This window comes from Stenotrophomonas sp. GD03877, assembly GCF_029840555.1.
GTDB lineage: Bacteria > Pseudomonadota > Gammaproteobacteria > Xanthomonadales > Xanthomonadaceae > Stenotrophomonas > Stenotrophomonas geniculata.
The window spans coordinates 1-53,730 of the sequence record NZ_JAOCCT010000006.1 but is presented as its reverse complement, the minus strand read 5'-3'; the positions used below and the strand labels follow the sequence as shown (position 1 = coordinate 53,730).

Sequence of the window (53,730 nt, the reverse complement as noted above, 5' to 3'; positions counted from 1 at the left end):
GCCCTTGCGCGGCTTGAACGCGGCCAGGTCGTCCTGCAGGTACTGGTCGTACATCGCCGGTCCGGTGATGTCGATGTGCTCGCGGCGGACGGTCACCGGGGTGCCCTTGTCGACATGGATCAGCACGCGCACGTGCTCGTCCTCGCGCGGCGCCTCGACCTTGATCACCGGGTTGTAGTACCCGAACGGTTCCAGTGCCTGGCGGGTCTGCCGCTCGGCCTGCGACAGCAGGTACTCCAGGCGCGATTCGCCCTGTTCCTTGCCGATCGTGTCGTACAGCGACAGCGATTCCTGGATGTTCTCGATGATTGCGGCGTCGTCGCCCTTGTCCAATCCCTTGATGTCCACCTTGTCGATGGTGCCGCGCGCGTGGACCACAGAGGTGGCGGCCAGCGACAGGACCATCAGCGGCAGGGCGTATTTCTTTGGCTGCATGCGGCACAGCATACCGACCGAAGGTGACGATGCGAAATGCATCACGTCATTGGGGATCGGTTGTTAAGTGGCGGTCAAAATACGCGCCTTTGTGGCGATCATCGTGATCGCAGGCGAGGATGCCGGCATCGTGCGCGATGCCGGCAATGACCCCGATGGACATCCACCGGCACTACCGGTGGGTGCCAAGCATGCTTGGCACTACATCTCAGCTCGACAGATGCTCGATTGCCGCGACCTTGCCCAGGCGCTCGCCCAGCATCGTCAGCAGCGCCAGGCGGTTGCCACGCAGCGCCGGATCTTCCGCGTTGACCATCACGCCATCGAAGAACGCGTCGACCTGCGGGCGCAGGCGCGCCAGGCGCGCCAGCACGGCCACGTAATCCTTCTGGTGGAGGCTGGCGCCGGTGTCGTCGATGGCGGCGGTGACCGCTTCAGCCAGTGCGCGCTCGGCGTCTTCCTGCAGCAGCGCCGGGTCGATCTGGGCCGGGATGTCGCCCTCGGCCTTGCGCAGGATGTTGCGGATGCGCTTGTTGGCCGCAGCCAGTGCTTCGGCTTCCGGCAGCGCGGCGAAGGTGCCGATGGCATCCAGGCGGCGGTCGAAGTCATACAGCGAGGCCGGCTTCAGCTCGGCCACGGCGTTGAAGTGCGTGGCCGGCACGCCCTTGTCGGCGTAGTAGCCCTTCAGGCGGTCGAGGATGAAGTCGTACAGCTCAATCACTTCGGTGAGCGACTGCCCTCCCCATTGAGCGACTTGACGCCCAATGTGTACGGCAGGACCTGGCATTGCCTTGAGATTGAGCTTCACAGCATCTTCCAGCAGCGCGCGCAGGTCCAGCTCGAAGCCGCTTTCGATGATCGTGCGGGCCAGGCCCAGCGCGTTGCGGCGCAGGGCGAACGGGTCCTTGTTGCCGGTCGGCTTCAGGCCTGCGGCGAAACCACCGGCCAGGGTGTCCACGCGTTCAGCAATCGCCAGCACCTTGCCCAGCGGCGATAGTGCGATGTCATCACCACCGAAGCGCGGCTGGTAGGCCTCGTCGATGGCCAGTGCCACCTCGGCCGATTCACCACCGGCCACGGCGTAGTGGCGGCCGGCGATGCCCTGCAGTTCCGGGAACTCGTTGACCATGCGCGACTGCAGGTCGTTCTTGGCCAGCTGCGCGGCGCGCTTGGCCTGCGCGGCGTCGGCACCGACCTGCGGCGCGATCACTTCGGCCAGGGCGGCCACGCGCGCCACCTTGTCGGCCACGCTGCCCAGCTTGGCCTGGTAGGTCACCGTCTTCAGGCCGTCGCCCATCGACACCAGGCCCTGCTTCAAGTCCTCGTCGAAGAAGAACTTGGCATCGGCGAAACGCGGGCGGATCACGCGCTCGTAGCCCTTGGCCACTTCGGCCACGTCCTTCGATTCGATGTTGGCGATGCCGATGAACTTCTCGGTCAGCGTGCCGCTGTCATCCAGCACCGGGAAGAACTTCTGGTTGATCTCCATCGTCTCGATCAGCGCTTCCTGCGGCACCGCCAGGAACGCACGCTCGAAGCTGCACAGCACCGCCGACGGCCACTCGACCAGGTTCACCACCTGCTCCAGGTTGTCGTCGGTGATGCGGGCGCTGCCACCGGCCTTGGCCGCCGCAGCCTCGACCTCGGCGACGATGCGCGCGCGGCGCTCGCTCGGGTCGACCAGCACGAACGCAGCGCGCAGCGCTTCAACGTAGTCCTGCGGCTGCGCCAGCGACACGGTCTGGTCGTGGTGGAAGCGGTGGCCACGGCTCACGCGGCCGGCCTGCAGGCCGAACAGTTCGGCCTCGACCACGTTGGCGCCGTGCAGCAGCACCAGCCAGTGCGCCGGGCGGGCGAAGCCCCAGGCGTGGTCGCCCCAGCGCATCGGCTTGGGAATCGGCATTGCCGCGATTGCCTCGCGCAGGATCTCCGGCAGCAGGCTGGCAGTGCTCGCGCCCGGGGTCACTGCGCGGTGCACGAAGCGCTCACCCTTGTTGTCGGTGGCCTTCTCCAGCGCGGTCCAGTCGATCCCGGCCTTGGCGGCGAAACCCTGCAGGGCCTTGGTCGGCTGGCCTTCGGCGTCCAGCGCGATGTTCAGGTACGGGCCCAGCACTTCGCTGTGCTGCTCCGGCTGTTCCAGGCCGACGCCCGGCAGCAGCACGGCCAGTCGGCGCGGCGTCGACAGCGGGCGGGCATCGCCCAGTTCCAGCGCGACACCGCGCTTGCGCAGGCCCTCGACGACACCGTCGAAGAACGCCTGGGCCAGGCCCGGCAGCGCCTTGACCGGCAGCTCCTCGGTGCCCAGTTCGATCAGCAGGGGGGACAGTTGGCTCATCGGTTCGATCCTGTGGTGGGGGCGCAGCGCGCAACGCGTCCGGCGCCCCGGAAGTTGAGAGAGGGAGGGAGCGGCCGTCAGGCCTTCTTCGCGCCCGGGAAGCCCAGCTTCTCGCGCTGCTCGTAGTACGCCTTGGCCACCGCCTGGGCCAGCGCGCGCACGCGCAGGATGTAGCGCTGGCGCTCGGTCACGCTGATCGCGCGGCGCGCATCGAGCAGGTTGAAGGTGTGGCTGGCCTTCATCACCTGCTCGTAGGCCGGCAGCGGCAGGTTCACTTCCACCAGCTTCTGCGCTTCACGCTCGCAGGCGTCGAAACGGTGGAACATCTCTTCCACGTCGGCGTATTCGAAGTTGTAGGTGCTCTGCTCCACCTCGTTCTGGTGGTAGACGTCACCGTAGGTCACCGGCTGGCCGTCCGGGCCATAGGTCCAGACCAGGTCGTAGACGTTGTCGCAGTTCTGCAGGTACATGCACAGGCGCTCGAGACCATAGGTGATCTCGCCCAGCACCGGGCGGCATTCCAGGCCACCGGCCTGCTGGAAGTAGGTGAACTGGGTCACTTCCATGCCATTGAGCCAGACTTCCCAGCCCAGGCCCCAGGCGCCCAGGGTCGGCGATTCCCAGTTGTCTTCCACGAAGCGCAGGTCGTGCACCAGCGGATCGATGCCCAGTGCCTTCAGCGAATCCAGGTACAGCTGCTGGATGTTGTCCGGCGCCGGCTTCATCGCCACCTGGTACTGGTAGTAGCGCTGCAGGCGGTTCGGGTTCTCGCCGTAACGGCCGTCGGTCGGGCGTCGCGACGGCTGCACGTAGGCCGCGTTCCAGCTTTCCGGCCCGATCGCACGCAGGAAGGTGGCCGGGTGGAAGGTACCGGCACCCACCTCCAGGTCGAGCGGCTGGATGAGCACGCAGCCCTGCTGGGCCCAGAACTGGTTCAGGGTCTGGATCAGGCCCTGGAAGGTGATCGGAACGGTCGGGGTCGCGGACATGCGTACGAGTCTTGGCCGGCAAGGGGGTGCGCTAGTATAACGGCCGACCTGCGGGGCATTCCGTACCCGGGAGGAGCAGGCAGATGGAACATCGGCTGCCGGCAGGCACGCCCGGCGAGGCGGGCGGCGTCCCGCTGCCCTGGGGACGGCTGCATTTCGAGCAGATTGCCGCGGCCCTGGTCGCCGATGACCTGGTGGCCGAGCAGGACCGCGAGCGCATGCGGTTTTCCGCGCAGGGCGCACGCAACGCCAGTGAAGTGCATCCGCTGGTACTGCTGTCCAACCTCAAGCTGGCCGCCACCGGCGGCGGCGAACTGACCCTGGAGCGCCTCACCGAGTGGCTGGCCCGGCGTACCGGCAGCCGCTACCTGCGCATCGACCCGACCCGGGTCGACGTCGCCGCGGTGACCGCGCTGGTCTCCCACGCCTACGCGCGCCGCCACCGTTTCCTGCCGCTGGCGGTGGATGCCGAGCGCGTGCTGGTGGCCACCAGTGAGCCACTGGTGCAGGAATGGCGCCGCGACCTGCAGCACCTGACCCGCCGCCGCATCGAACTGGCGGTGGTCAACCCGCTGGACCTGCACCGCTACACCATGGAGTTCTACGGGGTGACCCGCTCGGTGCGCGGCGCCCGTGGCGACGTGCGTGGCGAGGCCAACACCACCCTGCCCAGCTTCGAGCAGCTGGTGGAGCTGGGCCGCACCGGCGACGTCAATGCCGACGACCAGCACATCGTGCACATCGTCGACTGGCTGCTGCAGTACGCCTACGAACAGCGCGCCTCGGACATCCACCTGGAGCCACGCCGCGAGATGGGGCGCATGCGCTTCCGCATCGACGGCGTGCTGCACAAGGTGTTCGAGGTACCGCCGGCGGTGATGACCGCCGTGGTCAGCCGCATCAAGGTGCTCGGCCGCATGGACCTGGCCGAGCGCCGGCGCCCACAGGACGGCCGCATCAAGACCCGCTCGCCGGGCGGCCGCGAAGTCGAGATGCGCCTGTCGACCATGCCCACCGCCTTCGGCGAGAAGTGCGTGATGCGCATCTTCGACCCCGATGCTGCCTTCAAGAGCATCGACCAGCTCGGTTTCAGCCCGCAGGAAGCGGCCGGCTGGAATGCGCTGGTCGAGCGCCCGCATGGCATCGTGCTGGTGACCGGCCCGACCGGCTCGGGCAAGACCACCACCCTGTATTCCACGCTGAAGCGGCTGGCGACGCCGGACGTGAACGTCTGCACAGTAGAGGACCCGATCGAGATGATCGCGCCCGAATTCAACCAGATGCAGGTGCAGACCAACATCGACCTGGACTTCGCCAGCGGCGTGCGCACCCTGCTGCGGCAGGACCCGGACATCATCATGATCGGCGAGATCCGCGACCTGGAAACGGCGCAGATGGCGGTGCAGGCCTCGCTGACCGGCCACCTGGTGCTGTCCACCCTGCATACCAACGATGCGCCGTCGGCGGTCACCCGCCTGCTCGACCTGGGCGTGCCGCATTACCTGCTGGCCAGCACCCTCAACGGCATCCTCGCCCAGCGCCTGGTGCGCACGCTGTGCCCGCACTGCAAGCAGCCACACAGCCTCGGCGCCGCCGATTGGGCGGTGCTGGCTGATAGCCATGCTGCATATCCAGATGCCGCCACGCCCTGTCGGCCGGTCGGTTGCCTGGAGTGCCGGCGCACCGGATTCCTTGGCCGCATCGGGCTGTATGAGTTGCTGCCATTGGGCTCGCGGCTGCGCGGGCAGATCCGTGCCGACATGGATCTGGCCGGTTTCAGCCGGGCCGCACGGGCTGAAGGGCTGCGAACCCTGCGCCAGGCCGGGCTTGAAAAGGTGGCGCAGGGGCTGACTACAATCGAGGAAGTCCTGTCAGTCCTGCCGCCCCCGGATGAACCCAGCCCCGTTCCTGATCCTTGAAACCGGCCGCCCGGTACCGTCGCTGCGCCGCTACGGGCGCTTTCCGCACTGGATCCGGGTCGCCGCCGGGCTGGAAGAACACGAGACGGTGGTGGTCGATGTCGAACACGGTGGCGCTCTGCCCGACCCACATGCGTTCGCTGGCGTGCTGGTGACCGGCTCGGCCGCCTTCGTCACCGACCACGCCGAATGGAGCGAGCGCAGCGCCGCATGGCTGCGCCAGACCGCCCACGACGATCTGCCGGTGTTCGGCATCTGCTACGGTCACCAGCTGCTGGCACACGCGCTGGGTGGCGAGGTGGCCTACAACCCGGCCGGGCGGGAATCGGGCACGATCGAGCTGGAACTGCAGCCGCAGGCGGCGCAGGACCCGCTGTTCCAGGGCCTGCCGCAGCATTTCGCTGCCCATGCCACCCATCTGCAGACCGTGCTGCGCGCACCTGATGGCGCCGAAGTGCTGGCACGCTCACCACTGGACGGCTGCCACGCCTTCCGCTGGGGCCGCCAGGCCTGGGGCGTGCAGTTCCATCCGGAATTCGCCACCCACCACATGCGCGGTTACGTGCGCGCCCGTGCCGACTGCATCGGTCGCCACGGCGGTTGTGCCCGCAGCATCGAGCGTGCGGTCAGCGCCGCGCCGCTGGCGCGCCAGCTGTTGCGCCGCTTCGTCCGCCAGGCGCGGCTGTCTTCAGCCCAGCCGGCGGCAAAACAGGGATAATCGGCGGCACGGGCAGCCGCCCGGCCCCCTCCTGTCCTTCCCGGATGTCCATGAAAGAGATTCGCAAGCTGCCGGCTTCGGCGGGCGCCCAGTGGTTGCTGGATACGTTCTCGCTGTACCGGCGCGCGCCGCTGCAGCTGGCCCGGATCGGCCTGACCTGGCTGCTGGTGAGCTGGGTGGTGACCTTGCTGTCGACGCTGATTCCCGGCGCCGCCGGCATGGCCGTACAGCTGATGACCCTGGCCATCTCGCCGATCATGTTCGGCGGCATGCTGTATGCCGTGGGCGAGATCGACGAAGGCCGCCCGGGCCTGGCCTCGCACCTGCTGCAGCCGATCCGCGACCACCGCGTCAGCCACCTGCTGGTGCCGCTGGCGATCCAGGTGCTGGCGGTGCTGCTGCTGGGCGCGCTGCTGTTCCTGATGATCGGCCGCGAGGGCTTCACCGCCTTCAGCGAGGTCATGACCAAGATGGAAGAGATCAGCCGCAGTGGCCAGCAGATCAAGCCGGACGATGCAGCGGCGCTGGTCGCCAACCTGCCGGCCAAGCGCATCGCGCTGTGGATGCTGCTGGTGTTCCTGAGCGCGGTCGCGCTGTCGCTGGCGATGTTCACCCAGCCGGCGCTGGTGGTGTTCGACAAGCAGAGCGGCATGCATGCGCTGCGCCTGAGTCTGCAGGGCTGCATCGAGAACATCGGCGCGATGTTCGTGTTCGCCGCACTCGGCCTGATCGCCGCGTTCTGCATGTACATCCTGTTCGTGATCGTGATCCAGATCGCGATGCTGATCGGTGGCCCGCTGGCCGCGGCCTTCATCGCCCAGCTGGTGCTGACCACGGTGCTGATGCCGCTGTATGTCGGCGCGGTCTACGCCGCGTGGAAGCAGATGTTCGTGCACCGCGGCAGCCGCGCCGCCCCGCCGATTCCGACCACCCCGACCTCGAGCGACGTGTTCCACGCCTGACGAAAAAGGGGACGGAGGGGATTAAGTCGTTAGCCGCACAGTGGCACAAACGACTTAATCCCCTCCGTCCCCTTTTTTCAGGCAGCGGGTTTCTTCACTGCCGACGATGGCACCAGCCAGCGTGCGGCGTGGATGCCCAGTTCGTACAGCAGGCACATCGGGATCGCCAGCATCAGCTGCGACACCACGTCCGGCGGGGTCAGCACCGCCGCCACCACGAAGATGCCGACGATCGCGTAACCGCGGCCTTCCTTGAACTGCTGCGGCGTCACCCAGCCCAGCAGCACCAGGATCACCATCGCCACCGGCAGTTCGAAGCTGCCGCCGAAAGCGAAGAAGATCGCCAGCACGAAGTCCAGGTAGGCGTTCGCATCCGGGGTGATCGCGATCACGTCCGGGCTGAAGGTGGTGAGGAAGTGGAATACCGCCGGCAGCACCAGGAAGTAGGCGAAGGCACAGCCGGCGTAGAACAGCAGCACCGACGACACCAGCAGCGGCACCGCCAGGCGCTTCTCACGCGCATAGAGGCCCGGGGCAACGAACGCCCACAGCTGGTACAGCAGCCAAGGCACCGCCACGAACAGGGCCACGAAGAAGGTCAGCTTCAACGGTGCGAAGAAGGCACCGGCCGGGTTGGTGGCAATCATCGTCTGCCCGTTGGGCAGCTGCGAGACCAGCGGTTCGGCCAGTGCGTTGTACAGCTTCTGGGTAAACGGCAGCAGCGCCAGCAGCACCACGCCCAGGCCCAGCAATGCGCGCACCAGGCGGCCGCGCAGTTCCACCAGATGCTCGACCAGCGAGCTTTCGCCGAAATCGTGTTCACTCATGGCTGGCGCTCCGGGCTGCTCTGCGGCGGCGGCGCACCGGCTTCAGGGCGTGTCGCCGGCGTCGGCTCGGGAGCACCGCTCTCCTGTGCCGGCGCATCGGCATCGGGCGCAGCGCTCATATGCGGCGGCAGATCCGCAGGCGCCGGTGCGCGAACCTCCTGCGCCAGCGTATCGCCCTGCTGCTGGGCCTCCTGCGCTTCGCGACGGATCGCTTCACCGCTGGCGCGCAGCTGGTTCTCGGTGTCCTGCATGCCCTGGCGCACGTCCTGCATCTGCCGCTTGATGTCCTCGGCCTGCAGCTCGCGTTCCAGTTCCTGTTTCACCGAGTCCCACTGATTGCGGGCGCGACGCACCCACAGGCCGGCGAAGCGGGCCGCCTTGGGCAGGCGCTCGGGACCGAGCACCACCAGGGCGACCACTGCAATCACCAGCAGTTCGCTGAAGCCGATATCGAACACCGCAACCGCTCCGGATCAGCGAGCGTTACGGTCGTGCTCGTCCTGCGCAGTGCGCGAGGCGTCCTGGCTGCGCGACTCATCGCCCAGCTGCGCGTTCGGCTTGTCTTCGTCGCGCATGCCCTTCTTGAATTCCTTGACCGCCGAACCGAGATCCTTGGCGCCGCTGGTCAGGCGCTTGGTGCCGAACACCAGCAGGACGATGGCCAGCACGACCAACCAATGCCAGATGCTGAAACTGCCCATAAAGACGCTCGTTACGTTAGTGATCAGGCTGTCGAGCATAGCGCACCGGGTGTTAGCCGGCGCGCGTGACGAAAGTCAGTTTCCGCCCAGCGTTTCCGTGCGGATTTCGCCGTCGTTGACCGGCTGGAAGCCCTGCTGCTGCGGCGGCGGGTTCTGCGGCACGTTCTGCAGCGGCGCGGTGGTGGCTTCGGCTGGGGCGGCCGGCGCTGCCTGAACAGGCGCCGGAGCAACCGCCGGGGCCGCTGCCGGACGCGGGGCGCTGCCGCCGTTGCCGCTGCGGTTGTTGCGCGCGGCGTAGGTGGCCTCTTCCAGGCGATCGCGGAAGGCGACCACATCCATCGACGGCGAACCGGCGGCGCGGCCTTCGAAGATCATGCGCGGCGTGGTGTTGCTGCCGTATGCATCCAGGTTGGCGGCATCATCGATCTGCAGCACCGCACCATCCAGCGCGACACCGGCGAACAGGCCGCGTGCGCGCGACCAGGACCAGATCTCGGCCTTCAGCTGGCCGTCGGTGGCAGCGGCGGCATTGCGGCCGACCGGGCCGGCGGCGACACCGGCATCGGCGCCCAGCGTGAACTTGCCGTTGACCAGATTGTCCAGGCTGCGGTCGTTGCGGAACACCAGCACCACATCGGAGGACTGCACACCGGCCTGGAAGCCGATGCTGCCGCCAGTGAGCTTCACGAACACCGGATTGGACCAGGCGCCGTTGGGCATGCGCACCGACATCAGGCCGTGGCCACGGCGACCGCCAATGACCAGACCGGCCTTGATCGTGTCGGGAATGACGATGACCGCGCGGCCTTCGTCGAGCAATTTGTCCGGAATGCCCTGTTCAGGGATTTCCTGGATTTCAGCCAGCACGCGCACGGCATTGCGGGCACGCTGGTCTTCCTGCGGTCCGGCCATGGCCTGGCTGGACAGCAGGCTGGCGGCGATCAGCAGGGCTTGGATCGGGCGACGCATGGCAGGCTCCAGAAGTCAGTCCATAGGAAGATATAGCAAGTGACTGAAATTAGTAGTGTTGTCATGAATCTCCAATGAGCGTTCCCTGCTCACATTGACGCGCGCTATGCCTGCAATCCGAACCCTGCATCCCGGCACGGCGCCGGATCGGCGACAATACCGCCCATGCTCGACGCACCCGACACCGCCGTGCTGGCGGTCAACCTAGGCACGCCCGAGACGCCGACGGCCCCCGCCGTACGCCGTTACCTGGCTGAATTCCTGTCCGACCGCCGCGTGGTCGCGATCCCGGCACTGCTGTGGCAGCCGCTGCTGCGCGGACTGATCCTGCCGCTGCGCAGCGGCCGTTCGGCGGCCAAGTACGCCCAGGTCTGGCTGCCCGACGGCTCACCACTGATGGTGCACACCCGGCAGCTGGCGCAGGCGATGCAGGCCCTGCTGCCGACCCTGAAGGTTCGCCATGCGATGCGCTATGGCGAACCCGCCCTGGCCAGCGAGCTCGACCGCCTCGCCGCCGACGGCGCGCGCCGCATCGTCGTGCTGCCGCTGTACCCGCAGTACTCCACCACCACCACCGCCTCGGTCGAAGACCGCGTCGATGCGTGGCAGCGCCGCAACCCGGGCGTAACCGTCAGCCTGGTGCGCGACTACTCGGTCGATCCGGGCTGGGTCGAGGCCGTTGCCGGCTCGATCCGCCGCTACTGGGAACAGCACGGTCGCGGCCAGAAACTGATGTTCTCCTTCCACGGCATCCCGCAGCGCCTGGCCGATGCCGGCGATCCGTATCCGCAGCGCTGCGAGGCCAGTGCGCAGGCCATCGCCAAGGCACTGGGCCTGGGCAGGGACGAGTGGCAGATGGGTTACCAGTCGCGTTTCGGCCGCGAGCGCTGGCTGCAGCCCTATGCCGAGCCCAGCCTGTGGGCGCTGGCCGAATCCGGCGTGAAGCAGATCGACGTGGTGTGCCCCGGCTTCGCCACCGATTGCCTGGAGACGCTGGAAGAGGTCGCCATGGGCTTCACCGAAACGCTGGCCGAGCGCGGCGCGACGATGCGCTACATCCCCTGCCTCAACGCCGAGCCGGAACACGCTCGCGCCCTGGCGCGGCTGGCCGTGGCCTCGCTGGCATGAGTCTGCAACCGTTTGAACTGGAGGTCGGTGGCGCGCGCGTCGCCGGCCTGCGCAACCACGGCGACGGCCCGCGCGTGCTGGCCCTTCACGGCTGGCTCGACAACGCGGCCAGCTTCGTGCCGCTGGCGCCGCACCTGTCGTCGCTGCAATTGGTGGCGATCGATCTGCCCGGTCATGGCCACAGCGCGCATCTGCCGGCCGGTGCCAGCTACACCACGGCCGCCGCGATCTGCCACGTGCTCGATGTGGCCGATGCACTGGGCTGGGACCGTTTCAGCCTGCTCGGCCATTCGATGGGCGCCGGCATCGCCAGCCTCACCGCCTCGGTCAGCGACCGTGTCGAACGGCTGGTGGCGATCGAAGCACTCGGCGGCCTGCGTGGTCCCGAAGAAGAGACCGCCAACCGCCTGCGCGAGCATGTGAATGCCACGCGTGGGCTGGCGCGCAAGCAGCTGCGCGTGTTCCCCGACCTCGCCGCGCCGATCCGCGCGCGGATGATGACCAACCAGCTCAGCGAGCGCTGTGCACGGCTGCTGGTCGAGCGCGGCGTCGAGCCGGTCGAAGGCGGCTACCGCTGGTGCAGCGACCCGCGCCTGATGCTGCCCACTGCGATCCGCCTCAGCGAAGGCCAGATCGACAACCTGCTGCAGGCCATCGCCTGCCCGACACAGGTGATCTATGCCACGCCGGCACAGTCGTACTATCCCGAACCGATGCGCAGCGATCGCCTGCGGCATCTGCGCGATGGCCGTCTGGCGGTGTTTGCCGGCAACCATCACCTGCACATGGAAGATCCGGAACAGATCGCAGACGTGATCCTGCACTTCTTCAACAACGACAACGCCGGCTGAGCGCAGGCACCGACGCGCTTCACTCTGCGCGTCTGCGGCCGATACATCAGTTGCGGGCCCCTGCGTCCGCAGCACGCAGGTCCGGTCGGGCCTGCGGCGTGTGTCTGGTTCTGCAAGGAAGTCCGCATGCCCGCTCCATTGCACCGCCACCCACAGGATGTGGTCACGGTGTCCCGTCTCCGCGTCGCTGATCGCGTCGCATTCCCCGAATTCCCGGCTCGCGCCCTGGTCACGCACTCCTGCGTGCGCCGCGTGTTCAGGGGTGAGATATATCAGGGGGGGCTGCGAGATATCTAGCCGGAAGACCCCGGAAGAAAGCTGGCAATGGCGGATCAAGATGGAAAGCCATTGCGCCTGGTGCAATCAGGGTGCTGTACGGAACAGACTCATCTGATTGAGGTTACGATCCCGGAAGTTCGCCCTGGCGAGCAGCTTGCGGATCCCTTGCTCAGACATTCTGTATCGCTTCGCCAAGCCCGGAACTGTAGCCCCATTGCGGTGGGCGTTCAGTATCTCACGCTCGCGTGGGCTGAGCTTGAATGAGGCGTCCTGGGGAAAGTAGATGGTCTGGCCGCCCCAGTCTTCGGCCAAGGTGTCCGCCACCGCCGCGCCGATCTGCTCTGCGAAGTCGTCGCCGAGGCCGAGCGCACGCGCAGCCGTAGCCGCCGCCGAAGCGGCATTGGCCAAGAGCTCGTTGCGGCGGGCCTCCATCGACTTCATGCCGAAGGGGCCTCCCGCCGGGCGCGGCGATTGGCATCGATCTGAAGAGCGGCAATCACTTTGAACAACTGATCCGGGTTGCACCATTCCAGGCGTCCTACCTTGAACATGTGGCGGGCCACCGAATGGGCATATTCCCACTCACGCCCCGAATCAGCCAGCAGGGCTTCGATCTTGGACAGCTGGGGGGATAGGTCGCCCTTGGGGCGGCCTGCCCAACGTTTGGCTGCGTACGCCGCCTTGGCGGGAATTCCACCCAGGCGACGCAGCTCGTTGGCGATCGCATCGAGCTGCCGGCGATCGCACTTGCCGGCGCTGCGCTGGGCAACGCCGTGCTCTCTGGATACACGCTCGACCAGGTCACGGTAGACGTCGTCGGAGAGGCTGAGCTTCTTGGCGCCGGCGTGGATCGCGGCCAGCACCCGGTTACGGCCGTCGCCGGCCTTGCGAACGCGCGTCATGCCTTGCTCCTTGCGCCCTGAGCGGCCCGGAGGGCGGTCTGCCATGCCGGCACTTCCTGGCCCGCATGGTCCAGCAACTGCAGCAGCCCTTCGCGCACGCCAGGCACGATACGGCCACCGTCCTTCAGGACGGTGGCCACCTGGGACTTCTTTGTCAGCGGATCACGGCGCATCAACAGCCCCTTCCTCGCGGCCAGCTTCGGTCAGTTCCTGCTCGATCAGCAGTAGCGAACGCCTACGGCATTCGTTGAACCCGTCGCGCCATGCCTGACCGGGAGTCAGGTCATCAAACGGACCTCCAACCTGTTCGCTCAACCACATCGGCGGCACACAGTGAAGCCGCTTCAGGACGTCGGTCTGCAAAGGGCCTGGCGGGACCTGGAAAAGCGGGACGGTGTAGGTTGCCCGCATGGCCGGCCAGCCGCCGCGCTGGCTCTCACTGCCCATCTCCATGAGGTCCGCCGCCACTGCCCGCCGCAGTTCGCGGTCGGCGAAGAACGCTGGCGTCGAACCAGGCGGCATCAGGTAGCCAAGCACCGCATCCACCGCCGCTCGAACGGCTGAGCGTGACGGGCCGTTGGCCACGGCGCGAGGCGCGGCTTTGTAGGCCCGCCATGCGGCGTCGTACACGGTCTCATCCATGTGGCACCTCAATTTCCTCGACCTGCATCAGGGAGGAATCGAGGTCAGGACGGTCATCCCAGCCAACCAGGCGGATACCGTGTGGCGATGGCCACCCTTCCAGCTGGTCAAACTCACGCTGCATGCTTTCGGTCGAGTAGCTTGAGTTCGCATCGAGCACCCAACCCATGAACTCGGCACCGGCGATCTTGATGACGGCCAGCACGGGGTTGTCGTCGGCGGCGTCAAGCCGCTCATCGGCCCCTGTCCAGAACTCGTTGATTTCCGCCGCCAGCTCCGGCGTCAGGATGTTGTGGTCGATCTCAAGCTGTACCTGGCCTTCGCCCCAATTACGTTCGATGTTGTAGCGCTTGATGGTCATGCCGGGCCTCACGGGTTCGTTGAAAGGTGGAAGGCCTGTTCCAGCACCAGGAACAGGCGGCGGATCTCGCCGCTCTGCAGGGCAAAGCGGGCATCGAACTCGGCGCGGCGGCCGTCATCGTCGGCCTGCTCCAGCTGGGAGAGCGCGCCGTCCAGGAACTTCAGCTTGCGCAACACCAGGTCATCGCCCAGCTCGAAGGACAGCGCGTCCTCCAGCACCAGGGCCAGCTTGGTGACCTGCTTGCCGGCATCCAGGTGCTTGTCGATCTCGTCACTGCGAAGTTCCTGGTTGCTGCAGCGCACCTTGGCGCCACCCTCGACCGGATCACGCAGCTCGGCGGACTCTCCAAGGGACAAGCCATCCGGCAGGGACTCACCTGCGATCCAGCCAGTCAGGATCGAGCGCGGTGCAACCTGGGCATTCAGCGGAACCGCCGGGAAGCCGCCCAACAGGCCACGGATATCGGACACGAAGGCCTCGCCCACCTTGCGGCTGGAGGTATCCACGGCCACATAGCCGTGGGTCAGGTCCAGGATCGCGTCGTGGCGAGTGTTCTTGACGAAGGCCTTGGGCAGCAGCTCGTGCAAGATGTCGTCCTTCATGCGCTTGCGCTCACGGCCACCCGGTCGACGCCCCTGTTCCTGTTCCATGACCTGAAGACGACTCTCCAGCGCACGGTTGACCACCGCGCTGGGCAGAATCTTGTCCTCGCCACCCACCGTCAGCCAGAGGAAGTCGCCCTGTCGGCACGACAGGCGCTCCTGCTCCTCGCGGCCGAAGGGGGAAATGAAGCCGCGCGAGTTCATTTCGAGCGGTCCAACCGGCTTCAGAACGCCATACGGCAGCACGGATTCGACTTCGGAGAAGTCGGTGCTGGTTGGAAAGCGGAACAGCACCAGGTTACGCATGAACATGGCGGTTCTCCTTTGAGTCGGTGTTGCGGTTGCTGGCACGCAGTGCGCCCCAGCGCAGCCGACGCGGATGCTGGGAACACCACGCAAGCCAATCCCCAAGCGCGTCACCCTTTGCCCGCTGCGTCTGCGCCTCTGGCACACCCGGGACAACCAGCATCCCCTGCATCAGTCCCTTTCCGTGCCTGGCTACGACGCTGATCACCTTGCGCAGCTGCCCGTTGCTCCCTTCGGCGATGAAGATCGCACCTTCCGGCACGTTGTTGCCGAACCCAATCTGGCCATTGGCCCAGCAGTACGCGATCACGAGTGCACCCCCAGGAGGTTGATTGGGCCACTGCGCTGCAAGACCAGCACCGGCGGGTGGAGCAGCAGCTCGAGAATGGCGTTGAGGGCCGCTTCGGCTTGGGCTTCGCACTTCTCGGCCATGCCATGCCCAACCTGGCGAGCAATGGCCGTGGCCACGTTCCGCTTCGTCTGCGGGTCGCGCAGGCCACACACGAAGTCGAGCCCGTCCATGCGCCGGATCGCGTCAGCCGTGGTAGACGCCATCGCACCTACCGCCTGCTGGGCGCACGGACCGCACATCGGCGATTCCGCCAAGCCGGTGGGCATGTCGCAGTTGACGCACGCGTGGCGCGGCCCGGAGGTGGCCACCTCAACGTCCGTACGCTCTTCGAAGTGCAGCAGGCCCGGCTGGGAGATATGACGCTTCAGGCGCCAAGGGAGTGCGTCCCCGCGCGCTTCGATGTACCGCACCGCCTGGCGAATGGCATAGCGAGCAGCGGTCGCGTCTTCGCCCTGGATGTTGCCGCAAGTGGCGTCGAAGAAGCGCAGCCCATCCAGCTCCACGGCCGGCGCGTGGATCTCCACGTCGGCCCGTGCAGCCTGGTCGGCGATCTCCACCGCCAGCGCCAGGGTGTTGGCATTCAGGGCACCGCGAACACCGTCGAAGCGGAAGGTGCAGGTGTCTCGGATCTTCGGCATGTCAGACCCCCGCCACGTCGAGAGAAATGGGCTGATACTGGCCACGTGCGTCGCGCTCGTAGAACCGCACATAGGTCTTGCTGCCCACCACCGTCACCGCATCGCTGATGGCCTTCATCGCCTGCTGCCAGCGGGGGTCATCGAACTTGAGGCGATGCAGCGAGAGCACCTCGCCTGTCTTGATGCTGCCGTCCTGCCCCACCTTGAAGGCGCTGTTGACCAGGGTACGCAGCTCGGCACGGGAGCCTTCGGTCCAGTCGTTCAGGCACTCATCGATGAGGGCCTTGGCCGCCTGCAGCCGCTCATCGAACTGGATGCTGTCCTGGCAGGCGCGCAGGATCTTGTAGCGGCCGTCGTAGGTGTACAGGCTCACGTTGCCCTTGTCGCCGCCGATCTTGGCGCCGTACTGCTCGCCACTGAGCTGCACGAAGGCCGCAATGTCAGCGAACGTGTCCGCCTTGAAGGTGCGCAGTTCTTCGCGCAGCTGCAGGGCGCGCTGGATCTTCTCCTGAACCAGCTGGTCGCGGGCCAGATCGATCGGCTTGATCTGTGCCTCTGGCACCAGCCGACCATTGCGGTCCTCGCGGTAGCCTTCGGGAATGGATGGGGTCATTGGGCGCCTCCTTGGGCGGCGGGGGGACAAACGGTTGAGTGGGCCGAAGGACGTCGGGGACGCCTTCGACATGGATAGGGCTGTTGGCGGTGAACCAGTCGGCTCGCCAGCGGCGGGCGGCATCCAGCGAGATCCCGAGCAGGCCGGAAATGCGCTGCGGGGTGAGCTGGCGCGGGTTCTGCATACGAGCCCACAGCGCAAAGCGCATCGCGCACAGGTGGTCGTAGCGCCGGCGGCCGGTGCGAGCCATCACTCCACCCCGCCGAAGATGCGATCGAAGTGGTTGTGCAACGAATCGACCAGGCGACCACCGAGGTAAGGCGGTAACTCACCTTCCAGATCCTCCTGGGACTGGCACACGGTGCCGATGGAGGGCGTCAGCGGGCCTTTGTCGAAGGCGGGACCTTCGTAGCCCCCAGCAGCAGATCGAGCCTTCTGCGCCCCTGTCATACCCGGCCGGGTACCACGCACACGCTGCGCCTGCGCGGCAGCCAACGCCGCTTGGTCGATCTTCCAGTCGGGGTTGAGGCGGTAGTTGCGGGCCAGCCCTTCGCCGACGCGCAGGATCATTCCGCACCGCACCGCCTTGGCGACCGCGTTGGACACATAGCCGCGGTAATGGAAGCCGTGCTCCATCACCCGATCGATCAGATCCGCAGAACGGACCACGCTGGCGCCCAGTGACAGGGCGATAGCGTGCTGCATTGCGACGCTGGGGACGGCGCTCATGGCTGAACAACCTGCGGCTGCGTGATGCCGGCTTCCGTACGCGTCAGCACGATGACCGGTGCAGGGCTGGGCGTAGTGCGAGCGACCACGCAAACCACCGCGCGGTGCTTGCCGTCGACCTTGCTGCGGGCCTGGGCGTCTTCGATCGCCTTGTCCGAGTCGGTGAAGGTGTCGCCACCCACCCACTCAGCAGGGACCACCAGGAACTGGCCGCGCTCAGCCATGAGCCACCTCCCGCAGCATCGGAGGACGCTGGGTCCACTCCAGCTGCACGCCCTGGTACTCAGCGGCCATCACGCGGTCCTGCCCGCCGCTGCCGTTGGGCTGGCGGCGCTTGAGGTGGCCACCCACCATCGTGGGAGGGCGGTCCAGAATCAGCACCGCGCGACGGCCATTGCTGTGCAGGCCCAGGATCTCGATGCCGCTGTTCTCCAGCTCGCGTGCCGTGTTGGCGGCGGCATACAGCACGTCGGAATTGCGTTCATGGTTCATGGTTGGATTCCTCGTCGGTAGCGGGCTTGTCCAGCCCGAGTTGTCCGTACAGATCCGGGAGCGCAACGCGCTTCATCGCGCTGACCTGCTCCAGGGAGGTCATGGCGCGCCCGACCAGGAAGGTGCAGGCGCGGTCCAGTTCGGCCGCACTGGCGGCCAGGTGGTAGCCGTGAGCCGGGTGGGCGCAGATCGGGTGCCCCTCGCGCCGCAGCTGCTCGATGATCTGGCGCAGGCGGCGCTCGTCGGCGGTGCTGGTACGTGAAGTGATCTGCTGCACCAGGTCGCGGGCAGTGATGCCGTTGACGGCGCCGCGACGGCCCTGCAGCTGCAAAAGCACCGTCTGTGGGGACAGCTCTTGCGGTAGCAGGGCCAGCTGCATGTCAGATGGCCCCCCGATCAATGCCGGCGGCGATGGCCAGGTCGAGAATCTCGTCCAGTTCCAGCAGCCAGCGCTTGCTGGTGCTGTGCGCGATCACCACCACGCCGCTGTGGATCCAGACCTCGACCGAGTACTCGCGCCTGGTTTCAGGGTCGTGCACCTGGACTTCTCCCACACGCGACGCTGTCGGGAACGTGTGGCAGTCCTGCACCAGCGTCCCGATGGACTTCTTCCGCTGGGGGTGCTGGGCACTGTGGCGCTGGCGGTTACGCACCTGGCCGAGGCAGCGCTGGAGGGTCGGAACGGCCATCATTCCTCCTCGTCGTCATCGCCGTCGCGCAGCTGGCTGATCAGGCCGCTCAGCTGCTGCAGGTCCAGTGATGCCAAGAGTTCCACCAGATCCTGTCCGTCGCGCCATTGGATTCCGGCACGGCGGAAGAGGTCTCGGTGCATCACCGTCACCTGACGATCCGGAAGCTCGGCATCGCGCATCAGGCTTTCGGCGAACCAGCGCAGATGCTGTAGTCCGTTATTGCTGTGGGGCGTATCAGCCATGAGCCACCCCCTCACGCTGCAGCACATCGGCCGGAACATGCGCGGTGATGCGCTCCCAGTTGGCGCGCGGCACGATCACCACCTGCAGGATGTCCACATTCACCGGCGCCGGACGGTCCTGCATTTCAAAGGGAACCGCCACAACACGCGTTGCAAGCGGCCACTGCGCCGTCATTGGCTCAACCACCATGCCTTCTACCGCCGGCCAGCCTTCGGTTCGGATCGCCATCTCACACCCCCCGCACGACGTCAGCGGTGACGGTTGGCACGCCCAGGTCAGCGGCGCGGTTCATCGCAGCGGTCAGGGCGTTCTGAACCGCCAGCGGGTACAGCAACGAGCCAGCGCCGCGCGAAGGAACCAGCTTGGCGCGCAGCGCGTCGATGGCACTCTGTTCCACCACCTTGTCCAGCGGCACCTGGGCGCGCTTGAAGCGGTGCGCCAGGTAGGCACCCAGCTCGTTGTCCAGCGGCGGCAGCGTGATGATCTCGATGCGCTGTACTACTTCGCGTACCTCCGGGTTGTGCTCAGAGAGCTTCACGCCCAGCTCGGGTTGCCCGATGAGGATCACCGACAGCAGCGGGCGCAGGCCGTCCTTCAGCTCGCGGAAGCGCTTGAGGTGCTTCAGGGTCGGCAGCGGCAGGCTGTGGGCCTCTTCAATCACCAGGACGTGGCTGTGACCGGCGCGGGCGCTGTCACGCAGCGATTCGTGCAGCTGGCGGAAGCGGGCCTCGGGGCTGCTCTTCGGCTTGGCCAGCGGGGCGACAGCGGCCATGATCGCCTCGGCGATATGGTGGCTGCGCAGGGTCTTGCCCACGGCATCACTGCCTTCGCTGGCCAGCACGTAGGGCTGGATAACAATGACGGCCTGCTCTTCACGCTGGATGCGATCAACCAGGTCTTCGCGCAGCGTGCTCTTGCCAGCACCACTTTCGCCGATCACCGCAGCAAAGCCGCCGTGGCGGGCCACCTGGTACATGCTCTCGCGGACATAGCGGATATCCGGCGACAGGAACACCTCTTCGGCACTAGCCGGATCGGCGAAGGGATTGCTGGTGAGGCCGAAGTGACGCTTGGCCTGTGGAGTCAAAGCCTGAAAACGCAGTAGCATGGGATCTTCCTCGTCGTGAATGTCGTTGTCGTTATCGGTGTCTTGCGGTGGGGAAACCGGGGCTGGCGTGACCCCGCACGTCGGCCCCTCCTTTTCATGCCAGTGGGCGTCGGTTACGCCGTGCTGGGTCAGGCAGGAACTGATGGCAGCGCGCACCACTGCCGGATCGCAGCTGGTGGGCAACTGGCCGTGGTTGATCAAGGCATTGAGGGCCGGACGGCTCAGACCTGCAGCACTGGCCAGGTCTCCCTGCTTGATGCCGGCCTCGGTGAGCAGGCGCTTCAGACGCAACGTCATGGGCGAGCCCTCCGCCCCTGCAAGGCAGCCTTCGCAGCTGCATAGGTGTTGAAGCCAGCCTTTCGCGCAGCGATCTCCAGCGCCTGGCAGTAGCCGAATCCGTCGCGTTCCTGGATGAGGCGTGCGTCTTTCTTGATGCTGTCGAGCGAAGCCATCACGCGGCACCTCCTTCCACCAGCCGGAGACCACCGCGCTCAGGCGTTGCCAGGGCGTGCGCCCAGGACTCGACCTGATCCACCGGCAGGCCTTCCGGCCAGCGCTGGGCGGTGCGTGCGTAGTGGTCCGGCGACCAAGCCGAACCGGCGGCCTCCAGTAGCGGCTTCAAGCGCATGGCCGCTTCCACATGGTTCAGTGGCGGCAATTCCGCGCGGATGGGCGTGACCGAATCGACCGTGAAGCGAGGGGCCTCGACCACATCGGGGACCGCGACGTCGACGCGATGACCCCGGCGCGGCAGGTGCTGGATCTCCGGCGCCTGCTGCACCGACTTGTAGGGGTCGATACGGCCACCGAACGGCATTGCCTTGGCCTTGCGCTGCGCCTTGGCTTGCTCGTCGGTCTCGGCATCCATCGCCAGGCGCTCGACCCGCTTGCGGTTTGTGTCCGCCGGGGTGTCGGCGTGCGCGTGGTATGTGCCGACCGCCACCGCACCGGTGAACCCGTATGCGTCTGCTTCCAGCGGCTCCATCGTGTACCAGGTGTCGCGGCCAGCATCGTCTGTGAACAGCGCCTGCGCACCGAACTCGCTACCGAAGGCATTACGGGCGACCGTGAGCTTCTGGCCCACGATCACGCCCGGCACGCCCGACACGTCGTAGGTCTTGCCCAGGAAGCTGATCCGCAGCAGCGGGTTGACCTTGCGCAGTTCCGGAGCGCGGGTGGCCAGCTTCATGCAGTCCTCGGTCGCCGGTACCAGGCGCAGCTGATCGGGCTTGATCGTCATCCACGCCTGGTAGCGCGAGGACTTGTGCCGGGTGTGTTGAGCGGTGGCATTGAAGTTGCGCATCCAACGCCACGCCGATGCGTTGAGCTGCTCCAAGCTCTGCACGTTGTCGAAGCGAAGGCGGTGCTCGAACTTGCGTTCGATCAGGTCGTTGGTCTTTTCGACTTGGCCCTTTGCCCACGGCTGGCCCGGCTGATTGATCCAGATGCGAATACCCAGGGCCGCGCACAGGTTCTTGAACATCGCACCCGTATTGGCGCTGCCCGGGTCCACCATCACCATCGTCGGTGCGCCACAGAACGGATCAGCCGCACCGCGGTACTGCATGGCGTTGATGAAGGTGCGGCACAGGTTCTCGCCGCTCTCGGCGCCCAGCACGTATTCCACGTAGAAGGCGCCGCTGGTGTGGTCGGTGAACACGTAGCGCCAGACGCGCTCGTTCTCGACGCGCGCCAGGTTCTTGGGCTTGTTCTTGTAGAACTCGCTTGCCGGCATCGCATGCAGGCCGTCCTGGCGCTTGAGGTAATACAGCACGCACAGGCTGGGATCGGCCTGCCACACCTGGTTGGGATGTTCGCTGGCCAGCTGAACCTTCGGTGCAGGTGCCGACAGCTGATCAGGGTGCAAGCGGTTGGTGCGCAAGGCTTTGGCTGCGGAGCTCTCGCTCAGCAGTCGGATCTCGCCGGTACCGGCATCCACAGTCTCGCCGCGCACCATGCCATTGGCGCGTAGCATGTCGATGGCCTCGCCGATGCTGGCCAGGCGCTTGCCAGTGCCGCGACGCGACTCCAGCAATACAGCGGAAATCATTTCCAGTTCCTGCTGGGTCCAGTCGGAGTTGCCCCGATCGCTGCGGCGCTTGCGAGGCTTCAGCGAACAGGTCAGCTTCGAGACCTGCCGATACAACGTCTGTACGCTGCAGCCCCATTCGGCGGCGTATCGCTCGGCAATGGCGCGCTTCTGGCCGTGCCCGGCGCAGAGCAGGTCAGCAGCGGCCTGCTCGATCAAGCTGGCGCTGAGGGCCATGTCAGCCCTCCCGCTTCCAGTCGGCCAGGCGACGGTCATGGATCACCGTGACGCCCACCTCCTGGTGGTCGCGGACAAGGCGCAGGTCGTTGATCAGGCTGGCGATGATCCCGGCCACCTGCTCATCAACGTTGAGGTCGTGTTGCTCGGCGTGCTGCATCAGCGTGATCACCGCGCCGCTGAAGCCGGCTTCTTCACTGCCGCTGGCGATGGCAAGGCGCACCTGGGAGGCGGCCAGCTCCAGCTGGGTCAGCAGTTCCTGGGACTGCTCGTCGGGGGTGGCCTTCTTCCACTTCCGCTGCGCTTTTGCTGTCTTCTCCTCCGCCTTGTTGAGATCGTCGCTCAACTTGTTGATGCGCTGATCCTTTGCGTCGGCATCGGCACGGGCTTCGCGGATGGCTGCCCGGAGTTCGCGTACCGTCATGGATTCGACATCGTCCAGCGAGAGGCCATCCGTCGCACCCTTCTCTGCCAGTTCCGCGAACTGCTCCTCGGGAAGAGAGAGCAGTTCGATGATCTTGCTTCCGGACTTGGCGGCTGCAATCAAATCGTGCGACGTCGCACGATTTGGCAGCGCGGCTACGCGCTTGGACGCCTCCATCATCCGGCGTGCTTGAGATCCTTCAATGCCCAGACGTTCCAGCATGCCGTCCCATTCGCCATGCGCGGCGCATTCGCGCGCCACGATCAAGTAGCGGCCGGCGCGAAGGAAGGCTTCGCAGCCGCGGCGAAGCTCGCTGCGGATGGCGTTCTCGTAGTGGTCCGGGTGCCACGGCAGGCCGTCACCGAACTGATCCACCACCTCGCTCTGGTGCTCACCGAGGGTAACCAGCTCCTGGCTGCGCTCGGCCAGCTTTTCCGCGTCCAGATCCTGGACAACTGGCTCGGCCTGGGCGAGCGGCTTGGCGCCGCGCTTGTTGGGTTGCTTCTCTGCCATTTCGGTCCTCGTCATCAGTTGGGGCTACGGCTGTAGCGGTTCTTGAAGTCGTCCAGCTGGCGCTCTTCACGGGCCACCTCTGCTTGATGAGCCAAGGCGATCTGGACGATTCGGGGGGATAGGCGCCAGTTGTCCTGGTCGAAGGGAGAGCGTTCGACCAGGCCGTCTTCGGCCAGGCGCTGCAGGTTGCGCAGCGTGGTGCTGGGGGATTCGCCGATGCCGTCGGCGATCGGTTTCAGGCGCAGGCCGGTGCGGCTGTGCCCGGCCAGGGCGAACAGTAGGCGGGCGAAGATGCTTTGCTCACTCATGCCGCAGCGTCCTGCTGGCGGCGCGCCAGTTCCTTCAGTATCCGGACGGCGCGGCGGTCGGCTGCGTCGACGGCGCCGGCCAGCGGCAGGGTGTTGGCCAGAGGCGCGTCTGACTCGACGGCGCGCTGCCAGTTGTTCACGGCGGTGGCGTACTGGTCGCGGGCTGAGGCGAGCAGTAGCTCCAGTTCGCGGGTGGGCACCTCGTCCAGGGGGCGGCCGGGGGCGTTCATGCGACGTCCTTCACGCCTGCTGCCCTGAGCAGAGTGGCGCGCAGAGCCTTGCCCTTCGGCCCAGCCCAAGTGCCGTAGATGGCTTGGCGGGCCGCGCTGGGATTGATGCCGTTCTTGCGGCACCAAGCGCTGACAGTGGTGTTCTGGAGGGTCATGCCGGCGCGAACCTTGTTCATCAAGTCGCGGCCGGGCGGCAGGTGCTGAGCCATGTCGTATCCTTGCGGTGTTGTTTAAACCGGACGGGATAAGACTGGTGCAGAAATCTGCACATGTCAACACTTATGGGTGAATTAATTCGCACTCTTGGCTTTCGGCTCCGTGAGGAGCGAATTCGCCTCGGTCTGAGTCAGACCGCCTTTGGGGAAGTAGTTGGGGCGTCGAAGCGCACCGTCATCGATTGGGAAAAGGGAGCAACATCGCCAACGGCAGCCCAGCTTGCTGGCTGGTCCGAGAACGGTTTGGATCCCCTTTACGTGCTGACCGGGCAAAGGAGCGTTGCTAGGCCTGGAATGGAGGAGGAGCAGATTGCGCAGTTCAACGAAGTGATTGACACGTTTTGGGCACTTTCCGATGCCGGTCGAGCGGCGGCGTCACGTCTGTTGATGGCTCTGCTGACTCAAGACGTTGAGGACGGCGTGGCCCGGGGGATACGAAAGCGACCAATCACATAGGCATTAAGTGCTACGAAGAGCGCGCTAATGACAGGTCTCAAGCAAGGGGGAGTAATGAAGCGAGTAGAGTTCGTCATCGCCAGCGTGCTGATGGCAGCGGCCTTGAGTGGGTGTGCCACCAAGCGTTATGGGCGTCTGCAGCCGGTAACGAGCTACGAGACGCTGAACTATTCTTGTGAGCAGATCCGAATTGAACTATCCAAGGTGGATGCCTTTGATAGGCAGGTCGAGCAGCAAGCAAAGTTCAGCGGCATGTCCATTGCCAGCTTTTTGGGTGACTTTGGGATCGGAAATGTGATCGAACGGAATGAAGCAAAGAGGACGTCAGTGGAAAGGCGAGCTCAGCTTCAGGGGGCTTTTGCCGCCAAGCGATGTGGAGACGTTGAAATTCCCAGGGTAGAAGCCCCGGGTCCTGCGGCGATCGCACCTTCCGCTGTAAATCCTGGTTATCAACCTTCCAAACCGGAAACACCGCCCGCTGCCTCTGTCAACAGTTGGTGGGAAGCGCATAAGCCCAAGGGCGAATAGTCTTCTGCAGCTACGCACGTCGCGAAGGGATCTGCACAGTCCCACGCGCGCGCGTGAGATTCCTCGAAACCAGTTTCAAAGACGACGATCAGTCAAAGACTGAAACTCTGCCCATCGGTTTGGTGTGCGCATGGCGCACCTGGCCGGCGGGCATCCTCGTCTGCCCGTCGGCCATCTTTCCCTGGAGATGGCGCATGGCAGCAGAGCAACCCGGTAACAAGGCACTGCCCATCGCGGGCGGAATGCTGGCAACCATGCTGGCGTTGCTGCTCGGGTTGGTGCAGCCCTTCGAGGGCTACTCGGCCCAGCCCTATCGTGATGTCGTCGGGAAGCTGACGGTCTGCTACGGCCATACGGCCAAGGTAGAACAGCGCACCTACGCCCGCGCCGAATGCGAGCGTCTGCTCCAGTCGGACCTCGGCGTCGCCTGGAACACCGTGCAGAGTTGCATCAAGGTGCCGATGACGGACTACCAGGCGGCCGCGCTGACGTCGTTCGCCTTCAACGTCGGTCCGGGTGGTGCTGGCGTCAAGGACGGCCTGTGCACGCTGCGCAACGGTCAGCAGCCGCGGATCCGTGTCTACGCCAATCAAGGCCGCTGGGACCTCGCATGTGCCCAGCTGAGCAACTGGGCCAATGCCGGCGGCAAGTCCTATAAGGGATTGGAGCGCCGCCGCACCGCTGAGCGCGCGATGTGCGAGGGCCGGTACTGATGGTCCGCACCCTGACCGCAACGGTCGCCCTGCTGCTGGTGCTCCTGCTGGTCGCCATTGCCGCAGCACTTCTCTATCGCGGCAATGCGCTGGACGCCCAAGCCCGTGATGCCAGGGCGCAGCAGCGCGTGACCACGCTTCAATCGCAACTGGAAAGCGAGCGCAATGCTCGCGACACCGAGCATACCCAGGCCAGGGAAATGGCCCAGATCGGAGACCAACATGAAGATGATCGGGAGGCGTCCGCGTCCATCCCTGCTGCTGTTGTGGCTGACCTGCGCGCTGGCAATCTCCAGCTGCGCGACGACCTCGCCACCTGTCACACCGCCCGCCTGTCCCAAGCCGTCTCTGGCGCCGTCGAACGTGATGCGAGCGCCCAACTACGTCCAGAGGTTGCAGGCACTGCTCTTCAAATCGTCACCGAAGCTGAAGACCACGTCCGCTCCTGCCAGCGCGTCATCGGCGTCCTCACCGGACAGCGCCTACCCGTCGAGACCAACCCATGATCGTTGAAGTGCAACCGCTCTACCTGGTGTGGTTCGCAGGCATCGGCATCACGCTGCTTGGCGGCCTGATCGCCGGCGGCCGCTGGCTGGTCAACCAGCTGCAACAACGCACTGATCAGCAGCTGGCGATTCTGATCAACGACAGCAAGCGCTGGCGCGAGGTTGAGAGTCACCTCACCGACTTCCGCCTGGAAGTTGCGAAGGATTACGTCCGCCGCGAGGACTATGCCCGCGGACAGAGCGTTATCGAGGCAAAGCTTGATGCAGTGGCTTCGAAGATCACGAACATGCAAAGCAAGGGGAACACGCCGTGAGTCACGGAAATCAAGGCCCGGATTTGGGCAAGCTGCGCAGGGAGCAGCTGCGCTGGCTGATGTTGCTGGTGCTGGATCGCTCACGCCCCTATCCGATCGGTGAAGCCGTCCTGGCCGGCGCGGCCCAGGACATGTACCCGGATGCCACCGCGCTGGAGGTTCGCCGGGAACTGGACTACCTGGACACCCGTCGCCTGATCGACATCACCAAATCCCCGTCGGGGCCGTGGTCGGCGGAGCTGACCCGCCACGGTGTGGACATCGTCGAGTACAGCATCGACTGCGGTCCGGGGATCGCCCGCCCGCCGAAGTACTGGTGACCCCATGCCTCCCGTGAGCAAGATCGACTTGTTGCCGGCCGATGTGCGTGACGAGCTGGATCGGCGCCTGGTTGCCAACGCCTTCGGTGGCAGCATCTCGCTGTCCGAATGGCTGGGCGAACAGGGCTACGAGATCAGCAAGACCACCGTCAACGAACGCGCCAAGCGGCTCAAGCGCCGCTTGGCTTCGATCAGTGCCAGCACCGAAGCCATGAAGCTGGTTGCTGAGCAGGCGCCCGACAATGCCGCCGAGCGCGGCAGCGCGCTGTTGGGCCTGCTGCAGACCGATCTGTTCGAGGCGCTGCTGCAGTTCCAGGAGGCCGCCGACCAGGACGATGAAAGCATCTCCCCCGCCGACCGTATTGCTCTGTACAGCAAGGCGGCCAAGGCCATTGCCGAGCTGACCCGCTCTTCCATCGTGCGCGAGAAGTGGGCCGGCGAGATCCGTCAGAAGGCGCTCGTCGACGCGGCCAGCCGGGTCGAGGAGGCTGCGCGAGCCAAGGGCCTGGACGCCGAGGGCGTGGAGTTCTGGCGCAACAAGGTGCTGCATGGAGTCGGCTAAGTGAGTGCACTGGGTCCCCTGCCGGATACCGAGCGCGTCCTGGACTGGGATGAGCTGCCTGAGAGCGTGCGCTCGATCTCGACCAACTTCGATCCGAGCAAGGCCGGTGTGCTGATGGCTCATCAGTCCGAATGGATCCGGATGCAGGAAGGGCTGGATATCGCGGTCTGCGAGAAGGGGCGCCGCACTGGCATCACCTTCGCCCAGGCGCTGAGCGACACCATCACCGCCGCTTCTGCCAAGGACGCCGGCGGCGACAACGTGTGGTACATGGCCGACACCAAGGAAAAGGGTCTGGAGTTCATTGGCTATGTGGCCAAGTTCGCGCCGATCATTGCCCAAGGCCAAGCCTCGCGTATCGAGCAGCACATCTTCCAGGACCAGCAGCCTGACGGCACCAGCCGGCAGATCCAGGCCTTCCGGGTTCGCTTCGCCAGTGGTTTCCGTATCACGGCACTGTCCTCGCGCCCGGAGAACATCCACGGCCTGCAGGGCGTGGTCGACCTGGACGAAGCGGCGCTGCACAAGGACGTGGCCAAGGTGCTCGAATCAGCCACCGCGCTGCTGATCTGGGGTGGCCGGATCCGCGTGTGGTCCACACACCGCGGCAAGAAGAATCCGTTCAACCAGCTGGTGCAGGACGTCCAGGCCGGTCGCTACGGCAAGAAGGCCGGGGTGATCCGCATCAGCTTCGATGATGCCGTGTCCAACGGCCTGTACGAGCGGGTCTGCGCCATGCGTGGCAAGGTGGCCACCGCCGAGGGCAAGAAGGAGTGGTACACCGCCATCCGCTCGGCCTATGGCCCGCGCAAGGCCGCCATGCGCGAGGAGCTGGATGTCATCCCGCGCGACGGAGATGGCTCGGCCATCCCCTCAGTCTGGATCGATCGGGCCATGTCCGAGGTCCGCCCTGTGCTGCGCTTGGTCTTCGATGACGACTTCCCCAAGCGCTCGGAGAAGGAACGCGAGATCTGGTGCTCGGTCTGGATCGCCACCACGCTGCTGCCGGTGCTGCGTGCTGCGGTGGCCGGGTTCACTGGGCGCTGGGCGGTCGGCATGGACTTTGCGCGCCACCGCCACTTCTCGGTCATCAAGCCGGCCAAGGTCAGTCAGGATCTGCGCCGGGATGTGCCGTTCCTGATCGAGATGGCCAACGCGCCCACCCGCCAGCAGGAGCAGATCCTGTGGGCGTTTCTGGACGCGCTGAATGAGGGCTTCCGCGGCCGCTGGTCGTTCGCTGGCGACGCCACCGGGCCGGGCCAGACTCTGATGGAGTACACAGGCGACCGTTACGGCCGTGCCGAGCTCGATGCCGAGACGGGCCGCTACAGCGGTGGCCCAATCCACGAGGTCACCCTGTCGCGCCCCTGGTACAGCGAATGGATGCCCAAGTACATCGCGTTGTTCGAGGACGGATTCATCACCGTGCCCAGGGACGCATCGCTGGAGGATGACCATCGGGCCGTGGAGTACGTTGATGGCATTCCGATGGTGCCGCGCCTGGAGCGCAAGGACCTGCAGGATCCGGAACTGGTGCGCCACGGCGACGGCGCGATCGCAGGCGCCCTGATGCAGTTTGCCGCGCTCAACCACGTCACCTCGGTACCCATCGAGTTCCAGGCGGCCGGCGCTCGCGCCTACATCGGCGACGGCCGAGCCGACGGCGTGGCCACCGTCGTGACCGATGATGCCTTCGGCACGGTCAGCGGCGGCAATGATTTTGGAGGATTCGCATGACCATCGCCCGCCCAGAGATCGGCCGCGAGATTGCCACCACCGCCGATGGCATCGACATCACCCGTGGCTACACCGGGCCGCTGCTGCTGCCCTTTGATAGCGTGCTGCGCAATCGGGGCGGCTATGACCTGCAGATCTACGAGCAGGTGCTGTCCGATCCGGAGGTGAAAACCACCTTCGGATCGCGCCAGGACTCGGTGGTGGCCTGCGAATGGCAGGTGGAGCCCGGTGGCGAGAAGCGCATCGACCGCCAGGCGGCAGAGTATCTGCAGGAGCAGCTGCACGGGATCGGGTGGGACAACGTCACCCGCAAGATGCTGTTTGGCGTGTTCTACGGCTACGGCGTGGCCGAGATCCTGTACAAGGTCGACGGCACCCGCATCGGCCTGGAGGCGATCAAGGTCCGCAATCGCCGACGCTTCCGCTACGGCAAGGAAGGCGACCTGCGCCTGCTCACCCAGACCCAGATGACGGAGGGCGTCCCGGCACTCGCGCCGTACTTCTGGAACTTCTGCTCCGGTGCCGATCACGACGATGAGCCCTACGGCCTGGGGCTGGCGCACTGGCTGTACTGGCCGGTGCTGTTCAAGCGCAACGGGCTCAAGTTCTGGCTGATCTTCCTGGAGAAGTTCGGCATGCCCACCGCAGTGGGCAAGTACGACAGTGAGGCGACCGATCCGGAGAAGTCCAAGCTGCTGCAGGCCACCCGCGCGATCCAGACCGACAGCGGCATCATCATGCCCAAGGGCATGGAGCTGGCGCTGCTGGAGGCCGGGCGCAGTGGCACGGCCGACTACAAGGCCCTGCAGGACTATATGGATGCCACCATCCAGAAGGTGGTGCTGGGCCAGACCGCCAGCACCCAGGGCACACCCGGCAAGCTGGGCAACGACCAGCTGCAGCGGGAAGTGCGCCGCGACATCATCACCTCCGATGCAGACCTGGTGTGTGAGTCCTTCAACAAGGGGCCGGCGCGCTGGCTCACCGAATGGAACTTCCCCGGCGCAGCCATCCCACGGGTCTACCGCGTCACGGAAGAGCCGGAGGATCTGGACGCCACTGCCAGTCGCGACAAGAAGATCCTCGACCTGGGCTACAAGCCCAAGCAGGTCTACATGGACCAGACCTATGGGGACAACTACGAGCCTGTCCAGGCGCTGCCGGAGCCACCTGCGGTACCGACAGCGATCGATGGGCCGCAGTTCGCTGATGCCGGCGGTACGGTGGGTAGCCTGCTGCGCCGGCACTATCCGGCGGCCTTTGCCGACAGCACCCCGAAGGCACCTGATCCTGCCATCGGCCTGGGCCAGCAGCTTGATCGGCGACTGTCGCCCCTCGGTGCTGGTTGGGTGGAGCAGATCCGCCAGCTGGTCGATGAGGTCGATTCGCTGGAGGAACTGCGCGACCGGCTGTTCGAGCTACATCCGAACATGACCCTGGACGACTACGCCTCGGTGATGGCCGATGCGATGACGGCAGCGACGCTGGCCGGCCGCAGCGACGTCCAGGGCGCAGGAGGCTGATCAATGGCTGGGGTTGCCTACGCTCAACTGCCGTTCCAGGAGCAAATCGAGTTCTTCCGTCGCAAGAAGAACGTGCTCACCGAGAGCTACCTGGACGTGTGGGACGCCCAGCACGACACCAGCTTCATGGTGGCCGGTGCCAACCGTGACGCACTGCTGGCCGACTTCCGGCAGTCCATCGACCGTGTCATCGCCGAAGGCCGCACGCTGGAGCAGTTCCGCGAAGACTTCGACCGCATCGTGGCCACGCATGGCTGGGATTACAACGGCGGCCGGAACTGGCGCTCGCGGGTGATCTACGAAACCAACCTGCGTCAGAGCTACAACGCCGGGCGCTGGGCCCAGCTGCAGCAGCTGATCAAGGTACGGCCGTTCTGGCGCTACAACCACAACGATGCCGTCGAACACCCCCGGCCACTGCACGTGTCCTGGAATGGCATGGTGCTGCGCCATGATGATCCCTGGTGGCGCTATCACTATCCGGCCAACGGCTGGGGCTGCCAGTGCTACGTCGATGCGCTCAACGAACGCGATCTGCGCCGCTTGGGCAAGGACGGCCCCGACACGGCCCCTGAGGTTGTGATGCAGTCGGTGACGGTCGGGCAGCGCAGTCCCGGTGGACCGCGCACGGTGCTGACGCCGGCAGGCGTCGATCCTGGCTTCGGCTACGCGCCTGGAGCAACGGCGGACCACTGGCCCGGCGGGCGTGGTGGTCCGGTCACACCGCCCTCGCTGACAGGCCAACTGACCTCCGCTCTGCAGAGTGCACTGGAGACGGGCGCGCGGCTGCCAGCGGCGCCCGCTGCCGCCAGTGCCGCCCGGGCCTTGGCGCGGCCGCGTGCCAGGGACGCCCTGCAGGCCGGCTACGCCAGCTGGCTGGCCAGCATTGACGCTGATGCCGCGCACGCTGCTCGCTACCTGGCCGGCGCACTGTCTCCCGGTCTGGTGTCGCAGCTGCAGCGCGCTGCCGTTCGACCAGCGACGGCGGCCTTTGCAGTGTTGGCTGAGCAGCTCCCCATCACTCGGCCTGGCGCGGTCGCCATCGCCGCAGCCGAGCTGCCTATCCGCCTGCTCGATGCGGTGGCCATCCTATTGGACGTGGCCGCAGGCCACCTGCGGTATGTCCTTGCGGTGGGGCGCCCGGCCTTCATGGTGGTCGACGTGGCCATCTCGGAAACGGGCGTCAGCACCATCCAGCCCCAGCTGCAGATGCTGATGCCTTCTGATCTCAAGCGCAGCGTCGCCGATGGCACGCTGCAGCTGCTGCAGGGAGCACTCTGATGGCGCAGCTCGAAGTCACCCTGGATTCGGCAACACCTGCGCTGGCTGATGCGCTGCGCCAGCTGGAGGGCGAAGCACGGCAACTGATCCTGAGAGACTGGGGCGAGTACCTGCTGAGGTCGACACGCGAGCGAGCCAAGAAGGAGCGTGATCCGACCGGACAGCGATGGCGTGCACTGGAGCCAAGCTACAAACGCTGGAAACAGAAGAAGCGCCCCGGCGTGCCGATTCTGAAGTTCGATTTCCACATGCTCGGTGATATGGCCTCATGGCAAACGGATGGGAACGACGCCGTCCTGGTCGGTACCAATGCACCCTATGGCGCCATCCACCAATTCGGCGGCACCATCCAACACGCCGCGCGTCCGGCCAATATCCACCTGAAGACGGGTAAGGGCGGCAGCCGGTTCGTCAAAGCCAGTCGTAGGAACGCGCGCTTCAAGCGCTCGGTCACAATGCCTGCGTACACGAACACCATCGCCGCTCGCCCGTGGCTGGGTGTAAGTCGCGAAGATGAGAAGGAGCTGCTGGATATCGCCCAGGATCACGTGAGCGGCGCCTTCGAGTAGCTCACGCATAAGCGGCGCTCTGCGCGCCGCTACAGGCGCGCCGCCACACTCGGGCGTCACCCACACCGGCTTGGTGTCTGACACACCTGTGCGGCCGATACTGGCACTTGTTTCCACGCAGGACGATCACCGCACGCGCATCGTGCATCTGCGGTTGAAATTCTCTGCAATGCACCGTCCCAAGACGTGAGACGGTACTGCGGGAAAAAGGAGGGCATGAGCCAGTCCGCTGCCGCCCTCGAAAGTTGGAAACCAGTTTCAAAGACAGCGACCTCTGGCGCGGGAAAACTGGCGGCATGAACCAGCCCGCCGCCACCCTGCAGATCTTCAAAGCCGGCACGCACGTTGCCGAAGACGGCCGCACGCTGACCTTCAGCGAGGCGGATGTGCAGCAGATCGCCGACAGCTACGATCCGGCGCTGCACGAAGCGCCCATTGTGGTGGGCCATCCCAAAACCGACGACCCGGCCTATGGCTGGAGCAAAGTGCTTCAGGCCAAGGACGGCCTCCTGATGGCCGAACCGCACGAGGTAGATCCTGCCTTCGCGGAGCTGGTCAACAACGGCCGCTTCAAGAAGATCAGCGCCTCCATCTTCATGCCCGATTCGCCGGGGAACCCGACGCCGGGCAAGTACTACCTGCGCCACATCGGCTTCCTGGGTGCGCAGCCGCCGGCAGTAAAGGGGCTCAAGTCGGCCTCCTTCGCCGAAGGCGATGACGCTGCGTGCTTTGCCATGTCGCTGGCCCCGCTGGGCTGGACGCTGACGGATCTGTTCCGCCGCTTCCGCGACTGGCTGATCGATACCCAGGGTCTGGAGACAGCCGACCAGGTCATTCCGGACTGGCAGATCCGCGGCATCGAGAGCAGCACACGCGATGACGACAACTCGCGCGCGTCGGCCCTCTTCGCATCGCCATTGCTCACCCAGTTCCCGCGCAGCGCCCTCGGTGCGCCTGCGCCCGTCCAGGCAACGCCTCCCACTCGTGAACAGGTCAAATCGGAGATCGACCCCATGTCCCCGCAGAACAACGCCGAGCACGCACAGCGCCAGCAGCAGCTCGACCAGCAGGCTTCCACCCTGGACGCTCGCGAGAAGGCCCTCGCCGCCCGTGAGCAGGCCGCGCGACGCGAAGATGCAGTGGCGTTCGCCGAAGGCCTGGTGAAGGAAGGCAAGCTGCTGCCCCGTCAGCAGCCGGCGGTGGTGGAGCTGCTGCTGGCCCAGCCCAATGGCAAGGAACCGCTCAACTTTGCCGAGGGCGAAACGACGGTGACCAAACCGGCGGAGTCGGTGCTGCGCGAGCTGCTGACCAGCCTGCCCAAGGCGGTGGACTTCAGCGAGAAGTCCGCTGGCGACGCGCCGAACGCAGCCGCGAACTTCGCAGCGCCTGCGGGAGTGCATGTGGATGCAGGCCGCGCGGATCTCTTCAACAAGGCCAAGGCCTATCAGCAGCAGCACCCTGGCACGTCTTGGGCAGCTGCAGTCGCCGCGGTCGGCGGCTGACTCATCTATCCAGGAGCCCACCATGTCCCAGAACATCGCTCTGCTTACGCTGTCCGTGCTGGCCACGGCAGCCCTTACCAACAACCGTTTCGTCTCCCCGGCGGGCGGCGTAGCAGCTGCCGGCGGCAACGCCTACGGCGTCACGCGCTCCGATGCGGCGATCGGACAACTGGCTCCGGTTGACGTCTTGGGCACGACCCAGGTGACCGCAGGTGCCGCCATTGCTGCGGGCGCTGCCCTTGAGGTCGGCGTCGACGGCAAAGCCGTCACGGCTGACGCGGGCAAGGTCGTCGCCCGCGCGGCACCTGGCGCCAAGGCCGCCGCCGACGGCGACGTGCTCGAAGTGATCCTCATCCCGAACTGACCGGCAAGCGCCGCAGGAGATTTACATGTCCGCACAGATGACCCCCGGCCAGGTTCGCGTCGTTGACCCGATCCTTTCCGAGCACGCCCGTGGCTATCGCCAGGCGCAGCTCGTGGCCACCGCGCTGTTCCCCTTCGCCGATGTCGCCGCCTATGGCGGCCAGGTGATCGAGTTCGGCAAGGAATCCTTCAAGATCTACAACTCCAAGCGTGCCCCTGGCTCGAACACCAAGCGGATCCGCTTTGGCTACCAGGGCAAGCCCTACTCGATCATCCCGAGTGCACTGGAAGCCCTTGTGCCACGCGAGCACATGAAGGACGCCAGCCAGGTGCCTGGCATCAACTTGGGCACGCGAGCTGTCAACACCGCGCTGCGCTCGCTGCTGCTGGAGTACGAGGTGGACAGCGCCAAGATCGCCACCTCCGCCAGCAACTACGACAACGATCACAAGGTGACACTGGCTGGCAACAACGTGTGGTCCAACGCCGCCTCAAACCCGGCGCAGGATGTCGAAACCGGCAAGGAAGCGGTGCGTGACAGCATCGGCTTGTATCCCAACACCATGCTGCTGTCTGCCAAGTCGTTCAAGCAGCTCAAGCAGCATCCGAAGCTGATCGATCGCTCGGCTAACACAGGCGTGCGCAAGGTCACCCTGGACCTGCTCAAGCAGATCTTCGAGATCGACAACATCGTGGTCGGTGGTGGTGTGGTGGCCGACGACAACGGTGCCTTCGGTGACGTCTGGGGTACTTCGGCTGTCTTGGCTTACGTCAGCCCTGGTGCGGACGTGAACGCCAACGTGGAGGAGCCCAGCTATGGCTATGGCTATCGCATCGAAGGCATGCCGCTGGTCGAGCTTCCGTACTGGGATGCGAATGCCAAGAGCTGGATCTACGGCGTCAGCAACGACGCCACCCCGGTTCTGGCCGGTATGGCTGCCGGCTACCTGATTCAGGGCGCCGGCCTGTAATACGCAGCCGGCGACAGGACGTCGCCGGATTGGCTGCCGCTCATCCGTACAACCCAGCGAGCGGCAGCACCAGGCGAACGCGGGCCTGGCTGTGCGGAGCACGGAGAACCATGCGTGACAGCCGGAGAGCACGGCACCACACCTATTCGGAGATCCCGTCGTGGCCAAGCCCCGCACCGCACTGCCCAGCGCACCCAAGACCGTCCAGGACGACAAGCCGGCCGATGCGCCGGAGGTCGCGGAAGAGAAGGCGGCCGATGCGTCGCCGGCAAAGGACGGTTCGGTGCCGGAGGAAGGCCGCGGCGAACCAGAGTCCGCCTCGTCGGCCGTCTCCGCAGCCAATGGAGCCGCAGTGGACCAGCCACAGGGCGATCAGGCAGCGGCTGATCAGGACGACGGCAACGGAGCGGAAGCGTCTGCGCCTGATGCTGCGTCTCTCGATGCTGCTGCGCCTGCTACCGCCACAGCTGGTGACGATGATGCGCCGAGCACCTGGTGCTTCGAAGTACTCAGTCCGTTCAAGCACAACGGCGTGGTCATCAAGCCGCCGGCATGGATCGAGATGACCTGGGACGAGGCCGAGGACTACCAGGATGCTGGCGTCCTCGGTGACGAACCGGCCACTCCGGAAGAGCTGGAGTAACTGGCCGTCATGTCCTACTGCACGCTCGCACTGCTGTCGGCGGCCAAGCTCGCCCAGGAACTGGCGCAGGTGGCCACACCGGAGCGCTATCCGGTCGTGGACGATGCGCTGATGGATGCCACGCTGCTCGGCAGCGATCGCAGTGCCTTCGACCCGGCCGACGTGGCGGTCGCCGATGAGGCGGCCGCGCACGTGCAGCGCGCCTTGGACGACGCCGACGGCGTGATCAACGGCTACCTGGTCATGCGCAAACCCAAACCCTATCCGGTGCCACTGCCGGCGCCGGTACCGGGCATCGTGTCCACCTGGGCGCGATGGATTGCGCGCTACCTGCTGCATAAGGACCGGGTCAACACCGAGGAGCGGACCGATCCGGTGGTGCGCGACTACAAGGAAGCACTGCGCTTTCTGGAGCTGGTGCGCGATGGCAAGTTCAGCCTCGGTGCCGATGACCCGCTGCCTGCGCCCAGTGGCGGCGCCCCCGAGGTCTGCGCACCGCCGCGGGAGTTCAGCCACGGCACCCTGCAGGACTACGGCCGGTGAGCACGCAGCCCTTCGACATTGGCTTGGTGCGCGATCGCATCCGCCAGGGCGTCAGCGACAAGGAACTGCGTCAGGTGCAGGGCAGCGCCGACTATGCCGCAGTCCAGGCGCTGCGCGACTTCCCTGCACCGTGCTGCTACGTGCTGCTGGCCCGCGAGATGCCGCTGGAGACCAAGACCGGCGCTTCGTTTCCCGGGCAGCAGACGCGCCTGGCGCAGTTGGTCGAAGTGAACTTCGCGGTGGTGACCGTGTGCCGCAATTACCGCGAACAGCGCGGCGCCCAGGTGATCGATGAGCTCCGGATCCTGCTGGGCAAGGTTCGCCAACCACTGCTGGGCTGGACGCCGCCCATTGCCGGTGGCCGTGCCTGCCAGCTCATCGAGGGCAACCTCGAGGACTACGACGCCGCTACCGCCCTGTGGGTCGACGTATGGAAGACCCAGGCCCTTCTTCAACCTGAGATCCCCCGATGACCACCCAGAAATACACGATCAAGAAGCCGGGCCTGACGCTGTCGCGCAAGCCCATTGCCGTCGGCGAAACAGTCGAGGTTCCCGCCGACCTGGTGCCTTGGGCAGTCGAACGCGGCTTCATCGACGCCCCCGAGGCTGATTTTTTCCCCAACACGTCGCGCAAGGCCAGTGGCCAGCCGACCACTGCCAGCGCCCAGGAGGCGAAGTAAGCCATGTCCGAGACCGAATATTTCTCCCTGCAGGGGCGCGTGTACCTGGGCCTGCGCAATGCCGACGGCAGCCGCGCGCCGGCGCGCTGGGCGTACGATGCCAGCGTCCTGGAGCTGACCATGTCCAGCTCCCGTGAAACCAAGAAGGAAAGCTGGTCGGGTGTGCGCGGCGTCGGCGCTACCATGACCACCGAGCGCAACCTCGGCGTCAATCTGACCCTGGGCCAGCTCAACACCGATCACCTGGCGCTGGCCACGGACGGCACCCGCATGGAGCTGGCTGCCGGCTCAGCGGCAAACGAGGCCATTGGTACGGTCAAGCCGGGTGACGTGGTCGCATTGGAGTATGCGGCGATCAGCGCGCTGGCACTGGAAGGGGGCACCCCGGCCGCACCGCTGGTGCTGGACACCGACTACACCGTCAACCTGACCACCGGCATCATCACCTTCCTCACCGCTAAGACGGCGGTGGTGGCCAAGACGTACGAGTACGCTGCGCACAGCCTGGTGAAGGTCTTCGAAAGCACCAAGTCCGAGTACTACGTGCTCTTCGACGGCGTCAACAGCGTTGACGGCACCACGATGCGCTTCCGCGGCGAGGTGCACCGCGTCACCTTCCCGGCCTCGGAGACGCTGTCGCTGATCAACGACACCTTCGGTGAGATTGCGCTCACCGGCGAGGCCAAGATCGACCCGGTCCGCCAGGCAGATCCGCGCTTCGGCCTGTACGCCCGTGCCCTGCTGGTGGATGCAGCCTGATGGCCAAGGTGATCGGCAATGTCGGTCAACAGCCCTCCGGATCCGGCTCTAAGGATCCGGGGGCCGTAGCCGGTGAGCTGGACGTGCTGGCCGGCCAGCAGCAGGGGCAGCTCGGCGGAAAGACCATCACAGTGCGCGAATACGGCTTCTTTGAGGCCGCTCGCATCCTGCAGACCGCCGCACCACTGGTTGGGGATCTGCAGCCGATGTTCGAAGGCACCGATCCGCCTTCCATGCTGCAGGTGATGGATGCACTTATGTCCCACCCGGACCTGATCCGGCATCTACTGGCATGTTCGATCGCAGCGCCGCCGGCTGATGCCAAGGATCACGCAGCCGAGGTGCGGGAGCAGGAAGCGTGGCTGGAGACGCTCAACGAATCCGACGGTGAACAGATGCTGCTGTTGTGGTGGCAGGCCAATAGCAGTTTTTTTCTCCGCCGCCTGCTCCGAAACGCCGTCAGTCAAAAGGCAGTCCCGTCGGCTACGGACGCGTCTTCACCGACCTGATCAACGCTGGTTACGGCCACAGCTTTGGCGATATCGGTCGCATGACCAAGCGCCAGATATCCCTCGCCTGGGAGCACGTCCAGGCTCAGCAGCGGCGGGCACGGCGGGAACGCATTACCGACGTCAACGCTGCGTATGCCGGCGGTAATTCGATGACCACCTTGCTGAAGGATCTGAAATAACAATGGCTTCCTCGCGCAACCTCGAACTGGCGATGCGTATCGCCCTGGACATCGAGCAGGTGCGCCAGGCGCTGCCAGTGGTCCAGAAGGGGCTCGCCTCGGTCAAGGGCGCCGGCCAGGATGCCGGCGTCGGCCTGGGCGACGTCACGAAAGAGGCGAAGAAGGCCGCTGATGCCTTGGATCGGGCCGCCCGCAGCAGTGCCGCCTCGGGCAGCCAAATGGAGGATGCTGGCCGGAAGGCGGCCGCCGGCGCGGCGGGCATGGCCACGGCAGGAGAATCAGCCAAGGCCATGTCGGCGGATGTGGCCACCGCCGCAGATCGCGTCCGAACGTCCGGCGCGGCGGTGCAGAAAACAGTGGCCGATGAGATCCGCCTCATCTCCGAGCTCGATGCACGTCTGGAGCGCGGCGCGGCGAGCATGTCCGATCTGGCCGACACCGAGGCGATGCTTGATCGGGTGATGGCGCGCGGCCTGATTACCACCGAGGACTACAACAGCGCGCTCAAGGCGCTGGATAAGCAGGAAGCAGGCCTGGCTCGGTCGGAGCAACAGCGCCAGCGTGCTGTTGAGGGCGCCCTGGGGCGCTATGACAGTGCATCGGTAAAGCTGCAGAAGCTGGAGCGGGACGAGCAGGAGCTCAAGGTGGCGGTGGATGCCGGCCGCATCAGCCGCGAGCAGTACAACCGTGCCCTCGCGGGCATCAATGTCCAACGCAACGCCGTCAAGGTTGCCGAAGCGACCAGCCGCAGCCTGGGCGCCGGGGCGATCTCGGCCGGCCAGTACCAGATGGCCATGCGCCAACTGCCGGCGCAGATCACCGATATCACCACCAGCATCGTCAGCGGCATGCCGATCTGGATGGTGGCCATCCAGCAGGGTGGCCAGCTGAAGGATTCCTTCGGCGGTGTGGTCCCCGCCGCGCGCGCGCTCACCAGTGCGCTCAATCCCGCGGTGGTCGTCCTGGGCGGTGTGGCCGCCGGACTGGGTGTTGTTGGCTTTGCCGCGCTGCAGGGCTACAAGCAGCTGCGAGCCTTCGACGCCGCTGTGATCTCGACAGGCCATTCACTTGGCGTGTCCAGTGGTCAGCTCTATGCCCAGGCGAATGCTGTCGGTGCGGTCACTGGCGAATACTCCGATGCAACGGCAGCTGCGCAGCAACTTGCGGCCAGCGGGAAGCTGACCGCCAACACCCTGTCTACAGCGATCAGCGTCGCAGTCAACCTGGCCAAATTGACGGGCGAGTCGATTGAGGGCACCACCGCCAAGGTGGTCGAGGTCTCCAAGGCGCCTTCGGCCACGCTGGCCAAGCTCAACGAGCAGTACCACTTCCTCACCGCAGCGGTGTACGAACAGGTTCGGGCACTGGAGGACCAGGGCAAGGCGACCGACGCCGCCAAGACAGCGCTGGAGGCCATCGCCAATGTCAGCGACCAGCGTGTCAGAGAAATGGAGTCGCGGGCCGGATATCTGGAGCAGGCGTGGGATGCCGTTGCTCGTACGCTTAAGCGCGTCTGGCAAGGACTGAAGGACATCGGTCGCACCGACTCCGAAGCGATGCTCCGGGCAGAAACTGCGGCGATGCGTGGTACGACCGAGCAACTGCAGCAGGCGTTGAAGAACGGTAATGCCCCAGCCATCGGCTACTACTACGACCAGCAGATCAAGCAGATCGACCGGCTCCGCAAGGCGCGGGCCGCCTACGATCGTGACGTCAATGCCGCCGAGAGCACCGGCCAGGCCCAGCGGGTCCAAGATGCCGGCGTCGAAGCCGCCAAGGCGATCGCTTCAGGTCTCGAAGAGGGTGCCAGCAAGGCCGAGAAGCTGAAGAAGGCAACCGAAGAGGTTGCCAAGCAGTTCCGCGAGTTGCGCAAGGCCAATCCAGGAAGCGACCTCCTCAAGGGTGTCAGCTTCGGCGACGATGGCAGCGTCAGCGGCGGCGCCTATGACAAGCGGGTCGCCCAGCTGCAGGAGAAGTTCAAAGAGCGCACTCGAAAGACGCCCAAGACCGAGAGCCAGAAAGATGAGGCCGCCGCACAGCGGGAGCTGGAGCGGCTCAAGCAGCAGATCGATCTGGTCGGAACGCTGGATGAGACCCGCAAGAAGGCGACCGAAACGTCCCGCATCCAGGCGGCCATTGCCGAGGGGAATTTCCAGAACGCTTCGGCGAAGACCAAGCAGGACCTGCTGGACGAAGCCAAGAAGCTGGATCTGGCCAACCTCCGGGTCGAAGCCGACCGCAAGATGCTGGACATCCGTGATCGCATTGCAGCCTTGCAAGGACGTGGTCCCGACGCAGAGCTGGCCAAGACCACGCGCGAGCTGACGAAGCTGAAGGAAGAGCTGGAGGCTGCGGGCCGAGCAGCGGATGCCGCCGACATTTCCAAACTGATGGATCTGAGCAAGGCCAGTACTGACCTCAAGAATCTGCAGGAGGCCTACGACAGGGTAATTGGCGGGATTGCACTGGAGCAGCAGCGGATTCAGCTGGAGCTGCAGGCTGGCCTGATCACTCAGGCGGGCGCGCAGCAGCGCGTGGTCGATCTCTACCGTCAGCAGTCAGGTGCCCTCCGTGAGCTGGTTCCCCAAATGGAGGCCGCAGCTCAGGCGCTGGGTGATCCTGCTGCCGTGGCAAACGTAGAGCAGATCAAACTCAAGCTGCAGGAGATGGAGGCGACCACAAACCTGCTCCAACAGTCCATCCGTAACACGCTTGAAGGATCGTTCTCGAACCTGTTCACCTCGCTGATCATGCAAACCGATTCGCTATCCGAGTCGGTGCGGAACTTCTTCCTCAGCATCGCCCAAGGCATTGCCGAATTCGCGGCCGCGCAGTTGGCGCAGGCCGCGACCATGAAGTTGATGGGGCTCTTCGCCGGCGACAAAGGGAATGGCGGTGGTGACGGCGCGCAGGACATGGCCAAGGCTGCGGCAGCTACTGCGGCCGCGGGCGCGATCGTCAGTGTGGGTGCCTCCAAACTGGAGACCTCGGCCACCACCCTTGGTTCGTCCAGCGTGGGACTCATTGTCGGCGCGCAGGCGATTTCCCAGGCGGCCCGTCAGATGCAGGCTGCTGCTGCGGCAATGGCCGTTTCCAGCGCGGCCGGCTACTCCAGCGGCGGCTTCACCGGACCGGGTGGCAAGTACCAACTGGCGGGCTTTGTTCACGCCGGTGAGTTCGTCCACCGACAGGAGGTGGTGCGCCAGCCCGGTGCGCTGGCATTCCTGTCGGCCTTCAACCAGGTCGGTATGGCGGCAATCGATCGTTGGCGCGGCTATGCCGACGGAGGGCATGTGGCATCGATGCCCATGCTGCAACGGTCCCCCGTGTTCACCAGCGCAGCTTCGGCGCCGCCGAGCACTGCCGCGCAGTTGGGCTTGCGAGTGATCAACCAGGTGTCGCCGGACCTGCTCGACCAGTACCTGGACGATCCGGGCAGCGACACCACCGTCATCAACAAGATCAACCGCAACTCTGCGGCGATCCGCCAAGTATTGGGACTCTGAACATGGCCTGGGCAACCGACACCGCAGCCAATATCACCGACCTCATGGCCCGCCTTCGGGATTTCCTGACCACCAACGCGGCCCTGGTGGCAGCGAACCAGCAGTGGCAGGTGGTGGGCGGCGTGGCCAGCGGCCCGATCGCGGCCGGCGATTTCGTGTCGCTCAAGGGTCGAGGGTTGGCTGGCGAGGATGAAATCTATGTGTCTTTGCTGGCCCAGGTCGTGCCGGCAAGCAACTACTACAACCTGACCTTGCGCGGGCACATTGCCTATAACCCGGCAGCGCCCAGCATCGATCCGCCCGGCGCCAATTCAAACTACATCTCGATCCTGGGGGTGAACTCCCCGATCAAGTACTGGTTCATCGCCAGCGGGCGTTGCTTCAAGGTCATCACCCGCATCAATGGCCGCTATGACGCCATGTATGCCGGCTTCATCCTTCCCGAGCATCTGCCCGGGGATTGGAGCTACCCGCTGTTCATTGGCGCGTCCTACCTCGGAAGGAACGCCCAGGCATCGCTGGATGACTACTCCCATTCGAACTTCTGGAATCCCAGTGCCGACGGGCGTTCCAACACGAGCCTGAGCCAATCCTATCTATTCACGCCGATGCAATCGTGGTTGCCGATACGTAATGCCTATGGGACCTCGGCCATTGTCACGGGACGGATCGCTTCACCGTGGTGCCGCAGCTTGCGCAACCAGAACGTGCGTGGCTGCCTGGATGGGCAGCGTTGGTTGCAGCGCGGGCAACTGATCGGCATCGGCTGGAGCTCGGGAAGTGTCGATCGCGGCAATCGGGTTGATGAGATGCCCGAAGGCGGCCAGTTCTACGGCAGCTTCGATGGCGTCTTCTACACGCCGTCCTTTGGCGCCACCGCCGAACAGATTGCAACGGTCGGCAGTGTCGATCACCTGCTGGTTCCCAATGTGTTCCGCACTGGTGATGGCGAGTTCGCCGCCTTCGCCCTGGAGTGAAAGATGGCCTACGCCGAGTTCAATAACGTTCCCAACGTCCAGACAGTCATCGACCTGGTGGTTCAGTTTGCCCAGGCCAACGGGTGGACCGTCGAGCGCAACAACCTTGTCGGAACCAATCGCACCGCAACGGTTCGCATTCCCGGGGTCTCCGACTACGTTCACCTGTTCAATGGTGACCAGACATCCTTGGGCTCACGGATTTCCATCGGGTACAACGGCGACGCAGCGGTCACCGCCCAGCCGCTGGCCTCGCCGCGCAATGCGTTTTCCTGGGTGCTCACTGGACCCTTCCCGCGGCTGAAACTGTTCGCCAACGGCACGGCCATCCACGTCGCCCTCGCCCAGGCCGTGGCGGGCGAATACCGTCATCATGCCTTCGGTGTGCTTGAGAAGGCGGGCAGCTACGCTGGTGGGACCTATGCCGATGGCACCTACTGGAACAAGACCGGCAGCTACAGCGGCATGGTCACAACGTCCGGCAGCAACGTCGTCCTATTTGGTCACAATACCAGCGAGACCGGCTGTGGACACGTGCGCGCCGATTCGGTGGAGGATGGACGTGTCAACAGCTACCACCGGCTGTGCAACTACTACGGCGGTGCGCTCGAGACCGAAGGGCAGGCTGGAAGTGGTGTCGGCTCGATCTATCAAACCACGACGTCTTCCAACTACGACAGTCTGTGGCTGGGGTACGCCCTTGCAGGGGCCGACGAGAACACCTTCTCCGGCCGCAGCATCCTGCAGCCCATCGAGCTGAGCATTCGCCGCCCAGGCAGCAGTGCCTATCTGTCGCCCATCGGTAGGGTGCCTGGCTTGCGTGCCTGCTACCTGGAAAAGCTCGAGCCCGAGCAGGAGATCACCATCGGCGAAGACACGTGGATGGTATTTCCTTGGCTGCGCAAGCTGGCCATGAGCAGCGCGACCAACGCGCCTCCGGCCAGCGGCAACTATGGCTGGGCCGTGAAGAAGTCCTGATGGCCATCATTCTCGCCAACCAGAGCAGCACCGGGCCGTACTGGCGTAGTGCCAATCTGGCAGTCCCGCGTACCCGCATCCCGGTACCGTTCACCGCCAGGCTGGCCAGTTCCGTGTTCCGCCTGGGGAGCACCCGTGAGGCCACCATCGTCGAGCCCGAGCAGCGCTCAGCTGGCCCGGCACAGCGCACCTCGTTTGACGACTGGTACTACCGGATCCACGTCCTGCCACTGCGCATTGACTTGGGCAATCTGGTCACCAACCAGGTGCGCTACGTCCAGGTTTGGAACTCCTACCTCCAGCAGCAGACCCTGACCTCGGCAACCCTTGAGAACGGCGAGGGCGTTCAGATGGTGGGTCCCGGCGCACCGCCGCTGCCGTTTGCGCCGCTCCAGCTGCGACGTTGGCAGCTGTCGGTCACGACCGAAGGCCCGCCGGTGATCGCGGCGTCGCTGTCCTACGACTTCGTGGCCCTGGGGCGCCGCACCGTCACGATTACCGGCAATCGCATGTCGGCGTGGATGCTGCCGCCGGATTGGGAGCGGCCTGTCACCGAAACGCTGGCCTGGGCGACCGACGTGCAGCAGTCGATCGGCGGCGGCGAAGCCCGATTCCCATTGCGTGGTTCGCCGAGGCGCTCTTGGGAGTTCAGCGTGCTGGCCGACCGGCGCGAGCGGCAGGTGCTTGAACACGCGCTGTTCGACTGGTCGGCGCGTACCTGGGCGCTGCCGGTCTGGAACGACGTGTCGTGGCTGAGTGCGCGCCTGGCGCTGGGCGTGCAGTCCATCCCGGTACAGGCCGCCACGCAGCGCGACTACCGCCCCGGCGGCCTGGCCATGCTCTGGAAGGACGTCACCACCTACGAGCTGGTCGAGGTGTCGGATATCAACGCCGATGGCCTGCAGCTGGCGCGCCCCACGGCCAATGCCTGGGCACCTGGCACCCGTGTGCTGCCTTGCCGGACGGCTCGTATTGCCGAGACCCCCAGCTTGGAACGCGTGACCGACCAGGTCATGCGGTCGACCGTGCGCCTGGCTGCGGTGGAGACCTGCGACTGGCCGGCAGCTGCGCCGGCGGCTGTCTATCGCGGTCGACCTGTGCTGGAGCAGCGTCCCGACCTCGACCAGGCGCAGACGGCCGAGTTCGGCCGGCAGCTGGTGGTGATCGATGGCGATATCGGCCCTGTTGCCGTCGATGACATCACCGGCAAGGCATGGCCACTGCAGTCACACGCCTGGCAAACCTGGGGACGCACCGAGCAGGCCAATCTGCGCAGCCTGCTGTACTGGCTGCAGGGTCGCGCGGCTGCGCTGTGGGTGCCGTCTTGGGCCGACGATCTGGAGTTGGTCGAGCCAGCCCTGACCACCTCCAGCGGCATCGTGGTCGCCTGGGCGGGCGTAGCCCGCTTCGGGCGTGCTCAGTCCGGCCGGCGCCACCTGCGCATCGAGCTGTTCAGTGGCCAGGTGCTGTACCGGCAGCTGATAGAGGCCACAGAGCTGGATCCACAGCGGGAGTTCCTGCAGCTGGACGCGCCGCACGGCATCGCCCTGCAGCCGAGTGCCATCCGCTTGATCAGCTGGATGGTGCTGGCCCGCCTCAGTTCCGACACCGTGGAGCTGTCCCATGAAACCGATGGTGAGGGCGTCGCGCGTTGCCGCGTGTCCTTCGCCGGCATTGGCGCTGAGGAGAGCGAACCGTGAGCCTGTTCTCCCGCCATGTCGAGCTGTATGAATTTGGGCGCGGTTCCCAGCGTTGGCGCTACACGTCCAGCGATCGGGTCGAGATCTACGATGCGCAGCCGTTCAGCCCCGAGGCGATCAAACGCGGTCGCCTTGGCCAGTCGGCACAGGAGGCCAGGTCCAATCTGGAGGTGACCGTACCGCTGTCCATCTCTTTGGCGTCAGTCCTGCGGCCATTTCCGCCGACCGATCGCATCGTCGTTCGCTGGCGGCGGATCCGGAAGAGCGACGGCGCGATCCGCGGCACCTGGAACGGGGTGCTGAGCGACTTCAGCGAGCGGCAGAATGATCTGCTCCTGACCTGTCAGAGCAATGCCGGCGCCGCTGCGACGAACGGCCTCCGCCGGTGCTGGCAGGCGCAGTGTCCGTTCGCGCTGTTCGACGCCGACTGCGGTCTGAATCCGGAGCTGTTCCGGGTCGATGGCGTGTTGTCAGCCGCATCCGCTCAGACGATCACGTCCACTGCCTTCGCGGCGAAGCCGGACGGTTGGTTCGTCGGTGGATTCATCAAGTGGGTCCAGGGCACGGCCGTCGAGTACCGCTTCGTGGTGGGCCATGTTGGGCCGACCCTCACCTTGCTTACCGCAGCGCCGCTCGCAGCGGGCGCACTGGTATCCGCCTACCCCGGCTGTGGCCACGCCCTGCAGATCTGCCACGAGAAGTTCAACAACGCACCGAACTACGGCGGCCAGCACACCATACCGCCGAAGAACCCCTTCGGACCCGATCCCATCTTCTAAAGGAGCCTCCTATGTGGGTTCAAATCGTCGTAATGATCGTGGCGCTGATCGTCAGTTACGTGATGCGCCCGAAGCCTACGGTTCCGAAGCCGGCCGCCCTGGAGGACTTCAATGTCCCCACCGCCGAGGACGGTCGCGAGTGCAGCATGGTCTTCGGTACGAACTGGATCGATGATCCCAACGTGCTGTTCTACGGCGATCTGCGCACCACACCGATCAAGGTCAAGGGTGGCAAGAAGTGATGGATCGTCCTGTCCTGGTTACCGTCGAGCACGCCCGCGCGGCCAAGCTGGGCGAACACAGCGGCGTGCTGTGCGCCGCCGGCATCCGCAGCTGGATGGATCGTCACGGTCTGGATCTGCGTCGCTTCCTGGATGAAGGCCTGCCGGTAGAGCAGTTCGAAGCGCTGGACGACGCCTTCGCACGGCGCCTGGCGGCGATCGCCCGCGAGGAGGCTGGCCGTGGGTAGTGGCAAGAAACAGACCGTAGGCTATCGCTACTACATGGCCCTCTATATGGGCGAATGCCTCGGCCCGGTGGACGCACTGCGGGAGATCCGCGTAGGCGACCGCAAGGTCTGGGACGGTAGCGCGCAAACGGCATGGACCAAGGTGCTCGGGATGAACATCCCCAGGACGGTGCCTGCCACCGGCCCGATTACGGCGTCTCGCTCGATCACCATCCTGGCGCCGGAGATCTTCGGCGGCGACAAGGGCGAAGGCGGCATCGTCGGCACGCTGGAGGTGCGCATGGGCGAGCCCGCCCAGATGCCAAGCACCTATCTGCAGTCGCTGGTGCCCGGCCCGTGGCCAGCCGCCCGTGGCCTGTTCACGACGGTTTTCAATGGCCAGGTGTCGGCCATGAACCCGTACATCAAGAATTGGACGAAGAAGGTCTCGCGCTGGCGCCAAGGCTGGAAGAAGGGGCTTTGGCAGGGCGACCTGGTGCAGATCGATGAAGGGATGAACCCGGCGCACATCATCTATCAGGTGCGCACAGAGGGCATGGGCCACCCGATCGACGTGATCAACGACGAAAGCTTCCGCAAGGCGGCACAGACGTTGAAGAACGAAGGGTTCGGCCTGTGCCTGAAGTGGTCCCGATCAGTTCCTGCAGGCGAGTTCATGGACATGGTGTGCGACCACATTGGTGGCATGCGCATCGAGGATCCGGTGACGGGGCTGACCGAGCTGGTGCTGGTGCGGCCGGACTATGACCCAGCCACCCTGGAGGAGATCGGCCCGGCGAACATCATCGAGCTGCTGGAGTGGCAACAGCCGATGCTGGAAGGCAGCGTCAATGAGATCACGATCGTCTACCGGGATATCGCCACCAACAAGGACGCAGCTGTCACCTACCAGAACCTGGCCAGCGTTCAGGCGCAGGGCCGGGTCGTCAGCAGTCGCAAGAACTATCCCGGCCTGTGGAACGCTGCGCTCGCGGGGCGGGTTGCGGCGCGCGAAGTGGCGGCAGTGAGCAGCTTGCCCTGCAGGGTGAAGATCCGGGTACGCCAGGATGCCGGCCCCTTCAAACGCGGGCAGGTGCGTGCCCTGTCGTGGCCACGGCGCGGCGTTGCACGCATGCCAGTGCGCATCCTGGACGTCGACGACGGCACACAGACCGACACGGCCGTGGTGTTGACCGTCGTCCAGGACGTCGCCGGCATGGCCGCTGCCAGCTACATCCAGCCTTCGGACAGCGCCTGGGTGGAGCCGGATACCAAGCCCAAGCCGGTCACCGTGCAGCGCCTGCAGGAGGCCAGCTACCGCGACCTGGCCACGGCGCTTGGGGCGTCGGAGCTGGCTGCGGTATCGCCTGACGTCGGCTACCTGACCTCGATCGGTGTACGGCCGACCTCGGTGGCGTTCGGCTACACGTTGCAGACCCGGTTGGGAAGCGCGCCGTTCGCCGAGGCGGGCGCAGCCGACTTCGCTCCCACTGGCCTGCTGATCACCGCAATGACGGCCACCACAACGGCGATCGCGCTGTCCGCCGGCGTCAGCCTGGACATGATCGAGGTCGGCACCGAGGCGCTGATCGATGACGAGCTGGTCCGGGTGGTCTCGATCGACCCGGTGGCGGCGACGCTGACCGTGGCCCGTGGCTGCGTGGACACTGTGCCGATGCCGCATGCCGTGGGTACGCGGGTGTGGTTCACCGACGAATATGTCGGCTTCGATGGCCGTGAGTACATGGCCAACGAATCGCCCCAGGCGAAGCTGATCACCCGCACCAGCCAGGGCGAGCTGAACCCGGATCTGGCCACGACGATCGGATTGACGCTGCAACGTCGCCAGATCCGGCCTTATCCGCCCGGCCGCTTGCGCCTTCAGGGCGAGGCCTACCCGCCAGAGCTGTGGACCTTCGGCACCGAACTGACAGTGCAGTGGGCGCACCGCGATCGCATCCTGCAGGCCGACCAGCTGGTCGACACCACGCAGGGCAACATCGGGCCGGAGCCAGGCACTACCTACACCGTTCGCTGGTACCTCGCTGGCGCATTGGTGCGGACGCAGTCAGCCATCAGCGGCACGACCGACACCTACACGCCGCCCGATGGGAGCGGTGGAAAGCAGATCCGTGTCGAGGTCGAGGCCATCCGTGACGGCTACCGCAGCTGGCAGATCCAGCAGCACACCTTCCTGTACCGCGCGCAGCTGGTGACCGAGGCGGCCGATCGCCTGGTCACCGAAGCGGGCGACCCCCTGATTCTGGAGTAACGAAAATGGTCGACGTAAAGATCTCTGGCCTGCCGGCTGCCGCCGCGCTCACCGGCAATGAGGCGATTCCTGCTGTCCAAGGGGGCGGCAATGTGAAGATCCTGGTCAGTGCGATTCGGGCGGGACTGCTTAACGTGGCTGGCATGGACCCACCTGCCGCCGACAAGTCCCTCTACTACACCGGCTTGGCGTGGGCGACCTACGACCTTACCAGCGTCGGCCGCACCCTCCTTGCCGCCACTACCCAGGCCGCGCAGCGGACGGCGCTGGGTGCGGCGGCCAGCGGCGCAAACACGGATATCACTTCGATCTCAGTTGATGATCTTGTTCTGAATGGAGTTACGAGGCTCACACTCCAAGTGGCTGGTGGCACGACAACGGGCCCGAGAATCACCAGTTATCCAGCTAGCAACCCATCATTCCCCGGCAACATCTACTACGACCTTCCTGTAAGTTCCAGTCAGATGCTTATTGGTCTTTACGCAGGATCAGTCAAGAATTTGCGCGCATATGCGACAGGAATTACGTGGATCAGCGACAGGGTAATCGTAGACAACCCTGCGAATAATGTTCGACCAAATACTTCGAATTCCACTGCGTTAGGGGCATCGACGGCGGTTTGGTCGAATCTCTACGTTCAGAATGCACCCATTGTCGGTTCCGACGAGCGCCTCAAGACTGAACCGCGCCCGCTGTCGGAGGCTGAGCGCAAGGCAGGTTCGAAGCTGGCCCGGCTTCCGGCGATCTGGGAGTGGCTGACTGGCGACCGGCTGCACGCTGGCCCGACTGTGCAGGCAGCAATGGCCGTGATGAGCGTGCACGGCCTCGATCCGTTCGCCTATTCGTTCATCTGCTACGACGAGTGGGAGGCTGAGCCGGAGCAGTGGCACGAGTGGCCCGCCAGGGACGCGTTACTCGATGACGATGGCACCGAGCTTGAACCAGCGGTCGAGGCTGGGCGCGAGCTGATGCAGCGCGCACGCGAAGCGGGCAACCGCTACAGCTTCCGCAAAGAGGAACTGCTGTGCTTCATGGTCTCGGCGCTGGCGGCGGAGAGCGATGCGATGGCGTCCAAGGTGGAGGCGTTGGACGCCCGCCTGATGGCCCTCGAGTCCGACAAGTAGTTCGAGAACTGGGCGCCGGCCGATCAGCGGGAACTGATCGGCCGACGCCGCAACACACGCGACAGCCCGCGTGCAATTGGCCAAGGCCCAGCCCCCTCGCGCGGGGAGGCTCAGTCTGGCCGAGATTCATCGCAGAGGCTGAGAATGAAGACCACAACGCTGTTCCCCTGGCCGGGCGGGAAGACCCGCCTACTGCCGCACCTGCTGCCGCTGGTGGCCGAGAACCCCCACCGTACCTATGTCGAGGCATTCGCTGGTGGCGCGGCTCTGCTGTTCGCCAGGGAGCCGGCCAGGGCTGAAGTCCTAAACGACTGCCACGGCGAGCTGGTGCGCTTGTATCGGGTGGTGGCCAACCACCTGGAAGAGTTCGTCCGCCAGTTCAAATGGGCGCTGACGAGCCGCGAGATGTTCAGATGGTGCCAGCTCCAGCACCCGGACACCCTGACCGACATCCAACGTGCCGCACGCTTCTACTACCTGCAGCGACTGGCTTGGGGTGGCAAGGCGACCGGCCAGACTCCCGGTTTCGGCCGGGGCGGTAAGGGCCTCAACCTGCTGCGCATTGAGGAGGATCTGAGCGCAGCGCACCTCCGGCTTCACAAGGTCACTGTCGAGCACCTGCCCTGGCAGCAGTGCATGGCCAAGTACGATGCCGCCGACAGCCTGTTCTTCCTCGATCCGCCGTACTGGGAGACCGAGGGGTACGGTGCTCCCTTTGGCATGGACCAGTATCAAGAGCTCGCCCGTCAGATGGCGGGGCTACGTGGCGTGGCCATCCTGACGATCAACGATCACCCGGCCATGCGGGAGGTCTTCAGTCAGTTCAGGGATCGGGTGGTGCCAATCCGCTACACGATCGGCCGCCAGGCTGTTCAGCGGAGGGAGCTGATCTACACGACCTGGTAGGGAAGCCAGGGCACGGGGCGGTTTCCGCCCCGTGCAATTTCATTCCGCTGGGCGCAACATTGGCCGCCTACCGTTTATCTCACCTCGGGCGGGCGATTTATCGCGCGCCGTTACAGCCGCGGCGTGGCCGTTGTCGTTTGCTGATCCAGGAGTCGCCGATGTCCGTTGCATCCTCCCGTCCCCCCGATACCGGCCGCCTGCCGCATCTGCAGCAGCTCGCCCGCCGCGCTGACCGCCACCTGCAGATCGGCAGCGCGGCACTGGCCTTGGCTGGCCTGGTGCTGGCCCTGCGTGGCCCGCAGCTGCAGGCCGCCGCGTTGGCGTCCGTCGCCGTGCTGCCAGCCGCCTGGTTGGGCGGACTGCAGTCAGGCCGGGCCGTCGCCCGCAACGGTCTGGCACTGCTGTTGTCGCTGCAGCTGGCCGTGTTGTGCGCGATCGTCAGCCTGTCACCGGCATTGCCGATTGCGCTGCTGCTGGGCGTGCTGCTGGGCCACCGCGATCGCCTTCCGGTGTGGCTGGCCGGTGGCGTCGGTACGCTCGCCCTGCTGGCACCGTTGCAGGGTGATGCCGCGCTATGGCCAACGTTGCTGCAGGCCGGCATGTTCGCGGCCCTGACCCTGTTCCTCGGCCAGGTCGCGCTGCGCCTTCGCCAGCAGACCGAGGCCCTTGGCCACGGCCCGCGTCGTCTTGCCGCGCTGGCACGCGATATCGCCACCGGTGCCGATCTTGGTGCACATGCCGACACCAGCGCCTATGCACCGGGTTCACTCGCCCACGCCCTGGCCGACACCGCACGCCACGTGCAGGCACAGCGTGCACGCGAGGCAGCGGCGCATGCCGAGAACGCGCAGATCCGCCAGGCGCTGGATGCCTCGCGCACCGCGATGATGATCGCTGACAACGACCACGTGATCCGCTATGTGAACCGCTCGGTGGTAGCCCTGCTGCGCAACCAGCAGGCGACGCTGCGCCAGGCCTTCCCTGACTTCGATGCCGAACGCCTGGTCGGCAGCAGCATCCATCGTTTCCATGCCAACCCGGACCGTATCCGCGCGATCCTCAACGGCCTGCAGGTCACGCACAACGGCAAGGTGCAGATCGGCCCGGTGCACTTCGCCCAGGTGGTCACCCCGGTGTTCGACGCGCAGGGCGTGCGCCTGGGCTTCGCCGTGGAGTGGCATGACCGCACCCATGAGCTCGCGCTGGAGAATGCCGTGGCCGGCATCGTTGCAGCGGCAGCGGCCGGTGACCTCGACCAGCGCCTGCAGGCCACTGAAGGTGCCAGCTTCCTCGATGGCCTTACCGGTGGCATCAACCAGCTGCTCGATACGCTCGGCAGCACCGTCAACGAAGTGCGGCAGATGCTCTCGGCATTGGCCAACGGTGATCTGGATCGGCGCATGCACGGCGAATATCACGGCGCTTTCGCCGCGATCCAGCGCGATGCCAATGCCACGGCCGGGCAGTTGGCACGCATGGTCGGTCGCATCCAGGAATGTGCGGCGTCGATCAGTACCGCCGCCAGCGAGATTGCCGCCGGCAACGGCGCATTGTCCGAGCGCAGTGAGCGCCAGGCCGCGCACCTGCAGGAGACTGCAGCATCGATGGAGGAACTCACCGCCACCGTTCGCCAGAACGCCGCCCATGCGCGTGAGGCCAGTGCGTTGGCCGCCTCCACGCAGAGCGCTGCCAGTGACGGCAACACGGCCATGCAGCGGGTGGTGGATACCATGCAAGCCATCGAAGGTGCCTCGAAGCGGATCGGCGACATCACCGGCGTCATCGACGGCATTGCCTTCCAGACCAATATCCTGGCGTTGAACGCAGCGGTGGAGGCAGCACGCGCCGGCGAGCAGGGCCGAGGCTTTGCCGTGGTGGCCAGCGAGGTGCGCGTGCTGGCACAGCGTTCGGCGGCGGCCGCACAGGAGATCAAGAAGCTGATCGACGAAGCGGGCCGGCAGGTGGGCGAAGGTGCCCAGCTGGTGGCCGACGCCGGGCAGCGCATGCAGGGTATTGTCGACGGCGTGGAGGATGTCAGCCACCTGATGCGCGAGATTTCTGCAGCGTCGCAGGAGCAGTCGATCGGTATCGAGCAGATCAACCAGACCGTGGTGCAGATGGATCAGGCCACGCAGCAGAACGCGGCGCTGGTGGAAGAAGCCACCGCTGCCGCACGTGAGCTGCAGTCGCAGGCGGGGACGCTGACTGAGGCGGTCTCGGTGTTCCGCCAGCAGGAAGCACATGAGGAGGCTCTGGTCGCCTGATCCCGTTTTTCAGGTGATCCCGATGAAGACGGCGCCCGCGGGGCGCCGTTTTTTTGCGTGTTGTGCGTGATGGGTCACGCCGGTAGCGGCCCGAACTGGTTGGCGCCGTGGTTTCTCGCGGAGAGCATCCACGCGCGGCGTGGACCTATTCGGCAAACGATTGCGGCGCGGGCCTGCTGTGGGTAGTTGCCAACCTTGGTCGGCGCCTTGGTTCCTCGCGGAGAGCATCCACGCATGGCGTGGATCTCCCGCTGATCCCTCTGCCATCGGTAGTCGCCAACCTTGGTTGGCGCCGCCGCTCGCGGCGGTTCCATCAACGCGTCTGCCGGCCAGCGGACGGTACTACCGGCGTTTCCTGCGCCCA

General features: G+C 65.6%; 67 protein-coding genes (1 of these 67 only partly in view). 37 read left to right on the top strand and 30 right to left on the bottom strand.

The features are described from left to right. The 3 genes from N5D20_RS06320 to glyQ form a co-directional block, all read right to left on the bottom strand. A protein-coding gene (locus tag N5D20_RS06320) for an autotransporter assembly complex family protein (RefSeq protein WP_197578169.1) crosses the window boundary here: on the bottom strand, nt 1-447 show its start. 1,350 nt of this gene lie to the left of the window's left edge; the window shows 447 of its 1,797 coding nt (coding positions 1-447); its start codon is at nt 445-447; its stop codon lies beyond the left edge, outside the window. Nucleotides 448-643: 196 nt separating this feature from the next. Then, nucleotides 644-2,770 carry a glycine--tRNA ligase subunit beta gene (glyS, locus tag N5D20_RS06315; protein ID WP_197578161.1) on the bottom strand — a complete coding sequence of 709 codons (2,127 nt, stop codon included), beginning with the start codon at nt 2,768-2,770 and terminating at the stop codon, nt 644-646. A gap of 77 nt (nt 2,771-2,847) precedes the next feature. Next, nucleotides 2,848-3,759 carry a glycine--tRNA ligase subunit alpha gene (gene glyQ, locus N5D20_RS06310; RefSeq protein WP_006403404.1) on the bottom strand — a complete coding sequence of 304 codons (912 nt, stop codon included), beginning with the start codon at nt 3,757-3,759 and terminating at the stop codon, nt 2,848-2,850. Nucleotides 3,760-3,842: 83 nt separating this feature from the next. Between glyQ and N5D20_RS06305 the strand changes: the two genes are divergently transcribed. The 3 genes from N5D20_RS06305 to N5D20_RS06295 are packed head-to-tail and all read left to right on the top strand — an operon-like array spanning nt 3,843 to nt 7,358. Further along, complete coding sequence (locus tag N5D20_RS06305) at nt 3,843-5,678, top strand: GspE/PulE family protein (protein WP_049413208.1); 1,836 nt, start codon at nt 3,843-3,845, stop codon at nt 5,676-5,678. Then, complete coding sequence (locus N5D20_RS06300) at nt 5,650-6,396, top strand: glutamine amidotransferase (RefSeq protein ID WP_010482408.1); 747 nt, start codon at nt 5,650-5,652, stop codon at nt 6,394-6,396. The genes N5D20_RS06305 and N5D20_RS06300 overlap by 29 nt, the downstream gene beginning before the upstream one ends. A 50-nt stretch (nt 6,397-6,446) precedes the next feature. Continuing rightward, nucleotides 6,447-7,358, top strand: a complete 912-nt coding sequence (locus N5D20_RS06295; protein ID WP_010482409.1) for a BPSS1780 family membrane protein — start codon at nt 6,447-6,449, stop codon at nt 7,356-7,358. A gap of 77 nt (nt 7,359-7,435) precedes the next feature. On the opposite strand, the gene tatC is transcribed toward N5D20_RS06295, so the two are convergent. From tatC to N5D20_RS06275, 4 genes are all read right to left on the bottom strand, one after another. Continuing rightward, nucleotides 7,436-8,185: a twin-arginine translocase subunit TatC gene (gene tatC / locus N5D20_RS06290; RefSeq protein ID WP_049436054.1), complete on the bottom strand. Its 750-nt coding sequence runs from the start codon at nt 8,183-8,185 to the stop codon at nt 7,436-7,438. Continuing rightward, on the bottom strand, nt 8,182-8,643 hold the full coding sequence (gene tatB / locus N5D20_RS06285) for a Sec-independent protein translocase protein TatB (protein WP_049436055.1): 462 nt from the start codon (nt 8,641-8,643) through the stop codon (nt 8,182-8,184). The genes tatC and tatB overlap by 4 nt, the downstream gene beginning before the upstream one ends. A 15-nt stretch (nt 8,644-8,658) precedes the next feature. Then, a complete protein-coding gene (tatA, locus tag N5D20_RS06280; protein ID WP_005420453.1) occupies nt 8,659-8,886 on the bottom strand; it encodes a Sec-independent protein translocase subunit TatA in 228 nt (75 codons plus the stop codon). Between the two features lie 75 nt (nt 8,887-8,961). Continuing rightward, a complete protein-coding gene (locus N5D20_RS06275) occupies nt 8,962-9,855 on the bottom strand; it encodes a YSC84-related protein (RefSeq protein ID WP_010482416.1) in 894 nt (297 codons plus the stop codon). Between the two features lie 165 nt (nt 9,856-10,020). On the opposite strand from N5D20_RS06275, the gene hemH reads away from it, so the two are divergent. After that, entirely contained in the window at nt 10,021-10,983 is a 963-nt protein-coding gene (gene hemH / locus N5D20_RS06270; RefSeq protein ID WP_197578162.1) for a ferrochelatase, read from the top strand. Further along, complete coding sequence (locus N5D20_RS06265; protein ID WP_197578163.1) at nt 10,980-11,834, top strand: alpha/beta hydrolase; 855 nt, start codon at nt 10,980-10,982, stop codon at nt 11,832-11,834. Before hemH ends, N5D20_RS06265 begins: the two co-directional genes overlap by 4 nt. Nucleotides 11,835-12,197: 363 nt before the next feature. Here the strand turns inward: N5D20_RS06265 and N5D20_RS06260 are convergent, their stop codons facing one another. The 23 genes from N5D20_RS06260 to N5D20_RS06150 form a co-directional block, all read right to left on the bottom strand. Continuing rightward, the gene (locus N5D20_RS06260) at nt 12,198-12,554 is read right to left on the bottom strand and encodes a Mor transcription activator family protein (protein ID WP_008266767.1); all 357 of its coding nucleotides are present in this window, start codon (nt 12,552-12,554) and stop codon (nt 12,198-12,200) included. Next, nucleotides 12,551-13,015, bottom strand: coding sequence for a regulatory protein GemA (locus N5D20_RS06255; protein ID WP_040006666.1), 465 nt, complete (start codon nt 13,013-13,015; stop codon nt 12,551-12,553). The genes N5D20_RS06260 and N5D20_RS06255 overlap by 4 nt, the downstream gene beginning before the upstream one ends. Next, on the bottom strand, nt 13,012-13,188 hold the full coding sequence (locus N5D20_RS06250; protein ID WP_157635897.1) for a hypothetical protein: 177 nt from the start codon (nt 13,186-13,188) through the stop codon (nt 13,012-13,014). The genes N5D20_RS06255 and N5D20_RS06250 overlap by 4 nt, the downstream gene beginning before the upstream one ends. Beyond that, nucleotides 13,178-13,657 (bottom strand): hypothetical protein, encoded by a 480-nt coding sequence (locus N5D20_RS06245; protein ID WP_040006669.1) that lies wholly within the window; start codon nt 13,655-13,657, stop codon nt 13,178-13,180. The genes N5D20_RS06250 and N5D20_RS06245 overlap by 11 nt, the downstream gene beginning before the upstream one ends. Beyond that, nucleotides 13,650-14,018 (bottom strand): DUF2528 family protein, encoded by a 369-nt coding sequence (locus N5D20_RS06240; protein WP_049399130.1) that lies wholly within the window; start codon nt 14,016-14,018, stop codon nt 13,650-13,652. The genes N5D20_RS06245 and N5D20_RS06240 overlap by 8 nt, the downstream gene beginning before the upstream one ends. An 8-nt stretch (nt 14,019-14,026) precedes the next feature. Then, nucleotides 14,027-14,932: a recombination-associated protein RdgC gene (locus N5D20_RS06235; RefSeq protein ID WP_279914238.1), complete on the bottom strand. Its 906-nt coding sequence runs from the start codon at nt 14,930-14,932 to the stop codon at nt 14,027-14,029. Next, nucleotides 14,919-15,236 carry a hypothetical protein gene (locus N5D20_RS06230; RefSeq protein ID WP_065427827.1) on the bottom strand — a complete coding sequence of 106 codons (318 nt, stop codon included), beginning with the start codon at nt 15,234-15,236 and terminating at the stop codon, nt 14,919-14,921. Before N5D20_RS06230 ends, N5D20_RS06235 begins: the two co-directional genes overlap by 14 nt. After that, on the bottom strand, nt 15,233-15,916 hold the full coding sequence (locus N5D20_RS06225; protein WP_040006671.1) for a hypothetical protein: 684 nt from the start codon (nt 15,914-15,916) through the stop codon (nt 15,233-15,235). The genes N5D20_RS06230 and N5D20_RS06225 overlap by 4 nt, the downstream gene beginning before the upstream one ends. 1 nt (nt 15,917) lies before the next feature. Next, a complete protein-coding gene (locus N5D20_RS06220; RefSeq protein ID WP_008267057.1) occupies nt 15,918-16,529 on the bottom strand; it encodes a DUF3164 family protein in 612 nt (203 codons plus the stop codon). Between the two features lie 249 nt (nt 16,530-16,778). Next, entirely contained in the window at nt 16,779-17,258 is a 480-nt protein-coding gene (locus tag N5D20_RS06215) for a hypothetical protein (protein ID WP_141097897.1), read from the bottom strand. After that, the gene (locus N5D20_RS06210) at nt 17,255-17,482 is read right to left on the bottom strand and encodes a hypothetical protein (RefSeq protein WP_008265784.1); all 228 of its coding nucleotides are present in this window, start codon (nt 17,480-17,482) and stop codon (nt 17,255-17,257) included. Before N5D20_RS06210 ends, N5D20_RS06215 begins: the two co-directional genes overlap by 4 nt. Then, the gene (locus N5D20_RS06205) at nt 17,475-17,750 is read right to left on the bottom strand and encodes a hypothetical protein (RefSeq protein ID WP_040006676.1); all 276 of its coding nucleotides are present in this window, start codon (nt 17,748-17,750) and stop codon (nt 17,475-17,477) included. Before N5D20_RS06205 ends, N5D20_RS06210 begins: the two co-directional genes overlap by 8 nt. Further along, nucleotides 17,740-18,129, bottom strand: a complete 390-nt coding sequence (locus tag N5D20_RS06200; RefSeq protein ID WP_024957596.1) for a hypothetical protein — start codon at nt 18,127-18,129, stop codon at nt 17,740-17,742. Before N5D20_RS06200 ends, N5D20_RS06205 begins: the two co-directional genes overlap by 11 nt. 1 nt (nt 18,130) lies before the next feature. Further along, entirely contained in the window at nt 18,131-18,439 is a 309-nt protein-coding gene (locus tag N5D20_RS06195; protein ID WP_040006678.1) for a hypothetical protein, read from the bottom strand. Next, a complete protein-coding gene (locus N5D20_RS06190) occupies nt 18,439-18,684 on the bottom strand; it encodes a hypothetical protein (RefSeq protein ID WP_040006680.1) in 246 nt (81 codons plus the stop codon). The genes N5D20_RS06195 and N5D20_RS06190 overlap by 1 nt, the downstream gene beginning before the upstream one ends. After that, nucleotides 18,677-18,808: a hypothetical protein gene (locus tag N5D20_RS06185; protein ID WP_258014114.1), complete on the bottom strand. Its 132-nt coding sequence runs from the start codon at nt 18,806-18,808 to the stop codon at nt 18,677-18,679. The genes N5D20_RS06190 and N5D20_RS06185 overlap by 8 nt, the downstream gene beginning before the upstream one ends. Before the next feature lie 106 nt (nt 18,809-18,914). Then, nucleotides 18,915-20,090, bottom strand: a complete 1,176-nt coding sequence (locus tag N5D20_RS06180) for an AAA family ATPase (RefSeq protein ID WP_008268737.1) — start codon at nt 20,088-20,090, stop codon at nt 18,915-18,917. Continuing rightward, nucleotides 20,087-20,245, bottom strand: a complete 159-nt coding sequence (locus N5D20_RS06175) for a hypothetical protein (RefSeq protein ID WP_008268046.1) — start codon at nt 20,243-20,245, stop codon at nt 20,087-20,089. The genes N5D20_RS06180 and N5D20_RS06175 overlap by 4 nt, the downstream gene beginning before the upstream one ends. Further along, nucleotides 20,245-22,059, bottom strand: a complete 1,815-nt coding sequence (locus tag N5D20_RS06170; RefSeq protein ID WP_008266617.1) for a DDE-type integrase/transposase/recombinase — start codon at nt 22,057-22,059, stop codon at nt 20,245-20,247. The genes N5D20_RS06175 and N5D20_RS06170 overlap by 1 nt, the downstream gene beginning before the upstream one ends. Before the next feature lies 1 nt (nt 22,060). Then, complete coding sequence (locus N5D20_RS06165; RefSeq protein WP_008266072.1) at nt 22,061-22,996, bottom strand: hypothetical protein; 936 nt, start codon at nt 22,994-22,996, stop codon at nt 22,061-22,063. 14 nt (nt 22,997-23,010) lie between these two features. Continuing rightward, nucleotides 23,011-23,304, bottom strand: coding sequence for a helix-turn-helix domain-containing protein (locus N5D20_RS06160; RefSeq protein WP_008267142.1), 294 nt, complete (start codon nt 23,302-23,304; stop codon nt 23,011-23,013). Further along, complete coding sequence (locus tag N5D20_RS06155) at nt 23,301-23,534, bottom strand: hypothetical protein (protein WP_040006683.1); 234 nt, start codon at nt 23,532-23,534, stop codon at nt 23,301-23,303. The genes N5D20_RS06160 and N5D20_RS06155 overlap by 4 nt, the downstream gene beginning before the upstream one ends. After that, nucleotides 23,531-23,743 carry a hypothetical protein gene (locus N5D20_RS06150; protein ID WP_008265835.1) on the bottom strand — a complete coding sequence of 71 codons (213 nt, stop codon included), beginning with the start codon at nt 23,741-23,743 and terminating at the stop codon, nt 23,531-23,533. The genes N5D20_RS06155 and N5D20_RS06150 overlap by 4 nt, the downstream gene beginning before the upstream one ends. 60 nt (nt 23,744-23,803) lie before the next feature. Here N5D20_RS06150 and N5D20_RS06145 point away from each other — a divergent pair, with 60 nt between their 5' ends. The 32 genes from N5D20_RS06145 (at nt 23,804) to N5D20_RS05990 (ending at nt 53,366) form a co-directional block, all read left to right on the top strand. Beyond that, complete coding sequence (locus N5D20_RS06145; protein ID WP_080355185.1) at nt 23,804-24,205, top strand: helix-turn-helix transcriptional regulator; 402 nt, start codon at nt 23,804-23,806, stop codon at nt 24,203-24,205. A 54-nt stretch (nt 24,206-24,259) separates the two neighbouring features. After that, entirely contained in the window at nt 24,260-24,733 is a 474-nt protein-coding gene (locus tag N5D20_RS06140) for a hypothetical protein (protein WP_232281353.1), read from the top strand. A gap of 194 nt (nt 24,734-24,927) precedes the next feature. Next, nucleotides 24,928-25,446, top strand: coding sequence for a lysozyme (locus N5D20_RS06135; RefSeq protein WP_008267084.1), 519 nt, complete (start codon nt 24,928-24,930; stop codon nt 25,444-25,446). Next, entirely contained in the window at nt 25,446-25,952 is a 507-nt protein-coding gene (locus N5D20_RS06130; RefSeq protein ID WP_008264923.1) for a lysis system i-spanin subunit Rz, read from the top strand. Before N5D20_RS06135 ends, N5D20_RS06130 begins: the two co-directional genes overlap by 1 nt. Then, nucleotides 25,949-26,266 (top strand): hypothetical protein, encoded by a 318-nt coding sequence (locus tag N5D20_RS06125; RefSeq protein WP_008265891.1) that lies wholly within the window; start codon nt 25,949-25,951, stop codon nt 26,264-26,266. Before N5D20_RS06130 ends, N5D20_RS06125 begins: the two co-directional genes overlap by 4 nt. Next, the gene (locus tag N5D20_RS06120) at nt 26,263-26,586 is read left to right on the top strand and encodes a hypothetical protein (protein WP_024957611.1); all 324 of its coding nucleotides are present in this window, start codon (nt 26,263-26,265) and stop codon (nt 26,584-26,586) included. Before N5D20_RS06125 ends, N5D20_RS06120 begins: the two co-directional genes overlap by 4 nt. Before the next feature lie 13 nt (nt 26,587-26,599). After that, complete coding sequence (locus N5D20_RS06115; protein WP_050413323.1) at nt 26,600-27,148, top strand: DUF3486 family protein; 549 nt, start codon at nt 26,600-26,602, stop codon at nt 27,146-27,148. Further along, nucleotides 27,149-28,885, top strand: a complete 1,737-nt coding sequence (locus N5D20_RS06110; RefSeq protein ID WP_008267234.1) for a hypothetical protein — start codon at nt 27,149-27,151, stop codon at nt 28,883-28,885. Further along, the gene (locus N5D20_RS06105) at nt 28,882-30,408 is read left to right on the top strand and encodes a DUF935 family protein (protein WP_008267274.1); all 1,527 of its coding nucleotides are present in this window, start codon (nt 28,882-28,884) and stop codon (nt 30,406-30,408) included. The genes N5D20_RS06110 and N5D20_RS06105 overlap by 4 nt, the downstream gene beginning before the upstream one ends. A gap of 3 nt (nt 30,409-30,411) precedes the next feature. Continuing rightward, nucleotides 30,412-31,689: a phage minor head protein gene (locus N5D20_RS06100; protein ID WP_008264470.1), complete on the top strand. Its 1,278-nt coding sequence runs from the start codon at nt 30,412-30,414 to the stop codon at nt 31,687-31,689. After that, nucleotides 31,689-32,258, top strand: coding sequence for a phage virion morphogenesis protein (locus tag N5D20_RS06095; protein ID WP_008268056.1), 570 nt, complete (start codon nt 31,689-31,691; stop codon nt 32,256-32,258). The genes N5D20_RS06100 and N5D20_RS06095 overlap by 1 nt, the downstream gene beginning before the upstream one ends. 296 nt (nt 32,259-32,554) lie before the next feature. Beyond that, nucleotides 32,555-33,760, top strand: coding sequence for a hypothetical protein (locus N5D20_RS06090; RefSeq protein WP_279914236.1), 1,206 nt, complete (start codon nt 32,555-32,557; stop codon nt 33,758-33,760). Between the two features lie 22 nt (nt 33,761-33,782). After that, nucleotides 33,783-34,124: a capsid cement protein gene (locus N5D20_RS06085; RefSeq protein WP_049399127.1), complete on the top strand. Its 342-nt coding sequence runs from the start codon at nt 33,783-33,785 to the stop codon at nt 34,122-34,124. Nucleotides 34,125-34,149: 25 nt separating this feature from the next. Then, on the top strand, nt 34,150-35,094 hold the full coding sequence (locus tag N5D20_RS06080; RefSeq protein WP_008266322.1) for a hypothetical protein: 945 nt from the start codon (nt 34,150-34,152) through the stop codon (nt 35,092-35,094). Nucleotides 35,095-35,254: 160 nt separating this feature from the next. Then, on the top strand, nt 35,255-35,737 hold the full coding sequence (locus tag N5D20_RS06075; protein ID WP_008268824.1) for a hypothetical protein: 483 nt from the start codon (nt 35,255-35,257) through the stop codon (nt 35,735-35,737). Between the two features lie 9 nt (nt 35,738-35,746). Continuing rightward, complete coding sequence (locus N5D20_RS06070) at nt 35,747-36,280, top strand: DUF1320 domain-containing protein (protein WP_008268301.1); 534 nt, start codon at nt 35,747-35,749, stop codon at nt 36,278-36,280. After that, entirely contained in the window at nt 36,277-36,753 is a 477-nt protein-coding gene (locus tag N5D20_RS06065) for a hypothetical protein (RefSeq protein WP_040006690.1), read from the top strand. Before N5D20_RS06070 ends, N5D20_RS06065 begins: the two co-directional genes overlap by 4 nt. Beyond that, complete coding sequence (locus tag N5D20_RS06060) at nt 36,750-36,962, top strand: hypothetical protein (RefSeq protein WP_008265068.1); 213 nt, start codon at nt 36,750-36,752, stop codon at nt 36,960-36,962. The genes N5D20_RS06065 and N5D20_RS06060 overlap by 4 nt, the downstream gene beginning before the upstream one ends. Before the next feature lie 3 nt (nt 36,963-36,965). Continuing rightward, on the top strand, nt 36,966-37,721 hold the full coding sequence (locus N5D20_RS06055) for a hypothetical protein (RefSeq protein ID WP_008268825.1): 756 nt from the start codon (nt 36,966-36,968) through the stop codon (nt 37,719-37,721). Beyond that, nucleotides 37,721-38,230 (top strand): DUF6631 family protein, encoded by a 510-nt coding sequence (locus N5D20_RS06050; RefSeq protein WP_040006693.1) that lies wholly within the window; start codon nt 37,721-37,723, stop codon nt 38,228-38,230. Before N5D20_RS06055 ends, N5D20_RS06050 begins: the two co-directional genes overlap by 1 nt. Nucleotides 38,231-38,271: 41 nt before the next feature. Beyond that, nucleotides 38,272-38,412 (top strand): hypothetical protein, encoded by a 141-nt coding sequence (locus N5D20_RS06045; RefSeq protein ID WP_008266411.1) that lies wholly within the window; start codon nt 38,272-38,274, stop codon nt 38,410-38,412. Nucleotides 38,413-38,414: 2 nt separating this feature from the next. Beyond that, the gene (locus N5D20_RS06040) at nt 38,415-41,918 is read left to right on the top strand and encodes a phage tail length tape measure family protein (protein ID WP_049399126.1); all 3,504 of its coding nucleotides are present in this window, start codon (nt 38,415-38,417) and stop codon (nt 41,916-41,918) included. A 2-nt stretch (nt 41,919-41,920) separates the two neighbouring features. Then, nucleotides 41,921-42,895: a hypothetical protein gene (locus N5D20_RS06035; protein ID WP_049399125.1), complete on the top strand. Its 975-nt coding sequence runs from the start codon at nt 41,921-41,923 to the stop codon at nt 42,893-42,895. Nucleotides 42,896-42,898: 3 nt separating this feature from the next. Then, nucleotides 42,899-43,873, top strand: a complete 975-nt coding sequence (locus tag N5D20_RS06030; RefSeq protein ID WP_049399124.1) for a hypothetical protein — start codon at nt 42,899-42,901, stop codon at nt 43,871-43,873. Next, entirely contained in the window at nt 43,873-45,573 is a 1,701-nt protein-coding gene (locus N5D20_RS06025) for a hypothetical protein (protein ID WP_049399123.1), read from the top strand. Before N5D20_RS06030 ends, N5D20_RS06025 begins: the two co-directional genes overlap by 1 nt. Continuing rightward, nucleotides 45,570-46,352 carry a phage BR0599 family protein gene (locus N5D20_RS06020; RefSeq protein WP_049399122.1) on the top strand — a complete coding sequence of 261 codons (783 nt, stop codon included), beginning with the start codon at nt 45,570-45,572 and terminating at the stop codon, nt 46,350-46,352. Before N5D20_RS06025 ends, N5D20_RS06020 begins: the two co-directional genes overlap by 4 nt. Before the next feature lie 11 nt (nt 46,353-46,363). Continuing rightward, entirely contained in the window at nt 46,364-46,594 is a 231-nt protein-coding gene (locus tag N5D20_RS06015) for a hypothetical protein (protein WP_040006695.1), read from the top strand. After that, nucleotides 46,594-46,821 carry a hypothetical protein gene (locus N5D20_RS06010; protein WP_049399121.1) on the top strand — a complete coding sequence of 76 codons (228 nt, stop codon included), beginning with the start codon at nt 46,594-46,596 and terminating at the stop codon, nt 46,819-46,821. Before N5D20_RS06015 ends, N5D20_RS06010 begins: the two co-directional genes overlap by 1 nt. Then, nucleotides 46,814-49,072, top strand: a complete 2,259-nt coding sequence (locus N5D20_RS06005) for a hypothetical protein (protein WP_197578226.1) — start codon at nt 46,814-46,816, stop codon at nt 49,070-49,072. Before N5D20_RS06010 ends, N5D20_RS06005 begins: the two co-directional genes overlap by 8 nt. A 5-nt stretch (nt 49,073-49,077) precedes the next feature. After that, complete coding sequence (locus N5D20_RS06000) at nt 49,078-50,196, top strand: tail fiber domain-containing protein (protein ID WP_197578225.1); 1,119 nt, start codon at nt 49,078-49,080, stop codon at nt 50,194-50,196. A 144-nt stretch (nt 50,197-50,340) separates the two neighbouring features. Next, the gene (locus tag N5D20_RS05995; RefSeq protein WP_125892607.1) at nt 50,341-51,102 is read left to right on the top strand and encodes a DNA adenine methylase; all 762 of its coding nucleotides are present in this window, start codon (nt 50,341-50,343) and stop codon (nt 51,100-51,102) included. 158 nt (nt 51,103-51,260) lie between these two features. After that, entirely contained in the window at nt 51,261-53,366 is a 2,106-nt protein-coding gene (locus N5D20_RS05990; protein ID WP_197578164.1) for a methyl-accepting chemotaxis protein, read from the top strand. The last annotated feature ends 364 nt before the right edge of the window (nt 53,367-53,730 follow it).

Excerpts from the sequence above, each read along its gene's own strand:
- hemH (WP_197578162.1), top strand. The coding sequence starts at position 10,021 with ATGCTCGACGCACCCGACACCGCCGTGCTGGCGGTCAACCTAGGCACG.
- N5D20_RS06040 (WP_049399126.1), top strand. The coding sequence starts at position 38,415 with ATGGCTTCCTCGCGCAACCTCGAACTGGCGATGCGTATCGCCCTGGAC.
- N5D20_RS06180 (WP_008268737.1), bottom strand. The coding sequence starts at position 20,090 with ATGACGTTGCGTCTGAAGCGCCTGCTCACCGAGGCCGGCATCAAGCAG.
- glyS (WP_197578161.1), bottom strand. The coding sequence starts at position 2,770 with ATGAGCCAACTGTCCCCCCTGCTGATCGAACTGGGCACCGAGGAGCTG.
- N5D20_RS06220 (WP_008267057.1), bottom strand. The coding sequence starts at position 16,529 with ATGACCCCATCCATTCCCGAAGGCTACCGCGAGGACCGCAATGGTCGG.
- N5D20_RS06305 (WP_049413208.1), top strand. The coding sequence starts at position 3,843 with ATGGAACATCGGCTGCCGGCAGGCACGCCCGGCGAGGCGGGCGGCGTC.
- N5D20_RS06095 (WP_008268056.1), top strand. The coding sequence starts at position 31,689 with ATGGCGCAGCTCGAAGTCACCCTGGATTCGGCAACACCTGCGCTGGCT.
- N5D20_RS06155 (WP_040006683.1), bottom strand. The coding sequence starts at position 23,534 with ATGAACGCCCCCGGCCGCCCCCTGGACGAGGTGCCCACCCGCGAACTG.
- N5D20_RS05995 (WP_125892607.1), top strand. The coding sequence starts at position 50,341 with ATGAAGACCACAACGCTGTTCCCCTGGCCGGGCGGGAAGACCCGCCTA.
- glyQ (WP_006403404.1), bottom strand. The coding sequence starts at position 3,759 with ATGTCCGCGACCCCGACCGTTCCGATCACCTTCCAGGGCCTGATCCAG.
- N5D20_RS06250 (WP_157635897.1), bottom strand. The coding sequence starts at position 13,188 with ATGCGCCGTGATCCGCTGACAAAGAAGTCCCAGGTGGCCACCGTCCTG.
- N5D20_RS06170 (WP_008266617.1), bottom strand. The coding sequence starts at position 22,059 with ATGGCCCTCAGCGCCAGCTTGATCGAGCAGGCCGCTGCTGACCTGCTC.
- N5D20_RS06205 (WP_040006676.1), bottom strand. The coding sequence starts at position 17,750 with ATGAACCATGAACGCAATTCCGACGTGCTGTATGCCGCCGCCAACACG.
- N5D20_RS06300 (WP_010482408.1), top strand. The coding sequence starts at position 5,650 with ATGAACCCAGCCCCGTTCCTGATCCTTGAAACCGGCCGCCCGGTACCG.
- N5D20_RS06255 (WP_040006666.1), bottom strand. The coding sequence starts at position 13,015 with ATGACGCGCGTTCGCAAGGCCGGCGACGGCCGTAACCGGGTGCTGGCC.
- N5D20_RS06010 (WP_049399121.1), top strand. The coding sequence starts at position 46,594 with ATGGATCGTCCTGTCCTGGTTACCGTCGAGCACGCCCGCGCGGCCAAG.
- N5D20_RS06045 (WP_008266411.1), top strand. The coding sequence starts at position 38,272 with ATGACCAAGCGCCAGATATCCCTCGCCTGGGAGCACGTCCAGGCTCAG.
- N5D20_RS06215 (WP_141097897.1), bottom strand. The coding sequence starts at position 17,258 with ATGAGCGCCGTCCCCAGCGTCGCAATGCAGCACGCTATCGCCCTGTCA.
- N5D20_RS06090 (WP_279914236.1), top strand. The coding sequence starts at position 32,555 with ATGAACCAGCCCGCCGCCACCCTGCAGATCTTCAAAGCCGGCACGCAC.
- N5D20_RS05990 (WP_197578164.1), top strand. The coding sequence starts at position 51,261 with ATGTCCGTTGCATCCTCCCGTCCCCCCGATACCGGCCGCCTGCCGCAT.
- N5D20_RS06055 (WP_008268825.1), top strand. The coding sequence starts at position 36,966 with ATGTCCGAGACCGAATATTTCTCCCTGCAGGGGCGCGTGTACCTGGGC.
- N5D20_RS06035 (WP_049399125.1), top strand. The coding sequence starts at position 41,921 with ATGGCCTGGGCAACCGACACCGCAGCCAATATCACCGACCTCATGGCC.
- N5D20_RS06105 (WP_008267274.1), top strand. The coding sequence starts at position 28,882 with ATGACCATCGCCCGCCCAGAGATCGGCCGCGAGATTGCCACCACCGCC.
- N5D20_RS06025 (WP_049399123.1), top strand. The coding sequence starts at position 43,873 with ATGGCCATCATTCTCGCCAACCAGAGCAGCACCGGGCCGTACTGGCGT.
- N5D20_RS06265 (WP_197578163.1), top strand. The coding sequence starts at position 10,980 with ATGAGTCTGCAACCGTTTGAACTGGAGGTCGGTGGCGCGCGCGTCGCC.
- N5D20_RS06030 (WP_049399124.1), top strand. The coding sequence starts at position 42,899 with ATGGCCTACGCCGAGTTCAATAACGTTCCCAACGTCCAGACAGTCATC.
- N5D20_RS06275 (WP_010482416.1), bottom strand. The coding sequence starts at position 9,855 with ATGCGTCGCCCGATCCAAGCCCTGCTGATCGCCGCCAGCCTGCTGTCC.
- N5D20_RS06080 (WP_008266322.1), top strand. The coding sequence starts at position 34,150 with ATGTCCGCACAGATGACCCCCGGCCAGGTTCGCGTCGTTGACCCGATC.
- N5D20_RS06260 (WP_008266767.1), bottom strand. The coding sequence starts at position 12,554 with ATGAAGTCGATGGAGGCCCGCCGCAACGAGCTCTTGGCCAATGCCGCT.
- N5D20_RS06225 (WP_040006671.1), bottom strand. The coding sequence starts at position 15,916 with ATGCCGAAGATCCGAGACACCTGCACCTTCCGCTTCGACGGTGTTCGC.
- N5D20_RS06235 (WP_279914238.1), bottom strand. The coding sequence starts at position 14,932 with ATGTTCATGCGTAACCTGGTGCTGTTCCGCTTTCCAACCAGCACCGAC.
- N5D20_RS06175 (WP_008268046.1), bottom strand. The coding sequence starts at position 20,245 with ATGGCTTCGCTCGACAGCATCAAGAAAGACGCACGCCTCATCCAGGAA.
- N5D20_RS06150 (WP_008265835.1), bottom strand. The coding sequence starts at position 23,743 with ATGGCTCAGCACCTGCCGCCCGGCCGCGACTTGATGAACAAGGTTCGC.
- N5D20_RS06125 (WP_008265891.1), top strand. The coding sequence starts at position 25,949 with ATGATCGTTGAAGTGCAACCGCTCTACCTGGTGTGGTTCGCAGGCATC.
- N5D20_RS06130 (WP_008264923.1), top strand. The coding sequence starts at position 25,446 with ATGGTCCGCACCCTGACCGCAACGGTCGCCCTGCTGCTGGTGCTCCTG.
- N5D20_RS06240 (WP_049399130.1), bottom strand. The coding sequence starts at position 14,018 with ATGACCATCAAGCGCTACAACATCGAACGTAATTGGGGCGAAGGCCAG.
- N5D20_RS06135 (WP_008267084.1), top strand. The coding sequence starts at position 24,928 with ATGGCAGCAGAGCAACCCGGTAACAAGGCACTGCCCATCGCGGGCGGA.
- N5D20_RS06140 (WP_232281353.1), top strand. The coding sequence starts at position 24,260 with ATGAAGCGAGTAGAGTTCGTCATCGCCAGCGTGCTGATGGCAGCGGCC.
- N5D20_RS06295 (WP_010482409.1), top strand. The coding sequence starts at position 6,447 with ATGAAAGAGATTCGCAAGCTGCCGGCTTCGGCGGGCGCCCAGTGGTTG.
- N5D20_RS06070 (WP_008268301.1), top strand. The coding sequence starts at position 35,747 with ATGTCCTACTGCACGCTCGCACTGCTGTCGGCGGCCAAGCTCGCCCAG.
- N5D20_RS06200 (WP_024957596.1), bottom strand. The coding sequence starts at position 18,129 with ATGCAGCTGGCCCTGCTACCGCAAGAGCTGTCCCCACAGACGGTGCTT.
- N5D20_RS06190 (WP_040006680.1), bottom strand. The coding sequence starts at position 18,684 with ATGGCTGATACGCCCCACAGCAATAACGGACTACAGCATCTGCGCTGG.
- tatA (WP_005420453.1), bottom strand. The coding sequence starts at position 8,886 with ATGGGCAGTTTCAGCATCTGGCATTGGTTGGTCGTGCTGGCCATCGTC.
- N5D20_RS06245 (WP_040006669.1), bottom strand. The coding sequence starts at position 13,657 with ATGGATGAGACCGTGTACGACGCCGCATGGCGGGCCTACAAAGCCGCG.
- N5D20_RS06195 (WP_040006678.1), bottom strand. The coding sequence starts at position 18,439 with ATGGCCGTTCCGACCCTCCAGCGCTGCCTCGGCCAGGTGCGTAACCGC.
- N5D20_RS06185 (WP_258014114.1), bottom strand. The coding sequence starts at position 18,808 with ATGCAGGACCGTCCGGCGCCGGTGAATGTGGACATCCTGCAGGTGGTG.
- N5D20_RS06165 (WP_008266072.1), bottom strand. The coding sequence starts at position 22,996 with ATGGCAGAGAAGCAACCCAACAAGCGCGGCGCCAAGCCGCTCGCCCAG.
- tatC (WP_049436054.1), bottom strand. The coding sequence starts at position 8,185 with ATGAGTGAACACGATTTCGGCGAAAGCTCGCTGGTCGAGCATCTGGTG.
- N5D20_RS06060 (WP_008265068.1), top strand. The coding sequence starts at position 36,750 with ATGACCACCCAGAAATACACGATCAAGAAGCCGGGCCTGACGCTGTCG.
- N5D20_RS06015 (WP_040006695.1), top strand. The coding sequence starts at position 46,364 with ATGTGGGTTCAAATCGTCGTAATGATCGTGGCGCTGATCGTCAGTTAC.
- N5D20_RS06000 (WP_197578225.1), top strand. The coding sequence starts at position 49,078 with ATGGTCGACGTAAAGATCTCTGGCCTGCCGGCTGCCGCCGCGCTCACC.
- N5D20_RS06160 (WP_008267142.1), bottom strand. The coding sequence starts at position 23,304 with ATGAGTGAGCAAAGCATCTTCGCCCGCCTACTGTTCGCCCTGGCCGGG.
- N5D20_RS06145 (WP_080355185.1), top strand. The coding sequence starts at position 23,804 with ATGTCAACACTTATGGGTGAATTAATTCGCACTCTTGGCTTTCGGCTC.
- N5D20_RS06050 (WP_040006693.1), top strand. The coding sequence starts at position 37,721 with ATGGCCAAGGTGATCGGCAATGTCGGTCAACAGCCCTCCGGATCCGGC.
- N5D20_RS06210 (WP_008265784.1), bottom strand. The coding sequence starts at position 17,482 with ATGGCTGAGCGCGGCCAGTTCCTGGTGGTCCCTGCTGAGTGGGTGGGT.
- N5D20_RS06085 (WP_049399127.1), top strand. The coding sequence starts at position 33,783 with ATGTCCCAGAACATCGCTCTGCTTACGCTGTCCGTGCTGGCCACGGCA.
- N5D20_RS06100 (WP_008264470.1), top strand. The coding sequence starts at position 30,412 with ATGGCTGGGGTTGCCTACGCTCAACTGCCGTTCCAGGAGCAAATCGAG.